60 protein-coding genes, 1 pseudogene and 1 riboswitch (1 of these 62 running past the window's edge) are annotated in these 56,189 nt (G+C 41.5%); of the genes and pseudogenes, 10 read left to right on the plus strand and 51 right to left on the minus strand.

The genetic code is table 11. The features are described 5' to 3' along the window. Nucleotides 1-139: 139 nt before the first annotated feature. The 7 genes and pseudogenes from K5Q22_RS04935 to K5Q22_RS04965 form a co-directional block, all read right to left on the minus strand. A complete protein-coding gene (locus tag K5Q22_RS04935) occupies nt 140-901 on the minus strand; it encodes a nuclear transport factor 2 family protein (protein ID WP_205013815.1) in 762 nt (253 codons plus the stop codon). A gap of 9 nt (nt 902-910) precedes the next feature. Continuing rightward, nucleotides 911-2,422, minus strand: coding sequence for an ABC transporter permease/substrate-binding protein (locus K5Q22_RS04940; RefSeq protein ID WP_205013811.1), 1,512 nt, complete (start codon nt 2,420-2,422; stop codon nt 911-913). Beyond that, complete coding sequence (locus tag K5Q22_RS04945; RefSeq protein WP_044760978.1) at nt 2,422-3,153, minus strand: ABC transporter ATP-binding protein; 732 nt, start codon at nt 3,151-3,153, stop codon at nt 2,422-2,424. Before K5Q22_RS04945 ends, K5Q22_RS04940 begins: the two co-directional genes overlap by 1 nt. Then, nucleotides 3,146-3,595 (minus strand): MarR family winged helix-turn-helix transcriptional regulator, encoded by a 450-nt coding sequence (locus K5Q22_RS04950; RefSeq protein ID WP_205013809.1) that lies wholly within the window; start codon nt 3,593-3,595, stop codon nt 3,146-3,148. The genes K5Q22_RS04945 and K5Q22_RS04950 overlap by 8 nt, the downstream gene beginning before the upstream one ends. A gap of 37 nt (nt 3,596-3,632) precedes the next feature. After that, nucleotides 3,633-3,938, minus strand: a pseudogene (locus tag K5Q22_RS04955) (alcohol dehydrogenase catalytic domain-containing protein); the annotation flags it as partial. A gap of 77 nt (nt 3,939-4,015) precedes the next feature. Continuing rightward, on the minus strand, nt 4,016-4,762 hold the full coding sequence (locus K5Q22_RS04960) for a protein-ADP-ribose hydrolase (RefSeq protein ID WP_205013806.1): 747 nt from the start codon (nt 4,760-4,762) through the stop codon (nt 4,016-4,018). Further along, entirely contained in the window at nt 4,750-5,574 is an 825-nt protein-coding gene (locus K5Q22_RS04965; RefSeq protein ID WP_205013805.1) for a Sir2 family NAD-dependent protein deacetylase, read from the minus strand. Before K5Q22_RS04965 ends, K5Q22_RS04960 begins: the two co-directional genes overlap by 13 nt. Before the next feature lie 178 nt (nt 5,575-5,752). On the opposite strand from K5Q22_RS04965, the gene K5Q22_RS04970 reads away from it, so the two are divergent. Next, nucleotides 5,753-6,088: a helix-turn-helix domain-containing protein gene (locus tag K5Q22_RS04970; protein ID WP_024384988.1), complete on the plus strand. Its 336-nt coding sequence runs from the start codon at nt 5,753-5,755 to the stop codon at nt 6,086-6,088. Between the two features lie 27 nt (nt 6,089-6,115). Here the strand turns inward: K5Q22_RS04970 and K5Q22_RS04975 are convergent, their stop codons facing one another. From K5Q22_RS04975 to hprK, 4 genes are read right to left on the minus strand one after another with little or no spacing between them, the layout of a single operon-like run. Beyond that, a complete protein-coding gene (locus K5Q22_RS04975; RefSeq protein ID WP_205013802.1) occupies nt 6,116-6,652 on the minus strand; it encodes a YtxH domain-containing protein in 537 nt (178 codons plus the stop codon). After that, nucleotides 6,636-7,046 (minus strand): DUF948 domain-containing protein, encoded by a 411-nt coding sequence (locus tag K5Q22_RS04980; RefSeq protein WP_024376744.1) that lies wholly within the window; start codon nt 7,044-7,046, stop codon nt 6,636-6,638. Before K5Q22_RS04980 ends, K5Q22_RS04975 begins: the two co-directional genes overlap by 17 nt. 13 nt (nt 7,047-7,059) lie before the next feature. Then, nucleotides 7,060-7,836, minus strand: a complete 777-nt coding sequence (gene lgt / locus K5Q22_RS04985; protein ID WP_238600089.1) for a prolipoprotein diacylglyceryl transferase — start codon at nt 7,834-7,836, stop codon at nt 7,060-7,062. Nucleotide 7,837: 1 nt separating this feature from the next. Then, entirely contained in the window at nt 7,838-8,770 is a 933-nt protein-coding gene (gene hprK / locus K5Q22_RS04990; RefSeq protein WP_014638411.1) for an HPr(Ser) kinase/phosphatase, read from the minus strand. A 217-nt stretch (nt 8,771-8,987) separates the two neighbouring features. Between hprK and manA the strand changes: the two genes are divergently transcribed. Then, entirely contained in the window at nt 8,988-9,929 is a 942-nt protein-coding gene (manA, locus tag K5Q22_RS04995; RefSeq protein WP_205013800.1) for a mannose-6-phosphate isomerase, class I, read from the plus strand. A gap of 41 nt (nt 9,930-9,970) precedes the next feature. Here the strand turns inward: manA and K5Q22_RS05000 are convergent, their stop codons facing one another. The 6 genes from K5Q22_RS05000 to K5Q22_RS05025 form a co-directional block, all read right to left on the minus strand. Continuing rightward, a complete protein-coding gene (locus K5Q22_RS05000) occupies nt 9,971-10,243 on the minus strand; it encodes a PspC domain-containing protein (protein WP_002936774.1) in 273 nt (90 codons plus the stop codon). Further along, the gene (locus tag K5Q22_RS05005) at nt 10,233-10,994 is read right to left on the minus strand and encodes a hypothetical protein (RefSeq protein WP_024384992.1); all 762 of its coding nucleotides are present in this window, start codon (nt 10,992-10,994) and stop codon (nt 10,233-10,235) included. The genes K5Q22_RS05000 and K5Q22_RS05005 overlap by 11 nt, the downstream gene beginning before the upstream one ends. Before the next feature lie 69 nt (nt 10,995-11,063). After that, nucleotides 11,064-11,498: a SprT family protein gene (locus tag K5Q22_RS05010; RefSeq protein ID WP_205013799.1), complete on the minus strand. Its 435-nt coding sequence runs from the start codon at nt 11,496-11,498 to the stop codon at nt 11,064-11,066. Next, a complete protein-coding gene (locus K5Q22_RS05015; RefSeq protein ID WP_205013796.1) occupies nt 11,485-13,641 on the minus strand; it encodes a Tex family protein in 2,157 nt (718 codons plus the stop codon). The genes K5Q22_RS05010 and K5Q22_RS05015 overlap by 14 nt, the downstream gene beginning before the upstream one ends. Nucleotides 13,642-13,722: 81 nt before the next feature. Next, nucleotides 13,723-14,565, minus strand: coding sequence for an aldo/keto reductase (locus tag K5Q22_RS05020; protein WP_205013794.1), 843 nt, complete (start codon nt 14,563-14,565; stop codon nt 13,723-13,725). Between the two features lie 115 nt (nt 14,566-14,680). Next, nucleotides 14,681-15,196 (minus strand): QueT transporter family protein, encoded by a 516-nt coding sequence (locus tag K5Q22_RS05025; RefSeq protein WP_012027540.1) that lies wholly within the window; start codon nt 15,194-15,196, stop codon nt 14,681-14,683. Then, nucleotides 15,194-15,296: riboswitch (PreQ1 riboswitch) on the minus strand. Its footprint overlaps the gene before it by 3 nt. 28 nt (nt 15,297-15,324) lie before the next feature. Here K5Q22_RS05025 and K5Q22_RS05030 point away from each other — a divergent pair. After that, nucleotides 15,325-15,762, plus strand: coding sequence for a GtrA family protein (locus tag K5Q22_RS05030; RefSeq protein ID WP_024384996.1), 438 nt, complete (start codon nt 15,325-15,327; stop codon nt 15,760-15,762). An 18-nt stretch (nt 15,763-15,780) separates the two neighbouring features. Here the strand turns inward: K5Q22_RS05030 and K5Q22_RS05035 are convergent, their stop codons facing one another. The 11 genes from K5Q22_RS05035 to K5Q22_RS05085 all read right to left on the minus strand — a co-directional run bounded on the left by K5Q22_RS05035 (nt 15,781) and on the right by K5Q22_RS05085 (nt 27,629). Continuing rightward, nucleotides 15,781-16,704, minus strand: a complete 924-nt coding sequence (locus tag K5Q22_RS05035; RefSeq protein WP_024382833.1) for a YihY/virulence factor BrkB family protein — start codon at nt 16,702-16,704, stop codon at nt 15,781-15,783. Nucleotides 16,705-16,751: 47 nt separating this feature from the next. After that, nucleotides 16,752-17,612: a methionyl aminopeptidase gene (locus K5Q22_RS05040; protein WP_002936813.1), complete on the minus strand. Its 861-nt coding sequence runs from the start codon at nt 17,610-17,612 to the stop codon at nt 16,752-16,754. Beyond that, on the minus strand, nt 17,609-18,181 hold the full coding sequence (locus tag K5Q22_RS05045; protein ID WP_136628117.1) for a GNAT family N-acetyltransferase: 573 nt from the start codon (nt 18,179-18,181) through the stop codon (nt 17,609-17,611). The genes K5Q22_RS05040 and K5Q22_RS05045 overlap by 4 nt, the downstream gene beginning before the upstream one ends. A 95-nt stretch (nt 18,182-18,276) precedes the next feature. Further along, nucleotides 18,277-19,536 carry a UDP-N-acetylglucosamine 1-carboxyvinyltransferase gene (locus tag K5Q22_RS05050; RefSeq protein WP_024393754.1) on the minus strand — a complete coding sequence of 420 codons (1,260 nt, stop codon included), beginning with the start codon at nt 19,534-19,536 and terminating at the stop codon, nt 18,277-18,279. Between the two features lie 150 nt (nt 19,537-19,686). After that, the gene (locus K5Q22_RS05055; protein WP_205013793.1) at nt 19,687-20,298 is read right to left on the minus strand and encodes an NAD(P)H-dependent oxidoreductase; all 612 of its coding nucleotides are present in this window, start codon (nt 20,296-20,298) and stop codon (nt 19,687-19,689) included. A gap of 30 nt (nt 20,299-20,328) precedes the next feature. After that, a complete protein-coding gene (gene metK / locus K5Q22_RS05060; RefSeq protein WP_024385002.1) occupies nt 20,329-21,519 on the minus strand; it encodes a methionine adenosyltransferase in 1,191 nt (396 codons plus the stop codon). Nucleotides 21,520-22,233: 714 nt separating this feature from the next. Then, nucleotides 22,234-22,701 carry a cytidine/deoxycytidylate deaminase family protein gene (locus tag K5Q22_RS05065; protein WP_205013792.1) on the minus strand — a complete coding sequence of 156 codons (468 nt, stop codon included), beginning with the start codon at nt 22,699-22,701 and terminating at the stop codon, nt 22,234-22,236. A 57-nt stretch (nt 22,702-22,758) separates the two neighbouring features. Further along, entirely contained in the window at nt 22,759-23,673 is a 915-nt protein-coding gene (locus K5Q22_RS05070) for a DUF4238 domain-containing protein (RefSeq protein ID WP_105126179.1), read from the minus strand. A gap of 177 nt (nt 23,674-23,850) precedes the next feature. Next, nucleotides 23,851-25,713, minus strand: coding sequence for a P-loop NTPase fold protein (locus tag K5Q22_RS05075; protein ID WP_205013791.1), 1,863 nt, complete (start codon nt 25,711-25,713; stop codon nt 23,851-23,853). A 142-nt stretch (nt 25,714-25,855) separates the two neighbouring features. Further along, nucleotides 25,856-26,593 carry a hypothetical protein gene (locus tag K5Q22_RS05080; RefSeq protein WP_205013789.1) on the minus strand — a complete coding sequence of 246 codons (738 nt, stop codon included), beginning with the start codon at nt 26,591-26,593 and terminating at the stop codon, nt 25,856-25,858. Between the two features lies 1 nt (nt 26,594). Further along, entirely contained in the window at nt 26,595-27,629 is a 1,035-nt protein-coding gene (locus tag K5Q22_RS05085) for a M42 family metallopeptidase (protein WP_105134437.1), read from the minus strand. A 64-nt stretch (nt 27,630-27,693) separates the two neighbouring features. On the opposite strand from K5Q22_RS05085, the gene birA reads away from it, so the two are divergent. After that, entirely contained in the window at nt 27,694-28,650 is a 957-nt protein-coding gene (gene birA, locus K5Q22_RS05090; protein ID WP_205013786.1) for a bifunctional biotin--[acetyl-CoA-carboxylase] ligase/biotin operon repressor BirA, read from the plus strand. Here birA and K5Q22_RS05095 read toward each other — a convergent pair. From K5Q22_RS05095 to udk, 6 genes are all read right to left on the minus strand, one after another. Further along, entirely contained in the window at nt 28,616-28,804 is a 189-nt protein-coding gene (locus K5Q22_RS05095; RefSeq protein ID WP_205013785.1) for a DUF3272 family protein, read from the minus strand. The genes birA and K5Q22_RS05095 overlap by 35 nt on opposite strands. Before the next feature lie 197 nt (nt 28,805-29,001). Next, a complete protein-coding gene (dnaX, locus tag K5Q22_RS05100; protein WP_205013784.1) occupies nt 29,002-30,669 on the minus strand; it encodes a DNA polymerase III subunit gamma/tau in 1,668 nt (555 codons plus the stop codon). After that, nucleotides 30,669-31,166 carry a GAF domain-containing protein gene (locus tag K5Q22_RS05105; RefSeq protein ID WP_205013783.1) on the minus strand — a complete coding sequence of 166 codons (498 nt, stop codon included), beginning with the start codon at nt 31,164-31,166 and terminating at the stop codon, nt 30,669-30,671. Before K5Q22_RS05105 ends, dnaX begins: the two co-directional genes overlap by 1 nt. Before the next feature lie 64 nt (nt 31,167-31,230). Then, a complete protein-coding gene (locus K5Q22_RS05110) occupies nt 31,231-31,500 on the minus strand; it encodes a DUF1294 domain-containing protein (RefSeq protein WP_002940218.1) in 270 nt (89 codons plus the stop codon). Nucleotides 31,501-31,587: 87 nt separating this feature from the next. Continuing rightward, nucleotides 31,588-32,127: a PadR family transcriptional regulator gene (locus K5Q22_RS05115; protein ID WP_024400271.1), complete on the minus strand. Its 540-nt coding sequence runs from the start codon at nt 32,125-32,127 to the stop codon at nt 31,588-31,590. Nucleotide 32,128: 1 nt separating this feature from the next. After that, complete coding sequence (gene udk / locus K5Q22_RS05120; RefSeq protein WP_002936217.1) at nt 32,129-32,758, minus strand: uridine kinase; 630 nt, start codon at nt 32,756-32,758, stop codon at nt 32,129-32,131. A gap of 82 nt (nt 32,759-32,840) precedes the next feature. Here udk and K5Q22_RS05125 point away from each other — a divergent pair, with 82 nt between their 5' ends. Both K5Q22_RS05125 and K5Q22_RS05130 read left to right on the plus strand, forming a co-directional pair. Next, nucleotides 32,841-33,827: a Gfo/Idh/MocA family protein gene (locus K5Q22_RS05125; RefSeq protein ID WP_205013782.1), complete on the plus strand. Its 987-nt coding sequence runs from the start codon at nt 32,841-32,843 to the stop codon at nt 33,825-33,827. Continuing rightward, entirely contained in the window at nt 33,817-34,899 is a 1,083-nt protein-coding gene (locus K5Q22_RS05130) for a DEAD/DEAH box helicase (protein WP_044751884.1), read from the plus strand. Before K5Q22_RS05125 ends, K5Q22_RS05130 begins: the two co-directional genes overlap by 11 nt. Nucleotides 34,900-34,965: 66 nt before the next feature. On the opposite strand, the gene K5Q22_RS05135 is transcribed toward K5Q22_RS05130, so the two are convergent. From K5Q22_RS05135 to K5Q22_RS05145, 3 genes are all read right to left on the minus strand, one after another. Then, the gene (locus K5Q22_RS05135; protein WP_205013780.1) at nt 34,966-36,363 is read right to left on the minus strand and encodes a polysaccharide deacetylase family protein; all 1,398 of its coding nucleotides are present in this window, start codon (nt 36,361-36,363) and stop codon (nt 34,966-34,968) included. A 344-nt stretch (nt 36,364-36,707) separates the two neighbouring features. After that, nucleotides 36,708-37,091: a VOC family protein gene (locus K5Q22_RS05140; protein WP_024385011.1), complete on the minus strand. Its 384-nt coding sequence runs from the start codon at nt 37,089-37,091 to the stop codon at nt 36,708-36,710. Nucleotides 37,092-37,196: 105 nt separating this feature from the next. Continuing rightward, the gene (locus tag K5Q22_RS05145; RefSeq protein WP_002936226.1) at nt 37,197-37,889 is read right to left on the minus strand and encodes a phosphoglycerate mutase; all 693 of its coding nucleotides are present in this window, start codon (nt 37,887-37,889) and stop codon (nt 37,197-37,199) included. A 225-nt stretch (nt 37,890-38,114) separates the two neighbouring features. Here K5Q22_RS05145 and K5Q22_RS05150 point away from each other — a divergent pair, with 225 nt between their 5' ends. The 3 genes from K5Q22_RS05150 to K5Q22_RS05160 all read left to right on the plus strand — a co-directional run bounded on the left by K5Q22_RS05150 (nt 38,115) and on the right by K5Q22_RS05160 (nt 41,803). After that, complete coding sequence (locus K5Q22_RS05150) at nt 38,115-39,299, plus strand: acetyl-CoA C-acetyltransferase (protein WP_205013771.1); 1,185 nt, start codon at nt 38,115-38,117, stop codon at nt 39,297-39,299. A 28-nt stretch (nt 39,300-39,327) separates the two neighbouring features. Continuing rightward, a complete protein-coding gene (locus tag K5Q22_RS05155) occupies nt 39,328-40,482 on the plus strand; it encodes a hydroxymethylglutaryl-CoA synthase (protein ID WP_205013769.1) in 1,155 nt (384 codons plus the stop codon). Nucleotides 40,483-40,543: 61 nt separating this feature from the next. Beyond that, on the plus strand, nt 40,544-41,803 hold the full coding sequence (locus K5Q22_RS05160; protein ID WP_205013766.1) for a hydroxymethylglutaryl-CoA reductase, degradative: 1,260 nt from the start codon (nt 40,544-40,546) through the stop codon (nt 41,801-41,803). 20 nt (nt 41,804-41,823) lie between these two features. Here K5Q22_RS05160 and K5Q22_RS05165 read toward each other — a convergent pair whose 3' ends face one another. The 11 genes from K5Q22_RS05165 to xseA form a co-directional block, all read right to left on the minus strand. After that, nucleotides 41,824-42,291 carry a GNAT family N-acetyltransferase gene (locus K5Q22_RS05165; RefSeq protein ID WP_205013764.1) on the minus strand — a complete coding sequence of 156 codons (468 nt, stop codon included), beginning with the start codon at nt 42,289-42,291 and terminating at the stop codon, nt 41,824-41,826. Nucleotides 42,292-42,819: 528 nt separating this feature from the next. Next, nucleotides 42,820-43,095, minus strand: a complete 276-nt coding sequence (locus tag K5Q22_RS05170) for an HU family DNA-binding protein (protein WP_024385016.1) — start codon at nt 43,093-43,095, stop codon at nt 42,820-42,822. 89 nt (nt 43,096-43,184) lie between these two features. Further along, complete coding sequence (locus K5Q22_RS05175; protein ID WP_205013762.1) at nt 43,185-43,781, minus strand: YpmS family protein; 597 nt, start codon at nt 43,779-43,781, stop codon at nt 43,185-43,187. After that, a complete protein-coding gene (locus K5Q22_RS05180) occupies nt 43,753-44,586 on the minus strand; it encodes an SGNH/GDSL hydrolase family protein (protein WP_024378958.1) in 834 nt (277 codons plus the stop codon). The genes K5Q22_RS05175 and K5Q22_RS05180 overlap by 29 nt, the downstream gene beginning before the upstream one ends. Beyond that, nucleotides 44,579-45,412: a DegV family protein gene (locus K5Q22_RS05185; protein ID WP_024386337.1), complete on the minus strand. Its 834-nt coding sequence runs from the start codon at nt 45,410-45,412 to the stop codon at nt 44,579-44,581. Before K5Q22_RS05185 ends, K5Q22_RS05180 begins: the two co-directional genes overlap by 8 nt. A gap of 93 nt (nt 45,413-45,505) precedes the next feature. Then, nucleotides 45,506-47,167 carry a DNA repair protein RecN gene (gene recN / locus K5Q22_RS05190; RefSeq protein WP_205013760.1) on the minus strand — a complete coding sequence of 554 codons (1,662 nt, stop codon included), beginning with the start codon at nt 47,165-47,167 and terminating at the stop codon, nt 45,506-45,508. Between the two features lie 2 nt (nt 47,168-47,169). Then, a complete protein-coding gene (locus tag K5Q22_RS05195) occupies nt 47,170-47,595 on the minus strand; it encodes an arginine repressor (protein WP_002936261.1) in 426 nt (141 codons plus the stop codon). Continuing rightward, complete coding sequence (locus K5Q22_RS05200; protein ID WP_044758511.1) at nt 47,588-48,409, minus strand: TlyA family RNA methyltransferase; 822 nt, start codon at nt 48,407-48,409, stop codon at nt 47,588-47,590. Before K5Q22_RS05200 ends, K5Q22_RS05195 begins: the two co-directional genes overlap by 8 nt. Further along, the gene (locus K5Q22_RS05205) at nt 48,402-49,271 is read right to left on the minus strand and encodes a polyprenyl synthetase family protein (protein ID WP_205013758.1); all 870 of its coding nucleotides are present in this window, start codon (nt 49,269-49,271) and stop codon (nt 48,402-48,404) included. The genes K5Q22_RS05200 and K5Q22_RS05205 overlap by 8 nt, the downstream gene beginning before the upstream one ends. Then, complete coding sequence (locus K5Q22_RS05210) at nt 49,271-49,486, minus strand: exodeoxyribonuclease VII small subunit (protein WP_205013756.1); 216 nt, start codon at nt 49,484-49,486, stop codon at nt 49,271-49,273. The genes K5Q22_RS05205 and K5Q22_RS05210 overlap by 1 nt, the downstream gene beginning before the upstream one ends. Beyond that, complete coding sequence (gene xseA, locus K5Q22_RS05215; protein ID WP_205013754.1) at nt 49,461-50,804, minus strand: exodeoxyribonuclease VII large subunit; 1,344 nt, start codon at nt 50,802-50,804, stop codon at nt 49,461-49,463. Before xseA ends, K5Q22_RS05210 begins: the two co-directional genes overlap by 26 nt. Nucleotides 50,805-51,028: 224 nt before the next feature. On the opposite strand from xseA, the gene K5Q22_RS05220 reads away from it, so the two are divergent. Further along, nucleotides 51,029-51,937: a neutral zinc metallopeptidase gene (locus K5Q22_RS05220; RefSeq protein WP_205013752.1), complete on the plus strand. Its 909-nt coding sequence runs from the start codon at nt 51,029-51,031 to the stop codon at nt 51,935-51,937. Nucleotides 51,938-52,024: 87 nt separating this feature from the next. On the opposite strand, the gene K5Q22_RS05225 is transcribed toward K5Q22_RS05220, so the two are convergent. From K5Q22_RS05225 to K5Q22_RS05235, 3 genes are all read right to left on the minus strand, one after another. Continuing rightward, complete coding sequence (locus K5Q22_RS05225) at nt 52,025-53,131, minus strand: hypothetical protein (RefSeq protein ID WP_221868591.1); 1,107 nt, start codon at nt 53,129-53,131, stop codon at nt 52,025-52,027. 22 nt (nt 53,132-53,153) lie between these two features. Further along, complete coding sequence (locus K5Q22_RS09850; RefSeq protein WP_205013748.1) at nt 53,154-53,705, minus strand: isoprenylcysteine carboxylmethyltransferase family protein; 552 nt, start codon at nt 53,703-53,705, stop codon at nt 53,154-53,156. A gap of 219 nt (nt 53,706-53,924) precedes the next feature. Beyond that, nucleotides 53,925-56,189, minus strand: the 3' portion of a protein-coding gene (locus tag K5Q22_RS05235) for an LPXTG cell wall anchor domain-containing protein (protein ID WP_205013746.1). Its footprint extends 690 nt past the window's final position; only the last 2,265 of its 2,955 coding nucleotides appear in the window; its start codon lies beyond the right edge, outside the window — the gene reads right to left on this strand; the stop codon is at nt 53,925-53,927.

Genomic DNA, 56,189 nt, shown 5'->3' on the forward strand with positions numbered 1-56,189 from the left:
CAAGAAAATAGTCCAAGATAATAGAGATAAAAAGAAAAACACAGACAGTACGGCTGGATTTCATCAAAATCAGCTTGAATCTATCTGTGTTTTTTATTTACTGGCTAGTTTTTGCCCAGCCTCTTTTTTCCATACAACATTAGAACTTACCATGGTTGGTTAAGTCTTTTTTGTCTGGCATGACTTCCTTGTTGTCCCAATGCTCGACAATCTTATCGTCTTTGAGGCGGTAGATGTCAAAATGGGCGTAGTCCTGACCTGCAATCCAGACTTTTGAATAAGCCACGACGTAGTCACCCTGTCCCATCACCTTAAAGACAAAGTCGTAATTGACTTGATTCTCTACAAGATAGTCCTTGTAGGCTGCACCGCCTTGAGCGATTTCTTGGTTGTGCTGAATCAGATCAGCTGACACATAGTCCTCGAACTTGTCGATTTCCCCATTTTGAAGGACATCTGCCAAGAAACGACGGACGATTTTCTTGTTGTCCTCAGTCTTATCTAGGTCTGTCAGCTCAAAGTCTGCGTAAATCGGGTCTGTTTCACCAATGTTTTTTGGATAGGCATCGATAACATCCCAATGTTCAACAATACGACCATTTTCATCCGAACGGAAGATGTCCGCCGTCACCCATTCAGCCGCACCGTCATTGAGTTTCTGGTGGACATGAACAAAGACAAAATTCCCATCTTCAATAGCACGCACAATGTTGATTTCACGCTTGGGATTCCGTTTGAAAAAGTCCTCAAAGAAAGCCGCAAAGCCCTCTTTTTCATCAGGCACACCCGTACTGTGCTGGGTGTAGCTAGCCCCCATATAGTTGTCTTGTGCTTCCTTGATTTCCCCGTCCCGAATGCCACGAAGGTAAAGATTTTTAGCGTTATCTAGTTGATGTGACATGATGTTCTCCTATTTTAACAATCCTTCTTGTTCCAAATATTCCCTCGCCACTTGCTCTGCCGACTTGCCTTCCACATCAACCGCATAGTTCATCCGCGTCATCTCCTCGGTCGAGATTTTGCCTGCCAAGACTCCTAGGACTTGCTCCAACTCAGGGTATTTCTCTAGGGTTTCTTTGGACAATAGCGGAGCGGCCTGGTAGGGTGGGAAGAGCTGTTTGTCGTCTTCCAGGATTTTCAATTTGTAAGTGACCACCTTGCTATCTGTAGAATATGCTTCGATAATCTGCACATTACCACTCTTAATGGCTTCGTAGCGAAGGGCTGGCTCCATAGTCTTGACATTGAGTTGAAGATTGTAGAGATTTTTTAGACCGATATTACCATCTTCTCGGTCGTTAAACTCTAATGAGAAACCTGCGACAGCTGTCTGCTGCACTTTTGCCAAATCCGAAATCTTTTCAATGCTATTTTTCTGAGCATAGTCTTCTGTCACTGCCAAGGCAAAGGTATTTTGGAAGGCCATTGGTGCTAGATACATTAGACCATCCTGCTCCAGAATCGCTTCTTTAGCATAAGCATAAACCTCCTCAGGATTCGTTGATAAATCCGTTGGTGAATTTTTCAAAAGAGTACTTGTAATGGTCCCTGTGTACTCAGGATAAATATCAATAGAACCTGATTTGAGTGCTTCATACAGGAAGCTAGTCTTTCCGAAATTAGGTTTTATCTCCACCTTGATGTCTGTCTGGTCTTCAATCAACAACTTATACATATTGATGAGAATTTCAGGTTCTGCACCGAGCTTCCCTGCAATGACCAACTGTTTTGTGGAAAAGTTAAGCATGGGAACATAACTAGCTCCAACAGTAAATAAAGTCACCAATAGAGCCAACAGAATTGTTTTGGGTTTCTTGTCCTGCAACAGACGAATGCCATAACCGAAAAGTACAGCAAGGACAGCCGACGATACCGCACCAATCAAAATCAAGGCTGAATCATTGCGGTCAATTCCAAGTAGAATAAAGGAGCCAAGGCCCCCAGCACCCACCAAGGCCGCCAGAGTCGCCGTTCCGATAATCATAATGGATGCTGTCCGAATCCCTGACATCAAAATAGGCATGGCAAGTGCTAACTTAAATTTTTTCAACTTCTCCCATTTATTCATACCAAAAGCGGTTGCTGCTTCTTCCAGGGAAGGGTCGATTTCTCCAAGGCCTGTCAATGTCCCCTGCAAGATAGGAAAGATAGCATAAATAACGAGTGCTACTACTGCTGGCAAGGTTCCGATTCCCATAAAAGGAATGAAAAGACCAAGCAAAGCAAGGGATGGAATAGTTTGGAAGATACCTGTTATTTGCAGACTCCACTCAGTCAAGCGTTTTTTACTAGATAAAATCAGTCCCAAAGGTACTGCAATTGCAATCGCAATAATCAAAGCCAGAAGGGAGATGCGAAGGTGTTCAAAAAGAGCGATTCCCCACTCATCCTTGCGTTCTATAAAGGTTTCAAATAGGTTCATTACATACCTCCTCGAGCTCTGATAAATTCCTTGACAAAATCATTGGCAGGATGATTCCTCAATTCATCAGGACTTCCTAATTGCACAACTTGTCCATCTTGCATGAGACAGATGCGATCCGCCAATTTAACCGCCTCATCCATATCATGAGTAACGAAAACCGTTGTCATCTTGAATTCCTCATGTAACTCCTTAATCAAGTCCTGCAACTGAGCCTTACTGATTGGATCTAGAGCTGAGAAAGGCTCGTCCATGAGCAAGACTTTCGGATTGGCAATGATGGCACGCAAAATCCCAATCCGCTGTTTTTCTCCCCCAGATAAGTCCTTGGGCAAACGCTCCAGATAGCTGTCTGGTTCCAAGCCAACCTTGGTCAAGAGCTCTCTCGTCCTCGTCAAGGTTTCTTCCTTGTTCAAGCCCTTCATCTCAGGAATAAGAGCAATATTTTCAGCTACCGTCATATTTGGAAAAAGGGCTATCTGCTGAAGGACGTAACCTGTCTCCAAACGTAATTCACGCAGGTCGAAATCCTTAAGTCGCTTACCTTGAAAAAAAACCTCTCCCTCAGTCTGCTCAATTAGACGGTTAATCAATTTCAACGTAGTTGTCTTTCCACTACCACTCGGTCCAATCAAGACAAAGAACTCCCCTTCTTGAATATCAAAGGTCAAATTTTTCAAGATTGGTCCGCTAACCTTACAAGTCAGGGATACATTTTGATAATCAATCATCATTTTCTCCTTTTAAAATAGCCATGAGACTCTGACTGTAGCGCTGAATTAATCCTAGCATAAGCTCCTGTTCCTCCTGACTGAGTTGAGACAGCGCCTTATTTTCCGCCTCCTCTAAGGGGTCCAAAATGCGACTAGCAAATTGCTGCCCCTCCTCTGTCAATTTAATTTTCTTATGTCGCTTATCTACTGGATTCTCCTCTAAAACTACCAGGCCTCCATCCAAAAATTTCTTTACAGTAGCATTGACAACTTGTTTGCTTGAATAGGTCTTCTTGCTGACCCAATTCTGTGTCACACCTCCGGGATTATAATAAATCCACATGAGAATGGATAAGCATTTTGCATTGAGCCCATGCCGGCGAGCGTAGCCCTCATAGAGCCCAACTTGCTGGTCAAACATACGAGCATAATCCTTACTTCTTTTCCTAATTTCTGTCATCGTCACCCTCCCTATTAAGCACAATCACCTTGCCAAAAGCCTCTGACCCCTCCAAATAGCGATGCGCTTCTTGTATAGTATCTAGACTGAACACCTTCTCAGGCCCAACTGGCAACCTAGTCGGTTCCGTCGTTTCCTCGACCACTCCGACCAATTCAATCCCTAAAATTCTCGGAAAGACAACACTTGGTGACAAGCCTTGTCTGGTAAAAATCTCCGAATGATTGATACCAAACCCTTTGATTTTTACCAAGGACCAGCCTGTTTTGACCTGTGGCTTTGCTACTTCTCGTACCTCCAAAACCTCTGGACCACCTGCTTTTGAAACTACAACGGCTTTCATAAACTGTCCTCCTTCATCGAATTAGTCAAAGTTTTTTACCATTTTATCAAAAAAAGAAAATTAGTCAATCACTTTGACTAATGTTTTAGTAATTTTTGATAGTTTTCTTTATCCTCATCTTTGAAAACATTAAAAATTACCTTGATTTCTGGATGTTCTTTGATAAAATTCCGCACAGTTCTGACCGCAATCTCCGCAGCCAACTGGTTGGGAAAACGAAACTCGCCTGTACTGATGCAGCAAAAGGCTATGCTGGTCAGCCCATTTGCAACAGCCACTTCCAAACTTTTTTGATAAGAGGAGGCGAGCAGTGCTTCATCTTGAGAACGAACCTCTGTCTGAATAATCGGTCCAACTGTATGAATGACATAATTAGCTGGCAGATTGTAGGCTGGCGTTATCTTGGCCTGACCTGTTGCTTCCAAGTGCCCTTGAACCTTCATAAGTTGATAACAAGCCAGCCGCAGTTGAAGACCCGCCTGCGAATGAATGGCATTATCAATACAGCGGTGATGCGGGACAAAGCAGCCCAAGAGCTGACTGTTGGCTGCGTTGACAATAGCATCTACCTGCAAGCTAGTAATGTCTCCCTGCCAGATATAAATCTGCGGCTCCACTTCCTGCAAATCGGATAGACCAGTCAGGTTTTTCTGAGTCAATTTTTCCTGTAAATAGGCATCTTGCAAGGTCCAAAACTCTGCTGGCATGACCTTGGGCTCCCAGATGTTCATCAAGGCGCGCAAGGCCCATTCTTGCTCTTCCTGAGTCTGAGGTAGGTCCAAGTCAGGTGCCAGATAGTGAAGCAATTTTTCTAGTTTTTCCATGCTCTTACAACCTCCTGCATATCTTGGTGAAAAGTCAGAATCCCTTCACGCTCTGGGTCTTCTAGATTGACCCGAATCAGACTGGCATTTGGCAAAATCTGATTCAAGCGTTCAAAGGGAAACTTGATAATGGTCGGCGTATTGTAGCCCACGCCCAACTCCAAAAAGACAATTTTCTTCGCCGCATTTTCCTGTAAAAATGCCAGATAAGCCGATTCCTGCTTGTGCCAGTTGGCATCTTCGACAAAACGATTGTCCACTCGCAGACGGCTCATCATATCTGCCCCACACTTAGGACATGTGGGAATATCTTCTCGTCTGACTTCCAATCCCTGACGGTTGGCAAGCAGAGTTTCCAAGGTCGCTTGATTGGTATAAACACCGTCATGACAGGGAACAGAACATTGAAACTCACCGTAATTGCCCTGGACTTCAAAGATATTTTCCTTATCAAACCCTGCCTTTTCAAACTGACTATCCACATTGGTTGTGATGACGAAGTAATTCTTGTCCGCCAGCAGCTCATACAAATCTTGATAAAGCGGCAGACTGCCTGTCTGGTAACGATTGAGATAGAGGTGCTGGCTCCAGTAGCCCCACTTTTTCTCCTTGGTCGCAAAGGGATAAAAGCCAGCAGAATACATATCTGTCAGCCCATATTCCTTGATAAACGGTGCAAAGTTTTCCTCAAAACGTTGGCCTGAATAGGTCAAACCTGCTGAACTGGACAAACCCGCACCTGCACCAATCACGATTGCATCTGCTTCTGCGATTAATTTTTTAGCTTGGGTCATTTTTTTATCATCTGTCATCTTCATCCTCTTTCTGTCTTCTTTCCTTGCTTTTTTCCAGCTCTGCCCTTATACTAACACTAACAGTATCTTTTGGAAAGTATGCACCTTAAAGTAGGGTAGTTACCTCAAGGTAAGAAATGTCTACTTTCAAGGAAAATTAGACTAAAGTTTTTTGAAAAAAATTTTGGAGGAAGCCATGACCAGTAAAAAATTACCCCAAACTCTACCAGCCTGTCCCGTCGAAACAACCTTGCTGTTGATTGGCAGCAAGTGGAATATTCTCATCCTACGCGACCTCATGGACGGCACCAAACGCTTTGGAGAGTTGCAACGTTCCATTGGCTCCATTAGTCAAAAAGTCCTGACCAGCAACCTGCGGGACCTCGAAGCTAAGGGCGTGGTGGACCGCAAGGTCTATCCAGAAGTCCCACCCCGTGTGGAATACTCTCTAACCGAACTCGGACACTCCTTAAAACCAATCCTGGATTCCATGTCGGACTGGGGAGAATGGTACCAAGAACAACAAAACTAGCCTAGAACATTCTAAGCTAGTTTCTTTTTATCCTTCAACTGTTTCTGAGGCAGTTTGGCTTGCTACTTCTGAAACTGTTTCTGATACAGGTTCGATGATGACATCATCAATTGTAAGCTCAATATCTTCAGATACAACTACAGCATCCTCAATATCTTCTTCTGCCAAATCCACTGTCGGAGCTTTAGCAGTTTTTGCCTTGATAGCTTCCAAAATGTCAGCCGTTGACAAGTTTTGTTCCGCAATTTTTTCCTTGATTTGCTCAAAGGTTTCCAAGGATTTTTCCTTACCAGACTTGACCAAATCTTCTACTGTCAATTCACCAGTTTCAAGTTGAGTTTTTACTTCGGTAAATCGTTCAGTCGCTTGTTTACCCAAGTCCTGTGCCTTAGTGACAAAATCAGCATTGATTTCTTCATGGTTTTCTTTATAGTCATTAGCAAAGTTTACAACTTTTTCTTTGACTGTTTTACCAGTTTTACTTGCTAGAAAGGCAGCTGCAGCCGCTCCTCCTGCCGCCCCTAACAAAAGGCTAGTCCACACGCTACTAGATTTTTTTACCATTTTTTTCTCCTTTCTTACCTAAGAGAGATGAGAGAGTTGACAGAGCTGAAAGAGCTCCGCCGGCTTTTACAGTACTTGCTCCAGCAGACTTAGCTTTGACTGTCAAATCACGCGCTGAAGCATTCAGATCTGATACAGAAGTTGACAAGTCAGCTACCGCTACAAAAAGAGGATCAAGGGTCGAAACCTTACCATTTACATCTTCGACTAAGACATTGGTTTTAGCCAAAAGCTCGTTGGTCTGATAGAGAGTCACATTGACATCGCTGGTCAAGACCTTAAGCGTTTGCTGGGCTTCATCTGTCACCGTACCCAATTTTTTCAACAACAAAACAATATATACTGCCACCGCCGCGATGGACAAGGCAATAATCAAGACAGAAATTTCAATAATCATATCTTCTCCTTTAGGGTTGATAGAATGGAATAGAAGACTTTCTTCTCCGCAACACAACCATGATAATACCAACGAGGATTAACACCCCAGATAGCCATTGTGAAATACGTATTCCCAAGAACATGAGGCTGTCCGTCCGCAAGCCTTCTATCAAAAGGCGACCACAACCATACCAGACTAGGTAGAAAGCTGTAATTTCTCCCTGTTTAAGGAATTTTGGCCGTCTACGTAACACACAAACCAAGCCAAAACCTAGCAAATTCCAGAGAGACTCAAACAAGAAGGTTGGTTGACGGTAGGCACCATCAATATACATCTGATCTCGGATAAAGGCTGGCAGGTAGTTCAAACTTTCTACTGCCTTGCCATAGGCCTCTTGGTTAAAGAAATTTCCCCAACGACCGATTGCCTGAGCAATCATGACTGATGGCGCTACAATATCCAAAAAATCCAGGGTATTAATAAAGCGATACTGGGTAAAGAAATAAAGGACGATTGCACCTGTAATCAAACCACCATAGATGGCAATACCACCGTTCCAGATAGCGAAGATAGATAAAATGTTATCCTTGTATTCGCTCCATGAAAAGGCTACATAGTAAATCCGTGCCCCTGTGATAGAAAGCGGAAATGCGATTAGAATAAAATCTAAAATATCATCCTGACGGATTTTCTTTCGTGGTCCCTCTTTTGTCGCCAGATAAACACCTAGAATCAGACCAAGCAAAATGCAGATTGCATACCAACGAATTTCTAAGGGACCTAATTTAATCGCAATAGGATCCATATTAAACCTCTTCTCTATTGTGTTCAATTAGATTGGACAAGCGTTCTTCGAAAATCTTCGTTGCATCAAACCCCATCTGTTTGGCACGGTAGTTCATGGCTGCGGCTTCAATTACGACAGAAATATTTCGACCGGTTTTTACAGGAATACGTATTTGTGGAATAGCAATTCCTGCTATTTCGATAGTATCGCCAGAATTTCCCAAACGGTCAAATACCTTACCTGTTTCAAAATTTTCAAGATAGACAGCTAATTGCACTTCTGATGAATCTTTCACGGCACTAGCACCGTATAGACTCATGATGTCGATAATACCGACTCCTCGAATCTCTAATAAGTGGCGCAGAATTTCCGCAGGCTCACCCCAGAGAGTGACATCGTCTTTTGCATAGACATCAACACGGTCATCAGCCACCAATCGGTGTCCTCGTTTAACCAACTCAAGACCAGTCTCACTCTTACCGATACCAGAATCACCCTGGATAAGCACACCCATACCGTAAATATCCATCAAGACACCGTGTACACTCGTCCGCTGAGCCAGGCGACTATCCAAGTAAGAAGACAATTCTCCCGATAGACGACTGGTTGCTGTCTTGCTTCGACAGATAGCAATTTGTTTTTCTTTTGCAGCCTTGTACATCTCCTCAGGGATTTCCAAGCCACGTGCCACTATGACAACAGGGGTTTCTGGCTGGAACATCTGAGAAAGAACCTGATAGCGGTTATGGGCAGTCATGGCCATCAAATAAGACCATTCCTTCATCCCTATCAACTGGATGCGCTCTGGAGCATAGTAATCAAAATAGCCAGTCATTTCCAATCCTGGTCGGGTAATATCCGCCGTCGTAATTTGCTTTTGCAGGAGCTCTTCCGTACTGTAAGCACATTCAATCCGCAGATTATCGACCAAATCTTTCACATAAACGGTCATTTCTTCCCTCACTTTCAGTTTTATTATATTATACCATAAGCTAGGGGTTGGGGGAAAAACAAGTGGCTGATTTGGTAAAAAGAATGAGTTTCTTTCTTTTTCTCACAAAATTAGCAAAACTTCCACAGATTAAATGCACCTCTCTCCCAGTGCTACATATTTCTAACAAATCTGTTATACTTTATATAGATCAATACTTACTACTAAGGAGAAAATCATGGAACCATTGTTTCTCACACCTGTTATGCACGAAAAAATTTGGGGGGGCAATCGCCTAAGGACCAACTACCACTACGACATTCCTAGTGAAAAGACTGGTGAATGCTGGGCTATTTCTGCCCATCCAAATGGCGTAACAACAGTCTCAAACGGTCAATATAAAGGAAGAGGACTGGATGACCTCTATCAGAATGAAAAACATTTATTTGGCAATCCAACCGATGATGTCTTTCCATTATTAACAAAAATCCTTGATGCAGACGATTGGCTCAGCGTTCAAGTCCATCCCGATGATAGCTATGGCTTGGCTCACGAAGGCGAACTGGGCAAGACAGAATGTTGGTACATTTTGGAAGCTGAAGACGGAGCTGAGATCATTTATGGTCACAATGCCCAATCCAAAGAAGAACTCCGTCAGCAAATCGAAGCTGGAGATTGGGACAAGCTGTTGACCCATGTACCCGTCAAAAAAGGTGATTTCTTCTTTGTACCAAGCGGCACCATGCACGCCATCGGTAAGGGAATCCTGATTTTAGAAACCCAACAATCTAGCGATACAACCTACCGTGTCTATGACTTTGACCGCCGTGACGATGCAGGCAACCTCCGTGAACTACACATTGAGAAATCGATTGATGTCCTGACCATCGGACCTGTTGCTAACTCAACACCTGCCCACCTCAAAGCGGGCAATCTTGACTCGACACTTCTGGTTGCCAATCCCTTCTTTACCGTATATAAATGGAATATCCAACAAGAAATCAAAATGGAACAGACAGTTCCTTACCTGCTTGTCAGTGTCATCGAAGGGGAAGGTGCCATCCAAGTCGGTGAAACCAGCTACCCACTTCAAAAAGGAAGCCACTTTATCTTACCAGCCGATGTGACAGACTGGACATTTACAGGACAAATGGAAATTATCGCAAGCCACACAAACTAAACATACAAAAAACTTGAGCCTTTAAACTCAAGTTTTTTGCATTATTCAAACCAAGACTTATTTATCTTTTCCGCTTCTTTTATCTTACGTGGACCTGTTCCATAGCGTTCCGCGTCCCTATCTTCCTTATAAGGTAAAAAATAAGCTGCTGCAATATAGAGAGCAATCAGAAGGAGGAAGGATTTGCCTAAGAGGAGGCCTGCAATAAATATAGCGCGTGTTACCCAGGATTCCCAGCCCAATTTATGCGCTATGCCGGCAAGAACCCCAGATACTATCTTCCCCTGCCTTACTTTATATAATTCAATTGACATCTTTTATTCCTTTCACGTAAAAGCCCCCTTGACCTGTTTGTACTTTCAAGAAAAGTAAATCATTGCCAGATTTTTCAAACTGATAGGGACTATTTTTCTTTTTCCGGTTAACCAAGACATGACCTGATTGCGACTCAATCTGTCCCCGAATTCCCTGGCCTTTGCCAGTTTGTAAAGTCAAGGGAGCCTGAGCTAGTTGCACATACAAGTGTTGGGGATAACCACCGCAAGTCGTCAAGCGAATATCCTGTTGTTTTTTATCCCTTGAACTGCGGATAGAAATATCTTCAAATGGTAAGTAATCCAAGCGAGCATCTGCTTGACCAAGTTCTACATCTAGTACTGACATCCATTCCTGAGGTAAGTTGATTGTCAAACGACAGGCCAAACTACTGTGAAAATAAAGCCCCTTTTTTTCAACATAAAGACGAGGAAGCTTATCTTCTGGTGCATCTTGATTGTAGCAAATCTCCACACTAATCTGATTATTTTTAGACTTAGCCAAAGTTAGACGTCCCTCAGATAATTTTAAAAAGAGTGATTCAATCCCTTCAAAACTATAGGATTGTTTCAATTTGGAGGAAGCAAAGACCTTAAAACTTGGCAAGGTAAAATTCAATTTTACTTTTTCTTCCACAAAAAGAAAGTCTGGTTCTTGATTCATTTCCTTAAAACAGGCACGCGCCTCTTCCTTGGTCAAGACACCTTTTTCATATAACTCAATTAAGCGTTCTTCTCTCTTTTGCGTCATAGACTCACCTCAATTCTACTCTAGTATATCACATTTCTCCACAAAAAAATCAGCCCGAAGACTGATTCTCTATTCTTTCAAAGTAAGTTTTCCCCTACACTTCCCACATCGGTATTTTTTTAGGTCAATGCGGCGCTTGCGCTGGTAGACTTGTCCACAGGACTGACAGGTATACAGCAGGCTTGGCTTGGCAGCTTGTTCCAGTTTGGGAACATAGCGCAGGCCGTCCACCGCAGCTAACAGTTCCTTGAAGTCCCTGTCTCCGTGCCGATAGCCTTTCTTCTCAAAGTAGAGATGGTAGTGGCAGAGCTCGTGGCGGACAATCTTCCGAAAGACTTCTATGCCTTGCTCCTCCAAGTGCTTGGGATTGAAATCCAAATGCCCATCTCTTGGAAAAAAGCGCCCACCTGTTGACCGCAGTCGCCTGTTCCAGATTGCTACATGCCGAAATTCCTTACCGAAGTCTTGCAAGGAAACTTCTTGCACATACTTATTCAGATCCATTTGGTTTCAAAAGGCTAAGGCCGATACGGTTGCGTTTGATGTCCACTTCAACCACCCAGACCGTTACGATTTCCCCAACAGCGAGGACTTCGCTAGGATGCGGCAAGGCTTGTTGGCGTCCATTCTTATCCCGTTTGCGCTTGACCATGCGTGAAATGTGGACCAAGCCATCTTCATGGACACCGATATCCACAAAGGCTCCAAAGTCCACAATATTGCGGACTGTACCTTGCAATTCCTGTCCGACTACCAGGTCCTTAACATCCAAGACATCTTGACGGAGGACTGGTGCCTCAAAGTCATCCCGTAAATCACGACCAGGTTTGAGCAAGTCTGCGATGATGTCCTTCAAGGTTTCCTGACCGATACCGATTTTTTCAGCCGTATCTGCGATAGCCACCTGCTTCAATTTTTCCTGCGCAGCCTCATCTAAGTGGTCAATAGCTAGAAGTTCTAACAGGTTTTCCACAGCCTGGTAAGACTCGGGGTGCACGCCAGTATTGTCCAAAAAGTTAGTCGCATCTGGGATGCGCAAGAAACCAGCTGCCTGCTCAAAGGCCTTATCACCCAGACGAGGCACCTTCTTGAGCTGCTGACGAGAAGTCAGGGCACCATTTTCCTCGCGGTACTTGACGATATTCTCCGAAATAGTCTTGTTGAGACCGGCCACGTGAGCCAAAAGGGCCGGACTGGCCGTATTGACATTGACCCCGACCTGGTTGACCACCGTATCGACCACAAAATCCAGACTTTCAGACAGAGATTTCTGGTTAACATCGTGCTGGTACTGGCCGACACCGATAGACTTGGGATCGATTTTGACCAGCTCAGCCAGAGGGTCTTGCAGACGGCGGGCGATGGAAATGGCAGAGCGTTTTTCCACAGGGAGGTCTGGGAACTCATATCGAGCCAGTTCAGAAGCTGAGTAGACAGAGGCTCCGCTTTCATTGATGATGACGTAAGAAACTTCTGGGAAATCCTTGAGCAAATCAGCAACGAAAGCCTCCGATTCACGGCTGGCCGTTCCATTTCCGATAGCAATAATTTCCACTTGGTATTGCCCAATCAAGTCTGCCAAGTCTTTCTTGGCCTGAGCAATTTGTCGCTGACCAGCCGGCTCCACAGGATAGATGACCTGGGTTGTCAAGAGTTTTCCCGTCTGGTCTACAACTGCCAGCTTAGCACCTGTCCGAAAAGCAGGGTCAAAACCAAGAACAACCTTGCCTTTGAGGGGAGATACAAGGAGCAGATTTCGTAGGTTTTTAGAGAAGAGCTGGATAGCTCCTTCTTCTGCTTCTTCCGTCAATTCTGTTAGAATACGACGCTCCATAGCAGGCAAAATTTTCTTCTTGATGGCCTGCTGAATGACATCCTTAATATAGCTATTAGACTGTGGAAAACGCAGTTCGAAGAAACGGACCATCTTATCCACATTGTGTTCAAAAGTAACCTTGAGAACGCCTAATTTCTCTCCACGATTGATGGCCAGGGTCTTATAACCCTGCATTTTTGCCACTTTCTCAGAGAAATCATAGTAAATCTGAAAGACTTCTTTTTCATCTGCTTCTTGATCTTTTAGCTCTGAAGTAAGGCTTGAATTGGTCTGTACTTCATGGTAGACCCAGGCCCGAAGTTTATTGTCTTCTGAGATAGCTTCGACCAAAATATCCACAGCCCCAGCCAAACAAGCCTGAGCAGTGTCAAAGCCCTCGCAGATAAAAGCAGCAGCCTGTTCTTCCAAGTCAGCTACATTCTGCAAAATTAGACGAGCCAGCGGGAACAGCCCAGCCTCACGCGCCACCGTTGCCTTGGTCCGACGTTTTTCCTTATAAGGCAGGTAGAGTTCTTCCACATCTGCCAGCTTTTCCGCTTCCTCGATAGCCTGACGGAGCTGGTCTGTCAATTTTCCTTGTTCTTCAATCTTGGCAAGAACGGTAGCCTTACGTTCAGCAAGAGCAGTCAAGGCCTTATCCCGATCGATGATGGACTTGATGACCACCTCGTCCAAGTTCCCCGTCACATCCTTCCGATAACGAGCGATAAAGGGAATAGTGTTGCCTTCAGCCGTCAAAGACAGGACAGTATCAATCTGTTTTAAACTAACGCCCAATTCCTGAGCAATTTTCAAATATTTTTCTTCCATAGCTACTATTATAGCATGAAAGCGGTACAAGTGACTCAATAGAAAAAGCACGTAGATAAACTACATGCTCTCAATAGCTAATTAAAATTCAGCCTGATCCGGATCAAGTCGACCTTTCACTCCTTCTAGTTTATCCAACTTTGCAACTGCTGTCGGACTAATAGCCAAGCCATCAATTTCCAAATTCGCCTTAATATTTTCTGGACTAGTTGATTTCGGGAGAGGGAGAAAGCCTTTATCTAAAGACCAAGCCAATGCTAACTGGGCAACACTACAACCAGCTTCTTTAGCCAAATCAGCTGCTTCTTGGCTTTGGAAAAGGCTTCCTGTACCAAATGGGCTATAGGCCTCCAAGAGAATGCCTTTGGCTTTGCAGTAAGCAACTAATTCTGACTGAGGAGTTCCTGGAGCTAACATAATCTGATTAGCCATCGGGATAATCTCAGCCGTTTCCAGCAAAGCTTCTAGATGGTGTTCCATAAAGTTAGAAACTCCAATTACTTTCACTTTTCCAGCACGATAGAGCTCTTCTAATGCCTTCCAAACCTGGGCATTCCGTTTTTTCCATCCAATCGTCTCACGACTAGCCTTTGGATTTGGCCAATGAATCAGTAACAAATCCAGATAATCCACCTGAAGTTTTTGCATGGATTCTTCTACTGAAGCAAGGGTATCTTCATAGCCAATCTTATCATTCCAAACCTTAGTTGTTAAAAAAATGTCCTCACGAGCTAGACCACTATCAGCTATAGCCCGACCAACACTAGCTTCATTGCCATAAATTTGAGCAGTATCAATATGGCGATAACCAGCTTCCAATGCATAAGAAACCGCATCGTACGCTACTTCACCATCAGGTATCTGCCAAGTTCCAAAACCAATTTTAGGAACAGTTACACCATTTGAAAACGTATATCTTGTCATAAAAGACCTCCTATTTCTTCTATCCCCAGTATAAACTAAATTGTCAATCAATACAAAATAATGCGACTTAAAAATAAAAGACACCCGAAAGTGTCTGCTCACATTTATTGTATACTTACTTTTCAAAATTTATTTTCTTGGATAGTTTATCGATAACAACAGCTCCAACTAATAGAGAAAGCAATTCTCCTGCTGCTGTTGTCAACCAAGTTAGAAAGAATGGTAAATCGTATAAGACTTTTAATTCTAAAGCAATCGTAAACATAGTTGCCGCAAAAAAGAATGAGAAATAAAAGAAAGCCTTGTTAAATAATCCACCGAATAGATAGTCCTTCTTGTATTTTTCAAACAGAATAACTCCCAAGGTAACGAAGATTAATGTCGAGAATCCCCCCACAAAGAGGTCAATCACGCCAAAACCAATCAAGTTGGAAATCATGCAGCCAATGGTCACAGCGATAATATACTTACGATTATAAAAAGCCAAGAAATTGAGCATTTCAGACAAACGAAACTGAACAGCCCCGAAGGAAATAGCATTCAATGGCGGTGTCAAGGTAAGAGCGACATAAATCGCCGCAACAAGAGCAATTTCTGCCATATCTCTGGCAGTCCATTTAGATGTATTCATAAAATTCTCCTTTAGCGAAAAAGCTTAAAATATGCTTGGGTAAAGTGAGCAAGCCCCAAGGGTCATTGAATTTGTCAACAACGTTGATTAGTATAGCATATTTTTCCTAAAAATGATAGACTAGTCCTATGAAAAAACTATTTTATCAACTCATCAATAACGAAGTTATTCTCTATTTGATTGCAGGTGTGGCAGCAACTCTTGTTTATATGATTACCCGCATGGGACTCTTTCTGTTCATCCCATCCATTCTGCTAGTAACTCTTTTAGCCAATGCAGTAGCTATCCTCTTTGCCTTTTGGACAAATGATCGCTTTGTATTTAAGCAAGTAAGGGAAGGCTGGTTCCAACGCCTCATCAAATTCACTACCGCTCGAATTGTCACTCTTGTTTTGGATATGGCTTTAGCCTATATACTCGTAGCTGCCTATCCACAATTGATTGGACAATTTGTACATAACAACATCAACCTGGTCAATGCCATTGCGACACTTTTCTCGCAAGTCTTAGTTATTGTCCTAAACTACGTTTTAAGTAAATTATTTGTATTTAAAGATAAGAAATGAGGTGGGAATTCTCCCACCTCATTCTTTATCTATCGCTGTAAATCTTGCCTTGAGCCTATTCAAGATAGAAACAATATCCCCATCTCTGGCATGAAACTCTTCTACCTGCATACTTTGAACCGTAGCATTAATCATTGCACCAACGATGAGTACCTGAGCCATAAAAATGAACCAAAGCATAAAAACAAGAAAGACGACAGCTGTTACTATTCTAAAATCCAGCAACTTATTGGCATAATTATCAACATAAATCGAAAATAACTTTCCAATAGAAGTCATCGTCAACAGAACAAACAAGGTTCCTGGAAAAACATATCGAACTTTCTTTATCCGAACATTTGGCAAAAAGAAATAAAGCATAACCAAGGCGGCAAACAGAGCCATTAAACCTACTAACTGTGTTTGACTAAGAAGTCCCTTCAGCCAGGCATCTTCAATAGGAACCAGCTTATTAATATAAGAAAAAACTGCCTGCCCGAAAGTCAAAAGCGTAATACTTAAGAGGATAATTACCTGCAGACCAATTCCTAAAAATATGCCAATCAAGTGCCCAATAATAAAATCACGGTGTTCATTGATGCCATAAGCCTTATTAAAGGCCTTCTGCAAAATGGTCATACTACGTGACAGGGTCCAAAGAGTGGTCAGAATTGAAATCCCTAACCATGATGACGACGGCTTTGTTAATACAGAAGTGATAAAAGATGAAACCGAAGGATAGAGCTTGTCTGGCACAAATTCAGCTACAACCGATAAAATCATATCCACATCAAATGGATAATATGGCAGTAAATTCGCAAGAGTTAGAAGAATAGGGAAAATAGAAATTAACAAATAGTAAGCTACCGCAACACTTGTTACATCGCTATCAGCAGAACGATAAAAAGAAAAGAAGGTTGAGCAGAATGTTTTCAAACCTTCAACTATTTTGGTTTTCTTCATTCTCTCCTCCTTCCTCATTCACCTATTTTTCACGACCACTCCGAGAATTAATAGGTCCCTTCTTCACCTTGACTCGTCAAAATGACTGGACCATCCTTAGTAATAACAAACTGATGCTCATATTGGCAAGATAAGCCACCATCAAGTGTTTTGTGAGCCCAACCAGTCTTCATATCCGTATCAATTTCCCAAGTCCCTGTATTAATCATAGGCTCGATAGTCAAAACCATACCCTCACGCAAACGGAGTCCACGCCCTTTAGTTCCATAGTGAGGAACCATTGGCTCTTCATGGAAAGTTGGTCCAACGCCGTGACCCACCAAGTCACGAACAACACCGTAGCCCAAACCTTCTGCATATTCTTGAATGGCTGCACCAATATCACCGATACGATTACCAACAACGGCTTGCTCGATACCACGATACAAACACTCCTTGGTCACATCCATCAAGTTTTGAACTTCCTCAGAGACCTGACCAACCGCATAAGCCCAGCAGGAATCCGCACAACCACCACGATAGGTCTGGGTGATTTTCTTCATAGCCTTAACATCATTAAAGTTGAGCTTAGAAACATCAACTACTGCTTTATCCAAAGGCTCACTCAAAACCATATCGACCTTTAGTAAATCACCTTCTTTAAGTTTGTAATGACGCGGAAAGGCATGAGCGACCTCGTCATTTAATCCACAACAAGTTGCATAAGGATAATCCATCAATTCTCCATCAACACCAATTTGGAGTGGCAAAACATTCTTTTCCTTACACGTTTTACGGACATATTCCTCTACTTCCCACATGTCCACGCCTGGCTTGATAATCTCTCGCAAACCAATATGAATACCAGCCAGAACATCTCCAGCACGGTTCATTGCATCAATTTCTCGTTGTGATTTAATGGTAATCATTCATTCTCCTCATACATTTCTAAACTAAATTCAGCCCTCTTCAAACTAAATTTTAGATAATTTCTTGTTTTATGGCTATAGCGGTCACTTCCACGATACTGCGCAACCTGTACCAAACCAGCTTTTTTCGCCACCATCTGACTGGCCACATTTTCCTCATGAGTGACAATAACCAGCTCCCTCAGACCAAACTCATAAAAAGCTAGATAGACTAAAGTCCGCACTGCTTCCGTCATCAAACCTCTTCTCCAGTAGTCTTTTTTTAGGAAATAGCTGAGCTCCGCAGAAAGTTGACGTTCATCTACCTTTTCAAAGCAAAGCGCACCAATCATCCTCTCCGAATGCTTATCAACTAAAGCCCAGTTTCCCAATGGTGAACGCATAAATTTTTCAACCATTGTCGAAAAAGCAATATTTCTGTCCTCCAAAGCTGGAAAGATAAAAGGAAGATTTTCAGGATTTGATACAATTTCATAGAAACTTTCTCCATCTTCAAAAGAAAATGGTCGTAAATACAAACGGTCCGTTTCAAAGCAAGCAAACTTCGCTAGTCTTGTCCAAAGTGTCATAGTGTACCCAAGGGGCTGAGAATTACTCCCAGCCCCAGATTGTTTCGTTTTTTTAATCGATTACGTTTTGAGAAAATAGCTCTCAATTAGACTCTCTAATCCTCAATCAATTGAATATCTGCACCTAATTCTGTTAGCTTATCAATAATATTTGAGTAACCACGTAGAATAAACTCAATGTTTGTAATTTCTGTACGCCCTTGAGCCATTAAACCAGCGATAACCATTGCGGCTCCCGCACGCAAATCAGTAGCTTTAACAGATGTACCAGTCAGTTGATTTGGACCTTCAAAGGCAATATGGTTGTTACGAGTAGAGATTTTTGCTCCAAGATTTGCAAGCTCCTGCACATGACCAACACGTTTTTCATAAATCGTATCAACAATCGTACCAGTACCTTCTGCCTTAAGCAGTAAAGGTGTAATGGGTTGCTGCAAGTCTGTCGCAAAACCTGGATAAGGTGAAGTTTTCACACTTACCGCCTTCAATTTCTCTTGCTTTTCAACAAAAATACTATCTTCAGAAATGGTCATGCGAACACCCATTTCTTCCAACTTAGCGATATAACTCTCTAAGTGTTCATAAAGGACATTATCAATGCGAATACCTTCACCAACAGCAGCAGCAAGGGCAATATAAGTCCCTGCTTCAATACGGTCTGGAATCACTTGATGACGTGTTCCTTTTAGACTGTCTACACCATCAATAGTGATAATATCTGTACCAGCACCACGGATACGTGCCCCCATATTGTTAAGCAAAGTTGCCACATCAATAATTTCCGGTTCACGCGCCGCATTTTCAATAACTGTACGGCCTTCTGCTTTGACAGCTGCTAAGATAGTATTAATTGTCGCACCGACGCTGACAACATCCATGAAGATATGTGCCCCTTGAATACGCTGACCATTAGTTGCCAAGCGCATATAGTCACCTTCATAGGTTGTCTCAGCTCCCATTGCCGCAAATGCTTTCAAGTGCAAATCAATCGGACGCGGCCCCAAATCACAACCACCTGGCAAGCCAACAACAGCTTGACCAAAGCGACCAAGGAGGGAACCGTAAAAATAGTAGGATGCACGCAAGCTATTAATTTTGCCAAACGGCATAGGCATGTCTTTTACACCACGAGGGTCAATCTCCAAGGTTTCACCATCACGCTTGACCGTCGCGCCCATTGTTTCCATAATATCAACTAAGCTATCTACATCCGAGATTGCAGGTACTCCGTCCAGAGTAACAATCCCATCTGCAAGAATAATGGCCGGAATAAGAGCAACAACTGAGTTTTTTGCACCACTAACGGTAACCGAGCCTTTCAGTGTTTTTCCACCATTAATTACAATTTTTCTCATACTAACATTCACTTTCTTAATTTGCCTAAAAAGGCATACGTTTCATTCTATCATAAAGTCTTGGAAAAAGCTAGTTATATAGCAGGCAAAAGGACCGAGCCAATGAACTCAGTCCTTTATATTTATATACTATTAGTGAATCTCTCTTCATCATTTATGAAAAATTCTCTGAATTTGCTCCCTTTCATCCACGAGATACAGCTCCAGCTCTTCTCTCGTTAAATAAGGTACTCGCCCATAGAAGATATGGTCAATGACTTGAGCACCGTTGCTGTTGAAAAGCCATTCTGAGGTCAGTTTTTTCATCGCTTGATCAATCGGTGTCAGGCTTCCATCTGCATTTTGTGGCTGCCCTGTTGGCATAAAGAAAATAGCTTTCTTAGTGGAAAATAATTTACGTGGTTCATCAGATTCAAAACTGTAAGCAAAGCCATGTTGAAATACACGGTCTACGTAACCTTTCATAATAGCAGGCATTCCATTCCACCAACTTGGAAATATATAGACTAGTAAGTCACTTTCTGCAATCAAATCCATTTCAACTTGAACATCTGCTGGAAAAACAGTTGCCTGACGTACAAATTTACCATCCTCAATATGAATGGTATCTTCTCCACGTAACACGGGATCGAATCCTATTTCGTATAAATCTCGTATGACGACTTCTGCTCCATTTTCCAGCAGAGCTTCCGCCACTCTATCAACCAAAGCATGTGTAAAGCTTTCTTTTCTAGGATGTGCAAAGACAATTAACGCTTTCACAAACTTCTCACTAAATGGACAACTATTTCATTACAAAACAGCAGTTTTCAAGGCTTCCACCTTGTCCAATTTCTCCCATGGGAGATCAATATCGGTACGTCCCATGTGTCCATAGGCTGCAGTTTGTTTATAAATCGGACGTTTGAGATCTAACATTTGAATAATACCAGCTGGGCGCAAATCGAAAATCTGACGAACAGCTGCTTCTAATTTGCTTTCCGCTACTGTGCTCGTACCAAAGGTATCGATGCGAACTGAAACTGGGTGAGCAACACCGATAGCGTAAGCCAATTGAACTTCCGCCTTTTTAGCCAAACCAGCTGCGACGATATTTTTTGCGATGTAGCGTGCCGCATAAGATGCAGAACGGTCCACTTTGGTCGCATCCTTACCAGAGAAGGCACCGCCACCATGACGAGAATAACCACCATAGGTATCAACGATGATCTTACGACCTGTCAAACCAGAGTCCCCTTGAGGTCCACCAATAACAAAGCGACCAGTTGGGTTGATAAAGTAGTTGGTTTGATCATCCAAATATTGAGCTGGAATGATTTCCTTGATCACACGTTCAATGACATCCTGACGAATTTGCTCCTGGCTAACTTCTGGATCATGCTGGGTCGAAATAACGACAGTATCCACACGAACAGGTTGATTGTCTTCATCGTATTCAACGGTTACTTGTGACTTAGCATCTGGACGGAGATAAGCAATTTCACCAGATTTTCTCAACTCGGCCAAACGACGCACCAATTTGTGGCTCAGTGAAATTGGCAACGGCATAAGTTCAGGCGTTTCATCTACTGCAAAACCAAACATGAGCCCCTGGTCACCTGCACCAATCAAATCCAATGGATCTTGACTAGCATCTTGACGAGTTTCCAAAGCTTCATTGACGCCTTGGGCAATATCTGGCGATTGCTCTACAAGTGACGGATGAACCCCAACCGACTCAGCTGAAAAACCATACTCACCTTTTGTATAGCCAATCTCCGCAATCGTATCACGTACCACACGGTTAATATCCACATAGGCAGTGGTTGAAATCTCTCCAAAGACATGAACACTACCTGTATAAACAGCCGTCTCTGCCGCTACGTGCGCATCTGGATCCTCTGCTAAAATAGCGTCCAAAATAGCATCTGAAATCTGGTCTGCAATCTTATCCGGATGACCCTCCGAAACAGATTCAGACGTAAACAACTTACGTTCTGACATAAAAATGTCCCCCTTAAAATAGAATATATGCTAGAAACCTAGCGGGTTACTAAGGTTACAAAGAACTAGTCAAAGACTAGTTCTTTGCGAAAGACTCCTGTCTTGAACAAAGGAAAATTTCCAGATACTCAACGAGAAAGACAATACCAGACTGTATGAAATCAGCCTTATTTGAAGAAAATGGTGACTGAAGTGTAGTAAAGTTTTTACGCTTACTATGCAATGTTACCAGTTTCTTTAATTGTGTTTCAAGTGTTTCTGCAAATATTAACTAGTCTATAAACTACCTTTTCGGGACTTAATAACGTTTCTAGTATAGCATAGATTGACCGACTATCCTAGCATTTTCTTAAAAATAAAGAGGAGGCTGGGTAAAAAGCCCAGCACCTCTTCTCAAAGTTAGTGTCAACATCTCAGCGCAGTGGTTGATTGGGTTTAACAGTCCAGTGGACTGTTAAAGGTAGGAGATAAGATTTGCGAAGCAAATCTCAGCAATTCGTGTTTTACACTCAAAATCTGACCACTACGACTGATGCGAACAGAGTTCGCTTCATTTCCAACCTCACAAGGTTCACTGAACCTTGTGAGCTGTGCGGGGGTGGGAGTAAAATAGTCCAGTGGACTATTTTAGCCCGAACCTAAATGTTTGGAAGTGAGGGGAACTCTTCTATGAATGGTCGAGTTCTTTCCCACTCCCACTCTTCTACAAAATCATTAGATAAATTCGGCATCTGCAATTGCCTGTTTAACCGTTTCCAGCGGCAAATGAACCAACTCACAGCCCTTTTCTTTATACAAGTACTGAGCATAGTCATCCATGCGGTATTGATTGATATAGACAACCCGCTTACAACCAACCTGTAACAATTGCTTGGAGCAGTTGAGACATGGGAAATGGGTCACATAGGCAGTAAAACCTTTTGGAATTCCCCGTTCCGCTCCTTGTAAAATAGCATTGACTTCCGCATGCAAGGTTCTAGCGCAATGACCATCAATCATAAGGCATTCCTGATCCAAACAATGTTCGGTTCCTGAAACAGAACCATTGTAGCCTGTTGCGATAACCTTATTGTCCTTAACCAAAACCGCACCGACCTTGGCTCTCTTACAGGTTGCCCGATTGGCAATCAAAAGCGCCTGAGCCGCAAAATACTCATCCCAAGCTAAACGATTTGTTGACATGATTTCTCCTTTATATATTTTTTATAAATCACTGCTCACGACCAACTATTTGTACTTTTAAAAATGATAAAAAGTTGATTCATTGAATGAATACCTTGGATGCATAAACACTTGACTATGTGAACCAAGTAACTGTAAGGTATTCAATGATTTAATAAACTTTAATTTTTCATTTCCAATTCCCAGTATGAAATTGTCGAAATGTTTACAATTGTCATTCTGAGGCAATAGCTCAAGCAAAACCCTACTTGTCAAAGGATAATAAATAATTGTATCCCTCCTTCCAATCCCAACATCTTCTCGATTAATTGAATTGGTAGTAAAGTTATACATTATCGCAGGATTATCGCTAGTCACAAATGGAACTTCGGAATTATTGACGTAAAATAACCATGTTCTATTCTCAATATACTTTGCTAATCTATCCAACATATCATGCTGAGCAATCAACTCTATCGTAATATCTTTTATTAAATTCTTACGCTCTCTTTTTAAATCCTCTAATACCTCTATATTTTTAGAAATAAACTCCATAGGCATTAGTTGTATCAACTCCCTAATTGTTTCATCAAAAATCACTTCTCCGTTTTGAAATCTTCCTTTCAAAAATTTTGGTACTCTGATTATTTGAAATACAATCATCATTGCTAAAGAAAACTTCTGACTTGGATTTAACACGTTCTCGTTCGAATTAGAAAGCATAATGCTAGAAATTATATTTGTTAGCTCATTGCCGTATAAGGGCTCAATGTGTGTTGCAAAATGCTCTTCCCAATATTTTGTATTTTCTTTATTGGTTACGTCATAGTAATTTTTTTCGAAAGCAACATTTTTGACCGCACAATTAAACTGTCTATTATTTTCTTTTTGATAGACAGATATATTTGCTCCACTATTGTTGACATTCTTTTGTGCAAATTTTTTTAAATATGCTTGAGGAACTATGTGTTGTCTAACTCTATGCTTTTCCATCCACTCAATCTTCCTTAAAAAGTTTTATGATGAAATTCTGTTTTTTACTTGATTAGCTCATTCCAACTAAATCCCATTTTTTATCAGTGGATAAATCAAAAGATTCTGTTCAGCGAATGGATATTTCGCCTGTTATTTAGAAAAAATGCAAGACCACCTTCATAACAAATCATATATTTAATAATCACGTTTGTATCTTTCATCTATTCTCTTTTCAAACCGATACCCCTTGATTTCTAGCAAATCAAGCCGTGATTGAATCTTTTTAATAACAGAGGCTTCATAATCTTCAATTCTATTTGACCTATCAACACTATACTTTTTAAGCCAAAGAGTATATTTCTTATCAGCTGGCCTATAATCAAAAACATTATATTCCATGCCATTAAATATAATCCCTTGGAATATCCAGAAAGAAATAAACTCGTGATCACTCATTTCATCAATAACATACCAAACATTGTCTTCCCATTCGGAAAAATTATTCCAGAGATTTTTGCTAGATAAGTAAGTTAGCAAATAGAAATCCCTACGTTTTAGTGTTTTGATTGAGTCCTTATCAATGGATAGATTATCAAATATTTCTCCTAGCTCCTTGAATGAAAAAATATAATGTTTTTCCAAAAAATATAGTTTTTCTGAAAAATCTAATTTCTTATCATCCAATAAAGTATTCCAAAAATCAATAATATTCGCAATAACCTCTTTGCTATATGGTTTATTTCGATCATATTTTGGAATCTTATCATTAAAATATTCTTGAATAATATAATCCATTATTCGACTAGAGGTGTACTTAAGTGAAAGTTGAATAACTAACGATAGTAACTTCTCTTTTATATCAACTTTTAGATACTTGTATTCAGATGAAAGATACTGATAAAAATCTGTACTACTATTTGAGTAAGCTAATTCCCTAGATAATTGTTCTTCTGATTCATTTAATATCCTATCTAGTTCTGTCTTTTTCCTATTTGAAGGCGACTCATAAAGAAAATATCCCTCTCTATTCATCTTAAAACTTACTGGATATTTGTTTGTGTTATCATGTTGTAGACGAGACAGAAGGTTGGGAATTTCCTCTCCTTTAGTAAATAACTCACCAAAATCTGACGAATTGCTTTTATTTTCAAGAATCGGCTCATTATTGAGTAACTTCCTATAGTATTCAATATAGAAAAGATAGGAATAAATGACTAATAATTGTTCCTCTACCTGAACATGCCCAAGTTTTCCTCGGGAAAAAAATTCTTGGTTAACATAGTCATTGAAATGCTCTCTATCCCTTAGACTTCTCTTTTCTACCTTTACTCTGTTTTTGAAACTATCAGAAATTTCAGTGGCAAATCTTTGTTCTAACTTTATAAAATAATCGTCCCAAATCTGTTCAGATTGAAGCACAAATGGCAACTCTACCCTCCTATCAATAACTTTTGATAGAAAATTATCTTTTACACTATAAATTTTCTCGATATCACCAACAAAGACTATAGGTAATCTCCCTCTTAACAAGGAGAATAATCTATATGCTTCCTCCTGTTGTGAGGGCGTTAAACGGTCAAAGTCGTCAATCACTAGAACTTTATTTTTTAAGCACAAATTAGCCAATAACCAAGAATAAACTATTTCTGTCTTTATCGCTACTAATTGCACCGCCGCAACTACTAGGGAAATAAACCCAACAGGGAGTATCCATATGGGGTGTAGAAATTTACTTAATCCTAGATTTACTGTGTTGGTCATTAAAATAGAGATGATTACAAAAAGAAAACTGAATAGTAATGTTCCCCAGTATAAAACAGGGTGTAAACTGGCATAAGCAACTTCAACAAGACTTCTTTTGTCAGTATTTCTCCATAAATCAATAGTAACGAACTTCTTTTTTGATTGCGACTCTGTTGATTCTAAAAACGTTGTTTTTCCTGACCCCCACGAACCATTCAAAAAGTATGTTTTATTTTCATCCAAAAGTCTATTAAAATTTTCTGCTGCAACGGAGGTATCAATCTCTTCTAAAGTGATAAAAGTTTGTTTTTCCATATTTTTTCCCAAAAAATATTTATATTGTGACAATGTAGAATTGGGACTCCTAAATATCTTTTATTTACGAGTTTCACAACATATTCAATTCTTTTTCAACACAGTAATACACCTTGATAATGGATTAACAAGAACTATTGCTTCAATCCACCATCCCATAAATCTCTGCCAAGTCCTGGGCTGTGACAATACCAACAAGATCCTCTGGCGAATGAAGCTTCCCGCTCGCCTGACGACTGACTAGGACGGTTGTGCGCTTACGTCCCTCAAAATAATTAATTACCTGATAAAGATGGGCTGTTATTGGCAGAACAATTACCTGAATACTATCTTCCTCACAAGCTAGTACGTCTTCAAGACTAGCCTCCACCAATTTTTCACGTATAGACCCCGTTTCCTTACTTGCCTTGGCCAACCAATTTGTCAATCCCTTGTCAGAAACCAGACCTTGATAAACCTTGTCAGAAAAAATAGGAAACTTAGAAAAATGCTCTTGCTCCACAATTTCTAAAGCATTTATCAATTTGTCCTTGGCCTCAAAAATAACCGGCTTAATTTTCTGGGTCTTTTGCAAATAGTCAGCAATGGTAACCGGTTCTTGGTACTGGGCTATCACTTTTTCCAAAACAGTGATCAATTCCTGCGAAGGTTGGGCTACTTCCTTCAAACCTGTTCGTTTCTCATGAACCATGAGATTACGCAACTGACGAGCCACATAGAGTTTATCCCAGTTCGCCTCAACGGGATTATGTCGCGTCAATTCCTTTGCCTTGGTCAACATAGAGCCTACATCTGCATATTCTCCATCCGCAACACCGCACACCTTGCGCAAGACCTTATCCAAGTCATTGAATAACTCTAAAAAACGGGTTTCATTCATCTTAATCTACCATTGCTGATTTCAAATAGGCATCTACCATCCGCTCAGTCGCAACTACAGAATCCAAATGGGTCCGTTCATAAGAATGGCTAGATTCAATACCAGCACCCAGTAGGGCATGCTTAACATCTGCACCTGCTCGCATAGCTGCCGAAGCATCGGAACCATAGTAAGGATAAATATCCAGCTTGTAAGGAATTCCATCTCTTTCAGCCAAGGCTATCAAGTGCTGACGGAGTTCATAATGGTAGGGACCTGAACCGTCCTTGACACAGATAGAAACCGTGTACTCATCCGTCTGCTGATCATCTCCCATTGCCCCCATATCGACTGCCAAATATTCAACCACCTGAGCAGGAATGCTGGAGTTAGCACCGTAGCCGATTTCCTCATTGTTTGAAAAATAGAAATGTGTCGTATAAGGCAAGATCGCTCCCTCTTCCTTATAGACTTTCAAAAGATGAAGCAAGATAGCTGCGGATACCTTATCATCCAAGTGACGACTCTTGATAAAGCCAGTTTCAGTCACAACAGTCCGAGGATCAAATGATATAAAATCTCCGACTTCAACACCCAAGGCCCGCGTCTCGTCCGCATTGGTCACTTTTTCGTCCAAACGAATTTCCATATTGGTCTGATTGCGCTCAGCGGTACTGGCATCTCGGTAGACATGGACAGAGGTCTGGTGCATAAGAATGGTACCTGTGAAGGTCTTACCATTCTTGGCACAATGAATCAAGCAGTTTTCTCCCTCAATAGAAGGGTATCCAAATCCTCCCACCAAATCCATTTTGAGTCGGCCATCTGGCTTCACTGCACGCACCATGGCCCCCAGTGTGTCCAGGTGAGCAGTCACCATGCGGTGTTCCTGGTCATTTTCCCCCGGAACTGTCACCAAAACACCACCTTTAGCGGTCTTACTAGCAGCATAGCCGAAACTTTCAACCTCTGCCTTGATGTAATTCATAATATCCGTCGTAAAACCAGTTGGCGACGGAGTGTTGGTCAATTTAACAATGTAATCAAGTGTCTTCATGAAAACCTCCTTATTTGAAACTATTATATCACGTTTTAGGTAAATTTTTTGCTATAATGAAGGTATGAAAACCTATCAGAAAATATATCTCCTTTTAAAAGAGAAAGAGGATTATGTCAGCGGAGAAGATTTGGCACAGGAATTGGGCATTTCACGGACATCCATTTGGAAGGCCATTCGCCAGTTAGAAACACATGGTTTAACTATTGAGGCTGCCCGTAATCGTGGCTATAGATTAGCCGAAGGCGATTTACTCCTACCCGAATTAATCTCTCAGGAGCTTCAACTACCTGTCCATCTGAATACGGATAGCGACTCCACCCAGCTAGATGCCAAACAAGGTATTGAATCAGGTCATACTAGTCCTACCCTATATCTAGCTCCCTATCAGAATAAAGCCAAGGGACGATTTGGGAGACCCTTTTATGCCTCCAAATCAGGTGGTATTTATATGTCGCTTCGTCTCTCTCCCAATGTTCCATTTCTAGAATTCAAGCCCTACACCATTTTAGCTGCAGCAGCTGTTGTGAAGGCCATTCAATCTCTTTGCGACTTGGACGTCCAAATCAAGTGGGTCAATGACATCTATCTCGGACACAAAAAGGTCGCTGGCATCCTCACTGAGGCTATCTCTTCTATGGAAAACCAACGGGTAACCGATGTCATTATCGGTGTCGGCATCAATGTCCGCATAGACGATTTCCCTAAGGAATTACAACAATCTGCCGGAAATCTTTTCGAGGAACAACCACCATTTACCCGCAACCAACTCATTACTGCCATCTGGAAAGCCTTCTTAGAAACCGATGAGAAGGAACTAATTGCCCTTTACAAAGAAAAATCACTTGTCGTTGGCCAACAAGTGAGCTTTGTAGAAAATCAAGTTGAATTTAAGGGGACTGCCATCGCTGTTACTGATACAGGAAACCTGGTTATCCAGTTAGATAACGGCAAAGCAAAAATTATCTCCAGCGGAGAAATCAGCCTTACTTCTTGGTCTGCTTCTCCACCAAACGAATAAATTTAGTCACCTTGTAAGCAAAATGAAGATTCCGATAGGCGATAAAGGCGTAGATACCTGCAATCAAGAAATCTCCTGTCAAAATTGATGTATTCATAAAATAAACAGCTAAAATAGTTGTAATGGCTAAAAAAAGAAATTGTGGAAGTTTCATAAAATAGATTATACCAAAAATTCAGTCAACTGGCTGAATTTTTATATGCTTTCTTGATAGGTTTCGATTCTTTTCTAAACAAGAAAACACCAACTAAATCAGTCAGTGTTTCTTAAGGAGATATGAAAAATATTTAGGATTGAATATAGTATAAAATATCTATCAAAACTATTCATCAGTCTTAGGGCTGATATTTTTTAATCATTCAAAATCTCTACTGAGTCCGCTAGAAAGCCAAATTCTTCTGGAACTGGACTGGCTTCTTTTTCGATTTCTTGTGTCTTTTGCCCCTTGGCCTTGGCTGAAAATTCAGCACGAATACTTACCCAATCTTCCTGAGCAATAGCTAAAATCTGTGGCGAAAAACCTGCAGCCTTGCTGAGAATATTTCCAAACATGGTATTGAGATTGTCACGCTTCATAGTCTGTTCAGCATTAAGCGGAGAATCAAAGGCTAGAATCGCGTGATTTTCATTTGCAGCGACTGGTTGAGAACCAACAAGCAAGGCACGATCTGCTCCTGATAAACTCTCAATAATTTCTCCCCAAGCATTCTGCAAGCGAGTCAAATTTTCACGCGCCAAGGTTGGATTTTCCATAGCTTCCTGCAAAATAGCATGAACCTTGCTGGTATCCAATCGGTACTTCTTCGGAGCCTGCGGCTTGCGTGAAACTGGCTTAGCAGCACTTGGTTGACTAGATAATTGACCTAGTTGTTTCTGTAAATCCGCAACTTGTTGTTGCAGACTGGCTAGTTGCCCCAGTAAATCAGCTGGCAGCTCTGCCATTGCCCCCGAAGGAGAACTATCTTCAGCCAAACGAATGGTCATCATTTCAGCGTAAATCTTCGGTTGAGGACTGGACTTGATGTCCGCCAAACCCCTGGTCACCGTCTCAATCATGGTAAAAATCCGTGCCTGCTCAAGAGCTAGATTTTCTGAAAAACCTGTTGTTAAATGCGTATCCTCACCACCCGTCTGCACGATAAGGACATCTCTCAAATAGTGCAAAAGATCTGTCGCAAAACGGCTCATACTCTTTCCTTGGTCAAACAAGGTTTGTAGATGCTGGAGAGCTGTGACACTATCCCCTTGACGCAGACTTGCCACATAATCATCCAAGGCACGCAAGCTGATAGAACCCGTAATTTCCTCAGCAATTTCCAAGGTCACTTGCTGGTCCTGACTAAGGCTGAGAGCCTGATCCAAAATAGATAGGGCATCCCGCATCCCCCCTTCTGCCCGACGCGCAATGATCGTCAGAGCCTGCTCGTCAAAGATTAGCCCTTCCTTGGTCAAAATTGCAGCCAAGTGCTCCTGAATGTCCGTCACCTTGATGGACTTAAATTCAAATCGTTGCACCCTTGACAGAATGGTAGCAGGAATCTTATGCAATTCCGTCGTTGCTAGAATAAAGACCACATTTTCAGTCGGCTCTTCCAAGGTCTTCAAGAGGGCGTTGAAGGCACCAGTAGACAGCATGTGGACCTCGTCGATGATATAGACCTTATAGGTCGCAAGACTAGGTGCATAGGTCGATTTATCACGAATATCACGAATTTCATCCACACCATTGTTGGAAGCAGCATCAATCTCAATCACATCTTCCAAACTACCTTCCGTAATCGCTTGACAAATATAACAGTCGTTACAAGGTTCACCATCAACCTGATTGGGGCAATTCATGGCCTTGGCAAAAATTTTCGCAGCTGATGTCTTACCCGTACCACGAGGACCTGAAAAGAGGTAGGCATGGCTAATTTTCCCCTGCTCAATAGCTTGCTTGAGCGTGGTTGCAACCACCTCCTGCCCCACCATCTCCCCAAAGGTCTGGCTTCGGTACTTCCTATATAAAGCTTGGTACATTAGCGTTTTTCTCCAAACATAGCAAAATTCCAGTCCGTCTTCTCAACCAAGAGAGCAACGAACTTTTCTAGATAGTCTTGGTCAATCGTATCATAATCAGCTACCACTCTCGAATCCAAGTCCAAAACGCCCAATAATTGGTCGTTTTTCACCATTGGCACAACGATTTCTGATAGAGCTGTCGCATCGCAGGAAATATAGTTATCATGTAGACGAACATCGTCTACGAGAATAGTCTGGCGCTTAGCTGCAGCCTCACCGCAGACACCCTTTCCAAGTGCAATATGAACACAGGAAACGCCACCCTGAAAAGGCCCCAAAATCAATTCACTACCATCATACAAGTAAAATCCTGTAAAGACAGAGTTTGGTAGAGCTTGATTGAGCAAAGCAGAAGCATTTGATAGATTGGCTAAAGCATTGGTTTCACCATCAAGAAGAGCTTCCAATTGAGCCAATAATAGTTGATAATTTGAAATTTTTTCTTGTTTTGTCATAGGAACATTATAGCATAGTTAAGCCGACTTTTATAGTCCGAGCGATAAAGAAAAAGGCTTGCGCCTATTTCCACATCCAGTACATAATCACTGCATCAATCAATACCCCTATAGCCCAGGCTAGTTGAAAATACTTTTTCTGTGTCTTATGCCGAAAATGGGTTCCACCTGCCCAGGCACCCAGCCCGCCACCAAAATAGGACATGAGTAATAAGGTCTTTTCTGAAATCCGATAGGCGTTCTTTCTTGCCTTTCCTTTATCCATACCATAGGTAATGAAGACAACTAAATTCCAAACTACTAGCGCCATACTAACCATCTGTTTGATTGACATACATTCCTCCAATTAAGTCACATTTCTTCTTACTCTAACATAATCCAAAACAGGACACAAGGAAAAACGATTCGGAAATCCGAATCGTTACATTTCTGCCAGTGTATCCTCTAACCATTTGAGCTGGGCACGGTTGCGTTCAATAGCACGTGTCAAAATCAAATAGTGTCCATAATTGTCTTGGATACTTTCCTTGGTTGAGAACAGCTCAACTTTACGACTGTCTAGGTGTTTTAAGTGCTTGGTGACTAGTTCAATTTGACTCTGCAACAAACCAGGAATCCGTGGGTCATCCTTTTCACGGATAAAAAACATCTTGATTGAAAACAAGTCTTTTTGCTGAGGCGTTTCTTCATTTGGAATGGATAGCCATTCGTCTAAAATCTGACGACCAGTAGCCGTCATCGCATACTGCTTTTCCTTTTCATTTCCAGGTACTGCATGACAAGTAATCAATTCTTCCTTGGTCATACGTTTTAATTCTGGATAGACTTGGCTATGGGCAACCTGCCAAAATTCGCCTAAATCACGTTGAACATAGTCGGTAATCTGTTTGCCAGTTACCATCTGACCGCTAGCACCCATAATCCCTAATATGATATGAGGTAATATTCTTTGCTTCGGCATCTTAACCACGCTCTCTTAATATACTCTCCACCTTGGTGTTAATCAAGTCGATGGCTACAACGTTGCTGACGCCTTCAGGAATGACGATATCTGCATAGCGCTTGGTTGGCTCGATAAACTGGTGATACATTGGTTTCACCACCGAGGTGTACTGCTCAATGATACTATCTAAGCTACGGCCACGCTCTTCCATGTCTCTCTTAATGCGGCGAATGATACGAATATCGTCATCAGTATCGACGAATATCTTAATATCCATTAAATCCCGCAACCGTTTGTCTTCCAATACTAAAATACCTTCCACAATAAATACATCCTGTGGTTCCTGACGATAGGTCTTCTCTGAACGTGTGTGCTGAGTGTAATCATAAATCGGAATATCCACTGAACGTCCTGCTAATAGCTCACTGATATGGTAAATCATCAAATCCGTATCAAAAGCCAGTGGATGGTCATAATTGGTCAGTATCCGTTCTTCAAAGGTCAGGTGGGACTGATTCTTATAATAAGAATCGTGTTCAATCATAGATATACGAGCATTTGGGAAATTATCCAGAATGGCACGTGACACACTTGTCTTGCCACCCCCAGATCCGCCGGTTACGCCAATAATAATGGGTTTCTGAGTCATCATCATCTCCTTCTATTTTCAATACTATTTTACCATGAAACATGGTATAATGAAAAGGATAACACAAAAGAAATGAGAATTTATGCTTAATTTTGGTATTGTTGGCACCTCAGACATCTCTCATCGTTTTATAGAGGCGGCCCATTTAAGTGGACATTATCAGCTACAGGCTGTTTTCTCCCGTAAACTAGAAACTGCTGCTGCCTTTTCAGAGCAGTATGAAGGAGTCGATTTATACACAGAATGGGTAAAATTTCTTTCTGCTCCCATTGATGTTGTCTATATTGCCAGTCCAAATGCCCTGCACTTTGAACAGGCAAAAGCTGTTCTAGCTGCTGGTAAACATGCTATTGTTGAGAAACCCATGGTTTCTACACCTCAGGAATTAGGACAATTGCGTCGCGTTGCCCAAGAAAATAATGTTTTCCTCTTTGAGGCTGCTCGAAACTATCACGAACAAGCTCAAACCATTATCCGTGAATTTTTGACGGATAAAACGATTTTGGGTGGTTCATTTGGGTATGCCAAGTATTCTTCTAAGATGCCTGAATTGTTGGCTGGGCAAATGCCAAATATCTTTTCAACTGATTTTTCCGGTGGTGCTCTCATGGATTTAGGTGTCTATACGCTCTACGCCGCTATCGGCATTTTGGGAACCCCCAGAACGGCCCGCTATGTAGCACAACAGCTACCTTCTAGTATTGACTTAAATGGTTCGGGACAACTCATTTATGACAACTATATCGTCCACATTCAGGCAGGAAAAAATATTACGAGCAATCTAGCGAGCGAAATCTATACAAATGATGGAACACTAACACTCAACGCATGTCAGCATATCAGCTCTGCTATTTTCACAAAACATGACGGAGAGCAAATTGTTTTACCAATCCAAGCGGCCCAGCACCCTATGTTCGAAGAAGCACTAGAAATTGCACAGGCAATCAAGCAACAAAACCGCGAGCTTGTGGACCAGTGGTTGGCTGTGGCAGAAAGCGTCCATCAAACACTTTACACCATGCGTCAAGACGCAGGAATAATCTTTAAGGCGGATAACAATGAAATCTAAATTTCCCTCCAGCTGGACGGACCAGCTTACCCTACTTGGCTTTGAGGACTTTACTCCTATCCAAGTCCAGGCCTTTGAGCCTATTACAAACGGCAAGTCCCTTCTAGCTATCAGCCCAACAGGCACAGGAAAAACCCTTGCCTACCTCTGGCCTAGCCTATTAGCCCTAACTCCTAAAAAAGCCCAACAATTGCTCATCCTCGCACCAAATACAGAGCTGGCCGGCCAAATTTTTGATGTTTGTAAGACTTGGTCGGAGACAATTGGGTTGACTGCTCAACTATTCTTATCTGGTTCCAGTCAAAAACGCCAGATTGAGCGACTAAAAAAAGGACCAGAAATCCTGATTGGAACACCTGGTCGTATTTTCGAGTTGATTAAATTGAAAAAAATCAAGATGATGAATATTAACACCATCATCCTAGATGAATTTGATCAGCTATTCTCCGATTCTCAATATCAGTTTGTCGAAAAGATTATCAACTACGTACCTCGTGACCACCAGTTAATCTACATGAGTGCAACAGCTAAATTTGACCGTCAAAAAATTGCTGAAGGCATTGAAAGCATTGATTTATCTGAGCAGAAATTGGATAATATCCAGCATTGCTATATGATGGTAGATAAGCGTGAACGTTTGGAAACTCTACGTAAGTTTGCCAATATCCCTGATTTTCGTGCTCTTGCATTTTTTAACAGCCTATCAGACCTTGGTGCAAGCGAAGATAAACTACTCTATAATGGTGTGAATGCAGTTTCATTGGCTTCGGATGTCAACGTAAAATTCCGCAAGGTCATCATCGAACGTTTCAAAAATCACGAACTCAATCTTCTACTTGCTACAGATATGGTCGCACGTGGTATCGATATTGATAACTTAGAATGTGTCCTCAACTTTGAAGTTCCTTTTGACCAAGAAGCCTACACTCATCGTTCTGGACGTACTGGACGCATGGGCAAGGAGGGACTTGTCATTACCCTAGTATCTAGTCCTAGCGAATTAAAACAATTGAAAAAGTATGCCTCCGTCCAAGAAGTCATTCTCAAAAATCAAGAGCTCTACAAAATATAATGAACAATATACAAAAGGCTTAGAACCAGTGTTTCTACTAACATGATTCTAAGCCTTTTATCATTCTTACCGGGCTGGACCAGATAATTCTTGTGAATAATAGATTAATTGAGGATTGAGAGGACTGGCGAGTAAGTCTGTTACAGTAACCATATTGTAGCCCTCACCTGTTAAGTATTGCAATACAGACTCGAGGCTATCAACTGTTGACTGATGAATATCATGCATTAGGATAATACTTCCTGGACAAGTCTGTTCTTTTATTTCTTTCAAAATGGCTTGGGGATTGCGACTCTTCCAATCTTTAGAATCGACCGACCAATAAATCGATGGAAGTCCCATCTGATTGACAACAGCCTGGTTAACCGAACCATACGGAGGACGAACCATTGTTGGTACAATACCTGTAGCTTCAGCAATAGCTGCCTGTGTATCTTGAATTTCTCTCTGTACTTGCTCCCCAGAAATAGTGACTAGATTAGGATGATTCCACGTATGGTTGGCGATGACGTGCCCTTCCGCTACCATTCTACGGAGAATAGCTTCATTCCCAGCTACAGCCTTACCAACAACAAAGAAAGTTGCTTTGGCATTATATTTTTTCAGTAAATCTAAAACTACCGGTGTCGTATTCGGATTTGGTCCATCATCAAAGGTTAGAGCTACCTGTCTCAAATGTTTCTTATCCACAACTTGTGCAGCCATATACTCATCATAGCCAACCTTATCAGCATCTACTAGGTAATCACTCTTCACTACTGGGTACAAATCTGAAATTGGTAGAACCAACTGGTTGATGCCGTAACCATCTGGTAATTGTAAGGTTAATTGGCTGTCTCCATAACTAAAGGAGATAGCATTTAAGTCTAGTGTTTCAAACTTTTTGACAATCGCTTCTACATCAGTCTTTTCCATTCCTTGAGCAAGTAAGGCGTCTCTTAGATGATTAACAATAATACTTGCTGCAGAGGATAAATTAGGTAATAAATCTTCCAGGGTAAACAATTCATTGTCCTGCGTCAACAACACACGCTCAGACGGGAGTTTATCCTGCTTTTTAATTTGCAAGTTGTCTACTTTATAGTGCTCCGCTTGAATTTCACGAGCTGTTACATTTTTAAAATTTGTTTTTCCCTCTATTGACGAAACAAAGACCAGTTTTTGAATTTTTCCTGCTGGTTTTTTATGACCAAAGCGTCTTTGAACATAAGAAATCATTCGACTTTCTACAGTTCCTAAGACTTGACCTGCATCATCTGTAGGTAGGGCAGCCACAACATGGGTCGTATCAATATTCCCCTCTTGAATTTTGCCCTTTCCTTTAGCGAGGATGGTTTGTTGTTTTTCCTCGATAAACTGACTAACCTGTCTTTCTTGAAGTCCTGCAAATAACCATAAAGCCAAACTTACCATCATGCCGAGCAAGGCGATGTTGATTCCCAACCAAAAACTAACTTTTTTCATCTCCAACCTCCCATTCAAAACATATATAAACTATGCTAAATCATTTAAAAGCTCTTGTCAAGACAGTTCTATAAAAACTCATAAAAAGATTAGGTAATACTCTTCGAAAATCAAAATTATCCGTTGTCAAGAGCCTTGATGAGTGAAAAGCTCCAGTGGAGGTTTTCAGCCTGTTACCTTGAAATAAGAAAGTAACAGAGTTCTATCTTCGGCTTCGTTTCCTAGGCTACTTTTGATTTTCATTGAGTATAAATAATTGATTTACTTCCTAATGCCCTCCCTTCTGCCATTTTCTGATTTTTTTCTGAAAAGAAAAAAAGACTGCCTAGGCAATCTTTTCTAAATTAATCTGCACGAATGACTTCCACACGGTAGCCATCTGGATCTGTCACAAAATAATAACGACCTGGACTTCCTGGCAAGCCCTTGATGTCTGTCGTTGGATAGCCCAATGCTTTGTGTTTCGCATTGTCCCCTTCTAAGTCATCCGAAGAAAGAGCTAGATGCGAGAAGCCATCCCCTACGATATAGGGACCATGATCATAATTGTAGGTCAATTCAATCTCAAAGTCATCCCCTTCAAGTGCTAAGTAAACCAAAGTAAACTTGTGCTCTGGATAGTCCTTGCGGCGGGTTTCCTTAAATCCAAATGCTTCTTCATAAAATTTTTGAGATGCTTCTAAGTTCTCAACACGCAAACATGCATGTAGCATTTTTTTACTTGCCATAATAAACTCCTCCTACCTTTTAATACCACCAGTATACCATACTCTCTATGAAAAATCCGATATTCAAAACTAAAAAAGCCTGAGCGAACTCAGGCCTTAAATGAATTATGCTTCCAAGTAGTACTCTTTCACAATGTTCAAGTTTTCATCCAATTCGAATACAAGTGGTGGGAAGTTTGGAATTTCCACATCCATGATTTCGTCATCAGACAATTGTTTGATGTGTTTTACAAGGGCACGGATTGAGTTACCGTGTGCACCTACGAATACGTTTTTACCGTCTTTCAATGCTGGAGCAATTTTATCTTCCCAGAATGGAAGGGCACGCTCAAGCGTTACTTTCAAGTTTTCTGCATCTGGAATAACTGAATCATCAAGGTGTGCATAGCGACGGTCAGTGTGTGCTGAATGCTCATGATCTTTAGCCATTTCTGGTGGCAAAGTATCATAAGAACGACGCCAGATGTGAACTTGCTCATCACCAAATTCAGCAGCTGCTTCAGCTTTGTTCAAGCCAGTCAAACCACCGTAGTGACGTTCGTTCAAACGCCATGATTTTTCAACTGGTACCCACAATTGATCTGCAGCTTCAAGAGCCAAGTTTGTAGTCTTGATAGCACGTTTCAATACAGATGTGAAAGCAAGGTCAAATTCGATACCTGCTTCTTTGATCAATTTACCTGCATCGATTGCTTGTTGTGTACCTTTTTCAGACAAATCAACATCAGCCCAACCAGTGAAAAGGTTAGCTTTGTTCCATTCAGACTCACCATGGCGAGCAAAAACCAATTTTACCATTTATGGATTCTCCTTTAAATTTTGAGGTTCCCCTCTTATACTTCTCTATTTTACACGAAAAGGTAAAAAAATGCCAGCCTTTCCACAATCTGTGTACGCTTTCATTACTCTTTCATGTAAATTCAGTCTCTAGACCTATCTTTCTTCTTAGAAAAAAGACAAAATAATGGTATAATAGTAAGGCTGAACACGACAGTTCAAAACGATACCACTATAGGAGTTATCATGAAAAAAGTAGCTATCGTGTCTGCCTATCGTTCTGCCATCGGCAGTTTCGGAGGTAGTCTGAAAGATATTGAAATCGCTGATTTAGGGGCACAAGTCCTCGAAACAGCCTTAGCTAATAAAAACATCCCTGCAGACAGCGTTGATGAAGTTATCTTCGGAAATGTTCTCTCAGCAGGACAAGGACAAAATATTGCACGTCAAATTGCTATTCGTGCAGGCATTCCTCAGACATCCTCTGCCTATGCAGTCAATAAAGTCTGTGGTTCTGGTCTCAAATCAGTCCTTCTTGCCACACAATCAATCCTTCTCGGTGACAATGATGTAGTTGTGGCTGGAGGCATTGAAATCATGAGCCAGGCACCTTATCTATCCAAAACTAGCCGGTTTGGTAGTAAATTAGGGCATATTAGTCTGGAAGATTCCATGTTAACAGACGGTTTGACAGATGCCTTCAACGACTATCACATGGGCATTACTGCAGAAAATGTTGCTGAACGCTATCAAGTCAGTCGCGCAGAGCAAGATGCTTTTGCATACAGTAGCCAAGAGAAGGCTGCAAAAGCTATTGCTGAGGGAAGATTTGTTGACGAAATTGTTCCTATTAGACTAAAAAACCGGAAAGGCGAAACTATTTTTGCCACAGATGAGTATCCTCGTCTGACACCAATTGAAAAATTGGCAACACTCCGTCCAGCTTTCAAAAAAGATGGAACCGTCACCGCAGCCAATGCTTCTGGCATCAACGACGGCTGTGCTGTCTTGGTACTCATGTCTGATGAAAAAGCCAGTGAGCTAAATATCCAGCCACTCGCCTATATTGAGGCCTATGCAACAAGCGGTTTAGATCCTGCCTATATGGGGTTAGGTCCTATAACAGCTAGTCAAAAAGCCCTTGAAAAAATCGGCAAATCCGTCGAAGATATTGACTTATTTGAACTCAACGAAGCTTTCGCAGCCCAATCAATTCCAGTTGTCAAACAACTCGGCATTAATCCTGCAAAAGTCAATGTCAATGGTGGTGCTATCGCCCTTGGACATCCAATCGGAGCTAGTGGTAGTCGAATCCTAGTCACTCTGATTCACGAATTAATCAAGCAAGAAAAAGAGCTTGGTCTTTGCTCACTTTGTATCGGAGGCGGTCAAGGTATCTCCCTAATCGTTTCCAATGCGCAAACAAGTTAACCTATCATTTGTACACAAAGGATATATTATGAACATCGGTATTGATAAAATCGGATTTGCGGCACCCGATTATGTTTTAGATTTGGCTGATTTAGCCCAAGCCCGCAATGTGGACCCAAATAAATTTAAGATTGGTCTTCTTCAGTCTGAAATGGCTGTAGCTCCTATCACTCAAGATATTATCAGTCTTGGTGCAAAGGCTGCCGAAGCTATTTTGACAGAAGAAGATAAACAAACCATTGACATGGTTATTGTCGGTACAGAATCCAGCGTAGATCAAAGTAAGGCTGCTGCCGTCACCATTCATGGATTACTCGGTATTCAGCCCTTCGCTCGCTCCATCGAGATGAAGGAGGCTTGTTACGGTGCAACGGCTGGACTAAGTCTTGCCAAAAGCCATATCGCTCAATTCCCAGAATCAAAAGTCCTAGTCATTGCTAGTGATATTGCAAAGTATGGAGTTGCTTCTGGCGGTGAACCCACCCAAGGTGCTGGTGCAGTTGCCATGTTGGTAACCGCAAACCCACGAATTTTGGTCCTCAACAATGATAATGTCTGCCAGACACGTGACATCTACGACTTCTGGCGTCCTAACTACGACAAATATCCACGTGTTGATGGTAAATTTTCAACTGAACAGTACACCGATTGCTTGACGACAACTTTCGACTACTATCAACAAAAAACAGGCAAAACCCTCAACGATTTTGCTGCCATGTGCTTACATATTCCTTTCTCCAAACAAGGTCTTAAAGGATTGCAGGCTATCACTCAGGACGCAGAAACATTGGAACGTTTGACAGAGCGTTTCCAAGAAGCAATCGTATATAATAAGGTTGTCGGCAACATCTACACTGGCTCTATCTTCCTCTCCCTCCTTTCCCTTCTGGAAAATAGCAGAGCTTTAGAGACAGGGGATCAAATCCTCTTTTATAGCTATGGTAGCGGCGCTGTCTGTGAAATTTTCAGCGGTCAACTCGTTGAAGGTTATCGCAACCACTTACAAGAAAATCGTTTAGAACAACTCAATCAGCGTACAAAACTCAGCGTTAAGGAATACGAACAAGTCTTCTTTGAAGAAATTACCCTTGATGAAACTGGTTCATCGCTTGACCTACCAGAAGACCAAACTCCCTTTGCCCTTATCAAAGTGGACAATCACAAACGTATCTATCGTAAATAGAAGCCAAAACGGCGCCCTTTGGCTCTCACCAAGGGGCGCTTTTCTATAGAAAGAGGAACCTATGTCAACTTTTTCCGGATTTTATAAAAAATCACGCCAAGAGCGCATTGATATTCTCCGTCAGAATCGTTCCCTATCCGAAGATAGCTTAGACGTTCTATACAAAGACGAAAACCTGCCAGAAGCAATTGCGGGAAAGATGGCAGAAAATCATCTAGGAACGTTTTCCTTACCTTTTTCTGTACTTCCAGAACTTCTAGTGGATGGACAAACTTATTCTGTACCGATGGTTACTGAAGAACCTTCTGTGGTTGCAGCTGCGTCTTTCGGAGCCAAAATCATCGCTAAATCTGGCGGTTTTACAACGACTATTCATAACCGTATCATGATTGGACAAGTTGCGCTCTACGATATTTCGGACCATAGCAGAGCGACACAGGCGATTCTTGACCAGAAGGAGAGTATTTTAGAAACTGCCAATCAAGCACACCCTTCCATTGTCAAACGAGGGGGCGGTGCAAGAGAATTGACTGTTGATAGTAAGGATGAGTTTTTGATTGTCTATCTTCAGGTTGATGTACAAGAAGCCATGGGAGCCAATATCCTCAATAACATGTTAGAAGCGATTAAGGATGATTTAGAAGAGCTCAGCAAGGGACAGGCTTTGATGGGAATCCTCTCCAACTATGCAACGGAGTCACTGGTCATCGCCCAATGCCATATTGCTATCTCTAGTCTGGCTACCAGCTCTGCCATTGCTCAAGAAACTGCTCAAAAAATAGCCCTGGCAGGCAAACTGGCACAAGTGGACCCTTATCGTGCTGCGACACATAACAAAGGGATTTTTAATGGTATAGATGCTGTCGTTATCGCTACAGGAAATGACTGGCGGGCAGTCGAAGCCGGGGCCCATGCTTATGCCAGCCGTGATGGGCAATACAAGGGGCTTTCTACTTGGTCCATTGATGGCGAGCACTTGGTCGGCTCCATCACCCTACCTCTTCCGATCGCCTCCGTCGGTGGCTCTATCGGGCTCAATCCAAAGGTAGCCGTCGCTTTTGACCTTCTCCAACAACCAAAGGCACGCCAATTAGCTTCTATCATCGCTTCTGTCGGTCTCTGTCAGAACTTTGCTGCCCTGCGTGCTCTTGTTACTTCAGGGATTCAGGCTGGTCATATGAAGCTCCAGGCAAAATCCTTAGCGCTACTTGCTGGTGCCGAGGAGCATGAAGTAGACCAACTAGCCCAACTCCTGCGGAAAGAAAAGCACAGCAACCTAGAAACTGCTCAAAACTTATTAGCAAAAATGAGAGAACATTAAAAAGAGGGACTCCCTCTTTTTTAATTTATTATTTGCTCCATACGAACCACTTGTGGTTTCATACCTAAGCGCTCATAGAATCGAACAGCTCCTGTATTATCTGCCCAAACATTCAAGGTAAGGTTGTGGCAACCATGCTCCTTAGCGTAAGAAAGAGCAAATTCATAAAGTTGCTCGCCAATTTTTTGACCACGCGCCGAATTGGCTACACACAAATCATCAATAAACAAGGTTTTAACTGGTTCTAAAACATCGCCTGTTGCGGTAGATAATTCACAAAACAAATGCCCAACCACTTGTCCCTCTAGCTCAAAGACAAAAATAGGCTTATCTGGATTTTCCAAAAGTGCTACTAATTCAGCCTCAGAAAATTTTTGACCTGCACTTTTAAAAATATCTGGTCGTGCCTGGTGATGCACCTGTAAAATATCTTGAAGCAATTCATTTAAAACTGGAATATCAGATTGTCTAGCTTTACGGATTGTCATAAAAAATCTCCCCTTTTTTATTTTTTCTATTATAACACATGTTTATTTTTTAACAAAATAGGTCTACAGACCGATGAAGAATCTGAAAATTCGAGTATACTATAAGTGTATCCTAAAATTTTTCATAAATCTCCTAAAAAATCAGCTGGCCAAGGCTGGTTTTTTTGTTGTCTTAAAACGAGAATGTGTACTGTAGAAAACTACTAATACTCTTCGAAAATCAAAATTAACCGTTGTCAAGAGCCTTGATAAGTGAAAAGCTCCAGTGGAGGTTTTCAGCCTGTTACCTTGAAATAAGAAAGTAACAGAGTTCTATCTTCGGCTTCGTTTCCTAGGCTACTTTTGATTTTCATTGAGTATAAAGCTTCTCCCTCTTTGACGCAAAATGCTTTTGCCCCTTATTTGCCCCAAAACACAGAAAAAAGCCTACTGCACAACGTAGAAACGTTGATACAATAGGCTTTTTCACGTTATTCCTCGCTCTTTTATTTCTAGGCGAGGGATAAAACAGTCTATCCCCAGACTGTTTTATTTTACCGCATCCTTAAGAGCTTTACCAGCTTTGAATGCTGGAACTTTTGAAGCTGCGATTTCGATTTCTTTACCAGTTTGTGGGTTGCGACCTTTACGTGCTGAACGCTCACGAACTTCAAAGTTACCAAAACCGATCAATTGTACTTTTTCACCAGCTGCAAGGTAGTCTGCTACTGCTCCGAATACTGCATCAACAGCTGCTGCTGAGTCTTTTTTAGTCAATGAAGTTGCTTCTGCAACTTTTGCAATCAAATCTTGTTTATTAGCCATTTGCTAAGTCCTCCAATAATTTTCTGAGTTATTACTCACTTCTATATAGTACCGAATTTTAGGCGTTTGGTCAAGTTTTTAACGCTATTTTACTGTCTTTTTCTGTAGATATCAACAATGAATTGGTCGTTGTACAAATCAATCGTATTCGCCTTTCCATACAGACCAAATTTGTTCTTCAGTTCTGTCAGTTGAACCTGTACTTGCGCTTGTTCAGAGTCTATTTTTACAAAGGCAGGTAGTTTATAATTTTTTTGTAAATAGGCTAATACCTCTGCTTTCGGCAAGGATAAACTTCCAGCTGATATTTCTATTATCCGTAACAAAATACTGCCATCTTCCATTTTGCTAGGTTGAAAATAAATATAGAGTGGGATAGTCACACCAAAAATCTGATAGCTGCCTTCAAAAACAACTTGCTGACTCGTTACGAATAATTGATAGGAAAACTCTTCCGTCTGATAATCTTTTAGATAGTTAGTGAGGGTTTGGTTGAGCTGTTCCCTATTAGTGGAGAAGGCCCCAACCTTGGTATCTTCTGTACTAGTCTGAACGAGCTTTGTTAAATCCTCTCTATCTGTTTGAATCCGTGTATAGAGGACTATTCCGCAACCAATCAACAAAGCCAACTGGGCTAAAAATAGCCATTTCCAAATATTAAGGTTCCCAGCTTTCCGTGGTCTCATTCATTCTCTCCAATATCGCTTTTTTCATAATCTCATATCCAGTATTATTGGGATGGAAACTGTCTTCCTCATACAGTAAATTATTGGTAACTTGGCTACCATTTTGACTAATACCAGCTTCCCCTTCCAATCCTTTATAGAGCAAATCATTGATTGGAACAAAGTAGACATGTTGATATTTTTCAGTTATCTGTTCTGTCATAGCATTCCAATTATCAACAATTGTCTGCATTTCTGTCAATTCAGGAAAATTGAGGTAGAGTGGATTGTAAATCCCGACAACATAGATGGGAAGATTTGGATTATTCTTACGCGCTGTCTTAATAATTGTATCCAATCGTTTTCCGTAATCTTTTGCGGGCTTATCAAAAGTTGAAACTTTGAGATTGGCAATGTTTTTAATAATAGCCTTGCGCAAATCGTTGCCACCAACTGTCAGAGTTAACAGATCTGCTGTTTTTAAGTAGCTTATCAGCTCTCCATCTTCCTTCATTCGCTTAAGAATCTGATTACTGGTATTCCCAGAAACTCCGAAATTTTTGTAATCTACTTCATAACCATAATCGTTAGTTAGAGATTGAGCCAACAAGGGAACAAAGCCCCCTTGTCCAGTTGTATCTCCAACACCTTCTGTCAAAGAATCACCAAGTGCCACATATCGAAAACTGATTTTTTCTGATACGGTAAGCTCTTGTCTGGAGATACGAGATGAGGCAACAGGAATGAGTTGATGAAATAGAAAAATCGACCCTAGAATTGCCAGAAAAAAGAAAACAAAGCCTTGAATCAACTTCCTGTTATTCATAACGAATCAAAATAGCCCAGGCATCCTCACCGGTATGAGTTTGAATAATGGAGCCTGTCTCTAAGACAGAAATTTCTTTTGAGACGTACTCTTGTAATTGACTCTTCATTTCATTTGCAAAATCTGCCGTTCCTGAATAGGAAATACCAATCTCGGCTACTTTTTTATCTGCTAGAGTTGCCGTGAACTCTTCCAGCCATTTTTTAAAGGTCTTATTGCCTCGTCCCTTGACAATCGGAGTTAGCTGATGGTCTTTCATTTCCATGATGACACGGATATTGAGTAGGCTACTCAACATCCCTTGAACACGTCCAATACGACCACCCTTGACTAGATTTTCTAGGGTTGATACACCGATGTATAATTCCGTTTTTTCTTTGACTGTTTCAATAGCTGCAAGGATCTCTTCTTTGCTGGCACCAGCTTGTGCCATGCGTGCTGCTTCTACAACTTGGAATTTTTCAGCCTGATCTGTAAAGCTTGAATCAAGTATTGTCACATCAGCACCAGAAAGGGTTGCACCTTGTCTAGCAGCTTCTACTGTCCCTGATAAGGCATGCGACAAGAGAATGGCAATAATCTGACTGCCGTCTTTAGCCAATTCAGCAAAAGTTTCCGCAAAGAGTCCTACTGGGGGCTGACTTGTTTTTGGCAAGTTTTTTGACCCACGCATGAGCTCCAAGAATTCTCCTTCTTTTAAATCGTTGTCAGAGTATACGACTCCGTCAACCATTACAGATAATGGAACAACTGTTATATTTAATTCTTCGACCAAACTGGGTTCGATAGTCGTACTTGAATCCGTAACAATCTTAATCTTTGACATATTTCATCCTACAATTCTCTTCAATTTTGCCATCTATTATAACAAATTTTGACTAAAAAATAAACTTTGGACATAAGCAAAAAGGCTAGTCACCTAACCTTTTTCTACTAATTCTTTTGCTTGATTACGGGCTGCATCTGTGATTTTGTCACCGGCTAACATCTTGGCAATTTCCTCAATACGCTCTTCTTTAGTCAAGAGACGGACACGAGAAACGGTTGAATGTTCGTCGGATATTTTCTCAATAAAGAATTGATAATCTGCAATAGCAATGACTTGTGGTAGATGAGAAATAGCCAATACTTGCCCATATTGTCCGATTTTGTAAATTTTCTGGGCAATTGCCTGGGCCACACGTCCAGATACCCCTGTATCCACCTCATCAAAGACAATAGAAGTTTTACCTTCTTTACGGGCAAAGGCTGACTTAATGGCCAACATCAAGCGAGACAATTCTCCTCCAGAAGCTACCTTAACCAGAGGCTTGAAGTCTTCACCTGGGTTGGTGGAGATGTAAAATTCTACCGTTTCATTTCCTTCTCGATTAAATTTTCCTTTGGTAAATCGAACTTGGAAACGAGCTTTCTCCATATACAAGTCTTGCAATTCTTGGCGGATAATATCTTCTAAAACAACAGCTAATTCATGGCGTGATTGGCTGAGCTGACCTGCTCGTTCAACCAATTCTTTCTCTAAGTTCTTAAGCTGAACTTCCAAATCATTACCAGATAAATCATTGCCTGTCAATAGATTGTATTCTTCACTGATTTTACTAAAATAGTCCAAAACATCATCGACAGTTCCACCATATTTCTTCGTAATGGTATTGAGCAAATCTAGGCGACTTTCCAATTGCAAGAGACGATTGCCATCAAAGTCTAGATTGTCCACCACATCACTGAGACGCTTGGTCACATCTTCAACGACATAATAAGCTTCTGTCAGGCTAGAAGAGAGCTGTTTGTAGTCTGGATCAAATTCTTCCAGACTTTGCAAGTCACTCATAGCTGAGCGTAGGTTGTTCAAGCTTGAAAAATCTTCATTGTCTAATAGTGCATAGGCATTGGTCAGTGTATCTGCAATTTGTTTGTGGTTGAGCAGTTTATCGCGTTCCTGATTGAGTTGAATATCTTCGCCAGACTTCAAGTCTGCTGCTTCGATTTCAGCAATTTGGTATTCCAACATCTCAATCCGCGCCTTGTGTTCTTGCTCATTTTTTTGCTTTTCAAGAACTCGTTTACGAAGACTACGATAGGCATCAAAGGTTGTCTGATAACGGTCTTTAAGACTCCAAAATTCATCTTCTCCGAAACTGTCCAAAAGACGGATATGGTGCTGGGATTTCATCAATTCTTCCTGGTCATGTTGACCATGAATATCTACTAAATATTGCCCAATCTGTTTCAAGACAGATAAATTGACCATTTGTCCATTGACACGGCTAACCGAACGGCCATTTTGTAGGATTTCACGACGGATAATGAGTTCGTCAGCTACTTCAATCCCCTGTTCAAGCAAAATCTGCTCGAGAGCTCTGCTATTTTCAAAGGAAAAAAGCCCTTCAATCTCAGCCTTGGCGGCCCCATGTCTGATAACATCTGTCGTCGCACGCGCCCCTAGCATCAGGTTCATGGCATCAATGATAATGGATTTACCTGCACCTGTTTCACCAGATAGGATGGTCATCCCGTTTTCAAAATTCAGTGATACCTGCTCAATAATGGCGAAGTTTTTAATGGACACTTCTAGTAACATGGCTACCACCCTCTAACCGTCTGTTCGATTTGCGAAATAATACCTTCGTTTGTAACAATGAGCAGAATACTGTCATCATCAGCAATCACTGAAAAAACATGTTCTTGAAATTGTTCCAAAATCTGGCGTTTTACCACAGCAGAACTTCCGGGTACCAGACGGAGATTAATCATTTTATCCATCACTGAGACTTCAAAAACATTCTGCGATTTTACCTTAACAAGACCTGCCTTTGGTAAACCGTAAATATATCCCTTATCTGCTGATGGAACCTTAATAATGCCAAGTTCCTTGATATCACGTGAAACCGTTGCTTGTGTCGCATTGACACCCATTGCTTCTAGACGTTCAACAATTTCTTCCTGTGTATCAATAGGAAATCGGACTACCAAATCTTTAATGACTTCTAATCTTTCTCGTTTATTCATCCTTTTTAAATTCCTCATGTGCTTGATAGACTGTAGTTGTTATGACCTCTTTATCAATCTGGTTTGGTTGTGTTGATTTTTCTAAGTGCGCTAAAAATTCGATATTGCCATGACCACCTTGAACAGGGGAAAAGCTAAGGGCTTTGACTGAGAAGCCTGTTTCCACGGCCATTTTTGTCACTTCTTCCAATACTTTCAAGTGAACGGATTTATCTTTGACAATGCCATTTTTCCCAATCTGTTCACGTCCAGCCTCGAATTGGGGTTTAACAAGGGCAACAACTTGGCCGCCCTCCGCTAAAATACGATGGAGTGCTGGTAAAATCAGACTCAATGAGATAAAGCTGACGTCAATGGACGCAAAACTTGGTTGACCAAGTTCGAAATCTCCCAGCTCAGCATAGCGGAAATTGTACTGTTCCATGCTGATAACACGCTCATCCTGACGTAATTTCCAAGCGAGTTGGTTGGTGCCGACATCCACTGCATAGACCTGCTTGGCACCGGCCTGCAACATGACATCCGTGAAACCGCCTGTCGAAGCCCCAATATCAATCGTTGTTTGACCCTCAACTGATAATTGGAAAACCTGCAAGGCTTTCTCCAATTTGAGACCGCCACGGCTGACATACTTGAGTTTTTCTCCCTTGAGTTTGAGTTCAATTCCCTCGTCAATCTTCTCGCCGGGTTTGTCATAACGTTCGCCATTGATGACCGACACAACCAGTCCAGCCATAACACCGCGTTTGGCCTGCTCACGCGTCTCGAAAAGCCCCTGTTTAAAAGCTAGTACATCTACTCTTTCCTTAGCCATTGATTCGTAAACTTTCTATGATTTCTTTGATTTTTTCTGTTGAAAATGGGACTTGTTTAGCCACTTGATTTAGCTCGTTGATTGCTTGATTCAAGCTATCTTCTAGAAATACTTTTGAGGCTTCCAAGCCCATTAGGGCAGGGTAGGTAGACTTCTCAGCCATTACATCTTTTTGGGGAGTTTTTCCGATTTCCTCAAAAGTGGCTGTCACATCCAAAATATCATCCCGAACTTGAAAGGCTAGACCAACTAATTGACCTGCTTGTCGCAAATGGTTGATGACCTCATCCGACTGTCCTGCAATCAAACCTGCTGCTACAAAGGGAAAGGTCAATAATTTCCCTGTCTTATTGGCATGAATGGCTTGTAATTGCTCTAAGGTCAGATTCTGCCCTTCACCAGCCATATCCAATATTTGACCAGCAACCATTCCAAAGGTCCCAGATGCCTGGGAAAGCTCTCTCACGAGAGCAAGGGTGGTCTCAGCTGGTAAATCAACTTGAGCTAGGAAACCAAATGGATCTAGAAAGAGACTGTCCCCTGCTAAAATAGCTGTTGCTTCATCGTAAACCTTGTGGTTGGTCAAGCGACCACGACGGTAATCATCATTATCCATAGCAGGCAGGTCATCGTGAATCAAACTTCCCGTATGGATCAACTCGACACAGGCTGCCACTTGATAATGAGCTTGTTTTAATTCCACTCCAAAAGACTCCAAGAGAGTCAAGAGGAGCAAGGGGCGAATTCGTTTGCCACCAGCTTGGAGTGAATAGAGAACGGATTGGTTGAGGCGTTCTGCTACCTGAGGTTCATAAAAACCTGCCATGGTTTCCTCAAGTTGCTGCAATTTACTGGCTACCATTAGTCCATCTCCGCTTCACTGCCATCTGCCTGCATGACCTTGACCAAGGTCTTTTCAGCTTCTGTTAGTGTCTTTTGTAGGTCTTTCGATAGGACCATTCCCTTTTGAAACTCAGCAAGTGCTTCTTCCAGAGCCACATCGCCTCGCTCCAATTTGGTTACGATTCCTTCTAATTCAGCTAAGTTTTCTTCAAATGTTTTCGTCTGTTTGGACATGATTTACCTCCACATCAAGTTGACCATCTTTCATTTGAATGGTCAGTTGTTCTCCCTTTTGTATCTTTTCTACACTATCAATCACCCGACCATCTTGACGAATCATGGCGTAGCCACGGGCCACGATGCGACTGGTATCCAGCATAGTCAAGGCCTCAATCAGCTTATCTGCCTTGGCCATCTTATTATCATAGATATTGGCCATGTTGCTCTTCAAGAGTCGTTCCTGCTGGATAATTCTCTCTTGGAAACTCTCTACTTTACGACCTGGATGCACACCTTGTAATCGTTGCTGTAGTAGGAGACTAGCCTGTTTCTGCTGGCTATATAGTTCTTTCATCCGTGTCTGCAATTGATTGGTCAAGCGGTCTAATTTTTGTAAATAACCATCATACAGGCGTTCAGGCTGGCGGAACATGACTGACTGGCTAATCTTATCAAGCTGACCTCTCAGGAATTTCAAACGATTGGTCATGGCCTGATAGGCTCTATTTTCCTGCTGATTGAGGTAGCCCAGTAAGTCTGCCTTGGTCACAGGTGTTGCTAATTCTGCGGCAGCTGTTGGGGTAGCAGCTCGTTTATCTGCTACAAAATCAGCCAAGGTCGTATCGGTTTCATGACCTACGCTGGAAATGATAGGAATACGGGATTCAAAAATTGCCCGAACCACAATTTCCTCATTGAAGGCCCAGAGGTCTTCGATAGAACCACCACCACGACCAACGATGAGAACATCCAAGTCATCCCGTTCATTGGCTCTTTGAATATTGGCAACAACCTCCTGAGCAGCACCATCTCCTTGCACCTTGGTCGGATAGAGAACAATCTCTACGCCTGGAAAACGTCGGCTAACGGTTGTAATAATATCCTGAATAACAGCTCCACTCGGACTGGTAATGACACCGATTTTCTTGGTAAACCGAGGGAGGGTCTGTTTGAATTCTTCTTTAAATAAACCTTCCTGTGTCAGAGCTTGTTTGAGCTGTTCAAACTTGATAGCCAAGGCTCCAATACCATCTGGCTCAGCTTTTTCAATGACAATGGAATAAGAACCATTTGGTTCATAGAGCTGAATGCGCCCGATGACATTGATTTTCATTCCCTCTTCAAGCTCAAAGCCCAGATTCTTATAGACGCCTGCCCACATGGTGGCTTGGATGACAGCCTTGTCATCCTTAAGCGAAAAATATTGATGGCTAGGGCGTTTACGGAAGTTGGACACTTGACCTGTCAAATACACCTTCTCCAAATACGGATCGCGGTCAAACTTTAATTTTAAATACTTAGTTAGATGACTAACCGATAAATATTCAACCATGTCCACTCCTTCTATATTGTATCCCTACTATTATACCAAATTTTGCACTTTTATACAGAACTAGGCCTATTATTTCCGATAGCTTTCCTGTGTTTTTTTCAACAATTTGCTATATAATAGTTTGTAAGAATATAAGAACCTGGATTCACAGTCTAATGCGTAAAAACACTTTACTTGTGAATACGGGTTCTAAGAATCATTATGCAGATTCTAAGGAGATTTATATGAAAATTGACGATTTACGAAAAAGTTCTAATATTGAGGACCGCAGGGGACAATCCAGTTCTAACTCATCTTTCTCGTCTGGTTCATCTGGCGGAAATGTCCTATTGGGACTACTCTTTTCACGACTTGGTTGGAAAGGAAAACTACTTGTTCTTGTCCTTTTATTAGCCTTCGGAGGCATGTCAAACCTTGGTGGGTTGCTTTCCCCATCACCAGGGACTAATCCTTACCAATCGAGTCAAGTCACAACGACTGGTACAGATGTGTCTGATGCAGATGCTGAATTCATGAGTAAGGTTTTAGGATCGACAGAAGATTTTTGGACCCAAGAATTTAAAGCGAATGGTTTAACCTACAATGCACCGACTATGGTTTTCTATACTAACCAGACCCAAACCGGATGTGGAGTTGGTTCCGCCCAAGCCGGTCCATTCTATTGCTCTGCTGACCGCAAGATTTATATTGATACTTCTTTCTATCAAGAATTATCTAGCAAATATAAGGCTGCTGGTGACTTTGCCATGGCTTATGTCATCGCTCATGAAGTTGGTCACCATGTTCAAAATGAATTAGAAGTTCTTGGGGCTTACCATCAAAAACGGGCTCGACTATCCGATAAGGAAGGCAATGCGCTAAATGTTCGCTTAGAATTGCAAGCTGACTATTATGCAGGAGCCTGGGCCAAATATGTTGATGGACAAGGCATCTTGGATGCTGGTGATATTGACGAAGCCATGAATGCTGCCCATGCAGTTGGTGACGATACTCTTCAACAGGAAGCCTATGGCCGTACTGTTCCAGACAGTTTTACCCACGGCACTTCTGAGCAAAGGAAAAAATGGTTTAATCTCGGTTATACCTATGGTGACCTTGCTCACGCCGATACATTCTCCGTAGAGAACCCTTAACCTCTACGCTATCAATAAAAGCTCCTGTAAAATTGCAGGAGCTTTTATCAATACAGTCTACTCATACAGCCGAGATTGACTGCCGATCTATTTTTTACGTCCAGTTAATTCTCTGGTACGATGTTGTTTTTTATGCTCTTTGTGTGAGTGACGGTTCTTTTTCGAACGATCTTTCTTTCGTTCTTTGCCTTCTTTCTCTTTCTTCTCTTTAGGAACCTTCTCTATTCGTGGCGCTACTACTTCTAATCCCGCAGCAGAAGCAATTTGATCACCATAAATATAGTGAGTATACTTATTGAAATTCTTTATCACTGCGATGAGAGAGAAGGGCTTTTCTGATTGCTTTTCTATTTCTGTCTCTATTTTGTAAGTGACAGTCTGCACATCTCTGCGGTGGTCTCGAAAGAAAATTTTGGAGAAACGATTTTCGTCCTTCCATTTATTAAATATAGCATTACCCATAAGCCCTGCAGACCAGCCCCATTGTGCATCAAATTCTCCCTTTCCATTTTCAAATGCCCTATACTCATCTCCACCAGCACCTTCTGACTTATAGTGATTTAAAATATCCGTATTACTTTGATCCACTAACTTAGTTAGTTTTAAGCCATCTGGAAGGATAAAATAGTATCCGCCAATCGATTCATAGAATGCCCATTCTCCAGCTTTGAAAGTCACTTCCCACTCAATTTTTTTATCAGTTACGGAAGTTGTTTTTATCAAAACAGATTGCTGTAATTGAAATGGTTTACCTGGATAGTTCGTATCTTGAATATAGGCTGGTTGTTTCTCATTCGGCAATTCTGGAGTAACAGGGAGGGATTCCATATCCAAATTATGTTCAGCTGACCTTACAGCACGCGGTGTAAATTCAGAAAGGGTTGAATCCTCAGCCTTTGTTTCTGGGGTTGCTTCAGCCTTTGGCTCAGAAATGACATTCTCGACTTCCTCTAGGTTAGAAGACTGGTTTGGAACTTCATCATCTAGAATTTCTCCATTCTCAGCTTCTTTTGTAGCTTGCTCTTCAACCGTCAACGGCTGTTCATCTAGCATTTGGTTAGAATCTATCGTCACAAGGCTTGCATCGGTTGATGCCTCCGTATCCGCCTTGATATGTGATACATTCGCAGTCATTGTAACACCTAATAGGGCACTGCTTACTAGTAATCCAGCTATTATTTTTGTTTTTTTCATAAAATACTTTAACCTCTCTTCATTAATTATTTTCGGCAATTTTCCTTCCAAAATCTATCCTGCTATTTGATACGACCGTTTCTTTTTCCAGCAGATTTTCTTCTCGTATTCGTCCATGCAGGATCCCCATATAGATTGGAAAGAGAAAAATTAAACTATACTTCGCATGGCATAGTAAGGTAAGCCCTACTAATTCTGGAATAATGATTAGAAAAATATTCGGATGTCTTACGGTTTGAAATAGCCAATGATGGATAGGATGGTAGGTTTCCCCGAATAGTTGCCCAACGGTCCACTTGTCTCCTAAAATTCTTCTCAGATAATATAAGGTTGCCATCGCAGAAAATAACATCACGAACCCCAATCCACTAAACCAGTCAAATAGGGGCTGTTTTATTAGTGTTTCACATAAGCATGAAAAGTAAAATACCATATGTGCAACTAACCGCCATTTGACATTGTGGATGCTGTCTTCTATTCCACCAGTAAACTCTGTTTGCTCTTCATTTTCAAGAGCTATTCTCAAACAATATAGCCTCAGCAAAACAACCAGACCGACTGAAAAAATAATCACGATAATCCCTCCTTCTACTATTGAATTACAGACTTAGTATATCAAGTCAATCCATTTTCATCCTGCCCATGTTCTATTTTTTATTTATTTTTGTTGGTTGATTAGTGGAGTGACCCTAGCTGGCGAAAAATCAAAAAAATTCCTGAGTCAGTACATTCAAACTCAGGAATTTTTTATGATTTTCATACTTGGTAGCTACGATTGCTAATTTAAAAGAAATTACTCTTCTTTCTTTTTGTTTTTAAATACATACACAAAAGTTGAAAGAGTGGCCAGGGCTGCTCCTAACCAAGTTAAGCTACCGCCTGCTTCTCCAGTATTTGGCAAAGTCTCTTTGCTCTTCTGAGATTTCTTACCATCTGACATTTCAGCCATTGGCTGTTTGACCGCTGGTGATGTTGTTTTTGACCCTTGTGACTCGGGTTTCATCTTCTCAGAAGGATTATCCATTTTTTGAGATTCTTTTGCCATCTGATCTTCTTGTTTTGGCTTAGCCATTTTCTGAATATCAGATTTTTCTTTTTCAGATTCTTTAGGAACCTTAATCTTAGGAGTTTCAGTTTGTGGAATCTCTTTTTTCGGAGCTTCTTCTTTCGGAGTCTCTACTTTTGGTTGTTCTAACTTTGGTGTATCCTGCTTTGGATTATCTACCTTAGGCATTTTCTCCTCAGGAATGACCATCTCTGGTTGTTCCTTTTTAGGTGTCTCCTTCTTAGGAACTTCTGGCTGTGGCATGTCCATGTGTGACTTCTCGTTAGTAACTTTAACATCTACCAGAGCAATATCATACGAATGATCATCATAGATGACCTTCACATTTACCCCATATTGCCCTTCTACTAGCGGAACTTCTCCAACAATTTCTTTTGTAATTGGACCAGCTTCTTGAGGAACTGTGACAGCATCTAAGATTTTTTTCTCCGCAACTTCTTTTGAGGTTCCTACTGGATACGCTACCCAGTCAACCATTGAAACAATCGGTTCATAAAGTTCATCCTTAGTCTTATTGGGCACCATTTCTTCTTTCTTTGGACTTTCAGGTGCTGGACTTGGTGCTGGTGTGTCTGGCATTTCTGGTACACGTGGTTGCTCTGGTGCTGGAGTCGGTGGCACTACCTCTGGTGTTTCTGGTACACGAGGCATCTCTGGTCCCTCTGGAGATGAAGTCTCTGGTTTCATAGGAGCTTGCGGTTGCTCTGACTCTGACGTCGGTGGCACTACCTCTGGTTGTTCCATTTTAGGTGTTTCGCTCTTAGGAACTTCTGGCTGTGACATATCTGGTACTTCTGGAGTTTTAGGTTGTTCTGGTTCTGGAGCAGGAGATGGCATTTCTGGACTTTGTGGCATGAGCTTCGGCTGCATTTCTTCTACTTTTGGTTCAACCTTTGGCATCTCAGACATACGAGGTTGCTCTGGACTTCGAGGCATATCTTCATTCGGTTTGTCAGTCTGGTTAGATGTCACATGAACATCAACTAAAGTGACATCGTACGACTTATCATCGTAAATGACCTTTACATTTACTCCGTATTGCCCTGCTGCCAATGGAACATCCCCAACGATTTCTTTTTTAGTTTCTCCTGCTTCTTTAGGAACCATTACTGCATCAAGAATTTTCTTCTCTGCTTCTTCCTTCGAAGTTCCTACAGGATAAACCACCCATTTGTCTGTTTGGACAATTGGCTCATAGATCTCATCTTTGGTTTTATTGGGCGCCATGTCTTCTTTCTTAGGACTTTCAGGAGATGGACTTGGTGCTGGTACTTCTGGTTGTTCTGGTACAGAAGGCATCTTCGGTTGTTCTGGTGTTCCAGGCTTCTCTGTTTCCGATACCTTCGGATCAACCATCGGTTTTTCTGGAATAGATGGTGATTTAGGTGTTTCGGGTTTAAATTCTTCAATCTTCTTGACAATAGGGACTACTGTCAGCGAAGAAGTTATGGCATCTGTTTCAAGAATCGTTTTATTGCTGCCATCTACTTTCCACCCCTCCAATTTATATCCTTTAGGAATAACTAATGTTCCTTTTGGGGTATCATTAGTCGGTTTTTTGACTATTTTTGGCAATGCAACTTTTAATAGTGAACCTACAGGAACAGTTACAGAATACGAGCCTTTATAAAAGTAATAAGTTGCATCTGCCAAAGAATCTACATCCTTAAAAGTGATAGAAACCTTATCTATTGTTTTCGGTTCCAACGTTGGGACTTCTGATTTCTTATCTACCTCAGGAGCATTGTCTGGTACTACCATTCTTATTCCAGCAGCAGATACAACCTCTGATAAGAAACCAAAGTATTTCATAACAGCTATGACAGGGAGAGTCTTTACATTTGTATTCTCAATTTTAGCTGTCAATTCGTAGGTCACTTTATCTGTATGGCTTGACGGAGCTTTAAGAAAATAAATCTTGGAACTTTCATTTCTCCAATCAGATAACTTCCCTCTCACATTTCCTACTGACCATTCCCATTGGGCATGGAA

Source organism: Streptococcus sp. 2018162 (assembly GCF_019754175.1).
Lineage (GTDB): Bacteria > Bacillota > Bacilli > Lactobacillales > Streptococcaceae > Streptococcus > Streptococcus hashimotonensis.

What these genes read in the sequence shown, in the direction of transcription:
- K5Q22_RS05045 (WP_136628117.1), bottom strand. Translation starts at nt 18,181, where the DNA reads ATGACACTTTGGACAAGACTAGCGAAGTTTGCTTGCTTTGAAACGGAC.
- K5Q22_RS05145 (WP_002936226.1), bottom strand. Translation starts at nt 37,889, where the DNA reads ATGGTAAAATTGGTTTTTGCTCGCCATGGTGAGTCTGAATGGAACAAA.
- K5Q22_RS05070 (WP_105126179.1), bottom strand. Translation starts at nt 23,673, where the DNA reads ATGGAAAAGCATAGAGTTAGACAACACATAGTTCCTCAAGCATATTTA.
- K5Q22_RS05010 (WP_205013799.1), bottom strand. Translation starts at nt 11,498, where the DNA reads ATGGATCTGAATAAGTATGTGCAAGAAGTTTCCTTGCAAGACTTCGGT.
- K5Q22_RS05170 (WP_024385016.1), bottom strand. Translation starts at nt 43,095, where the DNA reads ATGGCTAATAAACAAGATTTGATTGCAAAAGTTGCAGAAGCAACTTCA.
- K5Q22_RS04975 (WP_205013802.1), bottom strand. Translation starts at nt 6,652, where the DNA reads ATGGTAAAAAAATCTAGTAGCGTGTGGACTAGCCTTTTGTTAGGGGCG.
- K5Q22_RS05050 (WP_024393754.1), bottom strand. Translation starts at nt 19,536, where the DNA reads ATGAGAAAAATTGTAATTAATGGTGGAAAAACACTGAAAGGCTCGGTT.
- K5Q22_RS04935 (WP_205013815.1), bottom strand. Translation starts at nt 901, where the DNA reads ATGTCACATCAACTAGATAACGCTAAAAATCTTTACCTTCGTGGCATT.
- K5Q22_RS05155 (WP_205013769.1), top strand. Translation starts at nt 39,328, where the DNA reads ATGAACATCGGTATTGATAAAATCGGATTTGCGGCACCCGATTATGTT.
- K5Q22_RS05075 (WP_205013791.1), bottom strand. Translation starts at nt 25,713, where the DNA reads ATGGAAAAACAAACTTTTATCACTTTAGAAGAGATTGATACCTCCGTT.
- K5Q22_RS05135 (WP_205013780.1), bottom strand. Translation starts at nt 36,363, where the DNA reads ATGAAAAAAGTTAGTTTTTGGTTGGGAATCAACATCGCCTTGCTCGGC.
- K5Q22_RS04965 (WP_205013805.1), bottom strand. Translation starts at nt 5,574, where the DNA reads ATGACAGATGATAAAAAAATGACCCAAGCTAAAAAATTAATCGCAGAA.
- K5Q22_RS05205 (WP_205013758.1), bottom strand. Translation starts at nt 49,271, where the DNA reads ATGGTAGCCAGTAAATTGCAGCAACTTGAGGAAACCATGGCAGGTTTT.
- K5Q22_RS04945 (WP_044760978.1), bottom strand. Translation starts at nt 3,153, where the DNA reads ATGATTGATTATCAAAATGTATCCCTGACTTGTAAGGTTAGCGGACCA.
- K5Q22_RS05095 (WP_205013785.1), bottom strand. Translation starts at nt 28,804, where the DNA reads ATGAAACTTCCACAATTTCTTTTTTTAGCCATTACAACTATTTTAGCT.
- K5Q22_RS05150 (WP_205013771.1), top strand. Translation starts at nt 38,115, where the DNA reads ATGAAAAAAGTAGCTATCGTGTCTGCCTATCGTTCTGCCATCGGCAGT.
- K5Q22_RS05225 (WP_221868591.1), bottom strand. Translation starts at nt 53,131, where the DNA reads ATGAAAAAAACAAAAATAATAGCTGGATTACTAGTAAGCAGTGCCCTA.
- K5Q22_RS04970 (WP_024384988.1), top strand. Translation starts at nt 5,753, where the DNA reads ATGACCAGTAAAAAATTACCCCAAACTCTACCAGCCTGTCCCGTCGAA.
- K5Q22_RS04950 (WP_205013809.1), bottom strand. Translation starts at nt 3,595, where the DNA reads ATGACAGAAATTAGGAAAAGAAGTAAGGATTATGCTCGTATGTTTGAC.
- K5Q22_RS05200 (WP_044758511.1), bottom strand. Translation starts at nt 48,409, where the DNA reads ATGGCTAAGGAAAGAGTAGATGTACTAGCTTTTAAACAGGGGCTTTTC.
- lgt (WP_238600089.1), bottom strand. Translation starts at nt 7,836, where the DNA reads ATGGATCCTATTGCGATTAAATTAGGTCCCTTAGAAATTCGTTGGTAT.
- K5Q22_RS05040 (WP_002936813.1), bottom strand. Translation starts at nt 17,612, where the DNA reads ATGATTACCATTAAATCACAACGAGAAATTGATGCAATGAACCGTGCT.
- K5Q22_RS05220 (WP_205013752.1), top strand. Translation starts at nt 51,029, where the DNA reads ATGAAAATTGACGATTTACGAAAAAGTTCTAATATTGAGGACCGCAGG.
- K5Q22_RS05115 (WP_024400271.1), bottom strand. Translation starts at nt 32,127, where the DNA reads ATGCCGAAGCAAAGAATATTACCTCATATCATATTAGGGATTATGGGT.
- K5Q22_RS05080 (WP_205013789.1), bottom strand. Translation starts at nt 26,593, where the DNA reads ATGAATGAAACCCGTTTTTTAGAGTTATTCAATGACTTGGATAAGGTC.
- K5Q22_RS05175 (WP_205013762.1), bottom strand. Translation starts at nt 43,781, where the DNA reads ATGAGACCACGGAAAGCTGGGAACCTTAATATTTGGAAATGGCTATTT.
- K5Q22_RS05130 (WP_044751884.1), top strand. Translation starts at nt 33,817, where the DNA reads ATGAAATCTAAATTTCCCTCCAGCTGGACGGACCAGCTTACCCTACTT.
- K5Q22_RS05085 (WP_105134437.1), bottom strand. Translation starts at nt 27,629, where the DNA reads ATGAAGACACTTGATTACATTGTTAAATTGACCAACACTCCGTCGCCA.
- K5Q22_RS05000 (WP_002936774.1), bottom strand. Translation starts at nt 10,243, where the DNA reads ATGTCAATTGAATTATATAAAGTAAGGCAGGGGAAGATAGTATCTGGG.
- K5Q22_RS05030 (WP_024384996.1), top strand. Translation starts at nt 15,325, where the DNA reads ATGAAAAAACTATTTTATCAACTCATCAATAACGAAGTTATTCTCTAT.
- K5Q22_RS04940 (WP_205013811.1), bottom strand. Translation starts at nt 2,422, where the DNA reads ATGAACCTATTTGAAACCTTTATAGAACGCAAGGATGAGTGGGGAATC.
- K5Q22_RS05105 (WP_205013783.1), bottom strand. Translation starts at nt 31,166, where the DNA reads ATGACAAAACAAGAAAAAATTTCAAATTATCAACTATTATTGGCTCAA.
- birA (WP_205013786.1), top strand. Translation starts at nt 27,694, where the DNA reads ATGAAAACCTATCAGAAAATATATCTCCTTTTAAAAGAGAAAGAGGAT.
- recN (WP_205013760.1), bottom strand. Translation starts at nt 47,167, where the DNA reads ATGTTACTAGAAGTGTCCATTAAAAACTTCGCCATTATTGAGCAGGTA.
- K5Q22_RS05180 (WP_024378958.1), bottom strand. Translation starts at nt 44,586, where the DNA reads ATGAATAACAGGAAGTTGATTCAAGGCTTTGTTTTCTTTTTTCTGGCA.
- K5Q22_RS05015 (WP_205013796.1), bottom strand. Translation starts at nt 13,641, where the DNA reads ATGGAAGAAAAATATTTGAAAATTGCTCAGGAATTGGGCGTTAGTTTA.
- K5Q22_RS05185 (WP_024386337.1), bottom strand. Translation starts at nt 45,412, where the DNA reads ATGTCAAAGATTAAGATTGTTACGGATTCAAGTACGACTATCGAACCC.
- dnaX (WP_205013784.1), bottom strand. Translation starts at nt 30,669, where the DNA reads ATGTACCAAGCTTTATATAGGAAGTACCGAAGCCAGACCTTTGGGGAG.
- metK (WP_024385002.1), bottom strand. Translation starts at nt 21,519, where the DNA reads ATGTCAGAACGTAAGTTGTTTACGTCTGAATCTGTTTCGGAGGGTCAT.
- hprK (WP_014638411.1), bottom strand. Translation starts at nt 8,770, where the DNA reads ATGACCGTTTATGTGAAAGATTTGGTCGATAATCTGCGGATTGAATGT.
- K5Q22_RS05035 (WP_024382833.1), bottom strand. Translation starts at nt 16,704, where the DNA reads ATGAAGAAAACCAAAATAGTTGAAGGTTTGAAAACATTCTGCTCAACC.
- K5Q22_RS05160 (WP_205013766.1), top strand. Translation starts at nt 40,544, where the DNA reads ATGTCAACTTTTTCCGGATTTTATAAAAAATCACGCCAAGAGCGCATT.
- manA (WP_205013800.1), top strand. Translation starts at nt 8,988, where the DNA reads ATGGAACCATTGTTTCTCACACCTGTTATGCACGAAAAAATTTGGGGG.
- K5Q22_RS05025 (WP_012027540.1), bottom strand. Translation starts at nt 15,196, where the DNA reads ATGAATACATCTAAATGGACTGCCAGAGATATGGCAGAAATTGCTCTT.
- K5Q22_RS05005 (WP_024384992.1), bottom strand. Translation starts at nt 10,994, where the DNA reads ATGACGCAAAAGAGAGAAGAACGCTTAATTGAGTTATATGAAAAAGGT.
- K5Q22_RS05165 (WP_205013764.1), bottom strand. Translation starts at nt 42,291, where the DNA reads ATGACAATCCGTAAAGCTAGACAATCTGATATTCCAGTTTTAAATGAA.
- K5Q22_RS05020 (WP_205013794.1), bottom strand. Translation starts at nt 14,565, where the DNA reads ATGACAAGATATACGTTTTCAAATGGTGTAACTGTTCCTAAAATTGGT.
- K5Q22_RS05125 (WP_205013782.1), top strand. Translation starts at nt 32,841, where the DNA reads ATGCTTAATTTTGGTATTGTTGGCACCTCAGACATCTCTCATCGTTTT.
- K5Q22_RS05065 (WP_205013792.1), bottom strand. Translation starts at nt 22,701, where the DNA reads ATGTCAACAAATCGTTTAGCTTGGGATGAGTATTTTGCGGCTCAGGCG.
- K5Q22_RS05110 (WP_002940218.1), bottom strand. Translation starts at nt 31,500, where the DNA reads ATGTCAATCAAACAGATGGTTAGTATGGCGCTAGTAGTTTGGAATTTA.
- K5Q22_RS05210 (WP_205013756.1), bottom strand. Translation starts at nt 49,486, where the DNA reads ATGTCCAAACAGACGAAAACATTTGAAGAAAACTTAGCTGAATTAGAA.
- K5Q22_RS05140 (WP_024385011.1), bottom strand. Translation starts at nt 37,091, where the DNA reads ATGGCAAGTAAAAAAATGCTACATGCATGTTTGCGTGTTGAGAACTTA.
- udk (WP_002936217.1), bottom strand. Translation starts at nt 32,758, where the DNA reads ATGACTCAGAAACCCATTATTATTGGCGTAACCGGCGGATCTGGGGGT.
- K5Q22_RS04960 (WP_205013806.1), bottom strand. Translation starts at nt 4,762, where the DNA reads ATGGAAAAACTAGAAAAATTGCTTCACTATCTGGCACCTGACTTGGAC.
- xseA (WP_205013754.1), bottom strand. Translation starts at nt 50,804, where the DNA reads ATGGTTGAATATTTATCGGTTAGTCATCTAACTAAGTATTTAAAATTA.
- K5Q22_RS05195 (WP_002936261.1), bottom strand. Translation starts at nt 47,595, where the DNA reads ATGAATAAACGAGAAAGATTAGAAGTCATTAAAGATTTGGTAGTCCGA.